This window comes from Yoonia sp., from assembly GCF_046292185.1.
Taxonomy (GTDB): Bacteria; Pseudomonadota; Alphaproteobacteria; order Rhodobacterales; family Rhodobacteraceae; genus Yoonia.
This window is the reverse complement of sequence record NZ_JBKBQY010000016.1, coordinates 1-43868: the sequence shown is the minus strand read 5'-3', so window position 1 is coordinate 43868 and position 43868 is coordinate 1. Positions and strand designations below refer to the sequence as shown.

Genomic DNA, 43868 nt, shown 5'->3' with positions numbered 1-43868 from the left:
CCGGCGTAACGATCCTGACGCGCGGATTCCAGCTTGCCATCTTCCAGCATCGCGGCGGCGGCTTTCAGACCAGCCGCACAGGCATCCATCCCGCCGACATGGGCAAGGATCAGATCCTCTGCATCGAGGCTCTGACGTCGCAGTTTCGCGTCAAAGTTGGTACCGCCCGTGGTGAACCCGCCTGCGCGCAGCACCTCGTAATAGGCCAGCGCCATTTCGGGCACGTTATTAGGAAACTGGTCAGTATCCCAGCCGGACTGGTAATCGTTGCGGTTCATGTCGATGGACCCGAAAATTCCCAATTCCCGCGCCATTGCCAGTTCATGTTCGAACGAATGACCTGCCAGAATGGCATGGCCCTGTTCGATGTTCATCTTTACCTCGCCTTCAAGGCCGAACTCTTTCAGGAAACCATAGACGGTTGCGACATCATAGTCATACTGGTGCTTGGTCGGCTCCTGGGGTTTGGGTTCGATCAGGATCGCACCCTTGAAGCCCATCTTGTGTTTGTAGTCGACAACCATCTGCAGCATCCGGCCCGCCTGTGCGCGTTCACGGCCCATGTCGGTGTTGAGCAGGGTTTCATACCCTTCGCGCCCGCCCCAGAGGACGTAGTTTTCGCCGCCCAGTTTCATGGTCGCATCCATGCAGGTCTTGATCGTCGCGGCAGAGAAGGCAAACACATCGGGGTCAGGGTTCGTCGCGGCACCGGACATGAAACGCTTGTGCGAGAACAGGTTCGCCGTGCCCCACAGCAGTTTGACGCCGGTCGCGTCCATCTTTTCGGCGAAATAATCGACGATCTCTTCCAGATTGCGGGTGTTTTCCGCAAAGCTGTTTCCTTCCGGACGCACATCGGCGTCGTGGAAACAGAAATAGGGGACGTTCAGAAGCTGGAACATCTCGAATGCGACATCGGCCTTCATGCGGGCCATGTCCATACTGTCGCCGAACCACGGACGGTCGAATGTCTGCCCGCCGAACGGATCGCCGCCCGGCCATGCAAAGGAATGCCAATAGGCAGCGGCGAAACGCAGATGATCCTTCAGCGTCTTGCCCATCACGACCTCTTCTGGGTTGTAATGGCGGAAGGCGAAATCATTGTCGCTGTCCGGGCCTTCGTATTTGATGGCAGGAATGCCTTTGAAGAAATCGGTCATGATAGTCCTTTCAGAGCGGTATAGCTCGCGCGATAACGCGCATGGGCCTCGGCGAAGGCCGCGGTCAGTTTGGTGTCAGGGTCAATCGTGCGGGCGATTTTCGGGGCGGTGGCAATTTCGGCGCCTGCCCCGGTCGCGGCCATCAGGCCAAGGCGGGCCGCGCCAAAGGCACCGCCAAAATCACCCGCAACGGGCAGTTCAATCGGCAGATCAAGCGAGGTCGCAATCGCCTGCACCCAGTAATCAGATCGCGACCCGCCACCGACAGCGATCAGGCGGTTGATGCTGGTGCCGGTGCTGGTCAGCGCGTCGTGGCAATCGCGGATCGCGTGGGTCACACCTTCCAGCACCGCACGCGCCATCGCCTTGGTGTCGGTTGCATGATCCAGATGCAGGAACGCGCCCCGGATCGACGCATCGTTATGCGGGGTCCGTTCGCCGCCCAGGTAAGGCAGGAACAGCGGCTTACCGGGTGCCTGCAACGCGCCAAGGCTGCCGGTCAGCGTTGCGGCGGGTTTGTCCGCGATGCGCGCGAACCAGTTCAGCGCATCGGCGGCGGCGAGGATGACCCCCATCTGGTGCCATGTATCCGGCAAAGCGTGGCAGAACGTATGCACGGCACTGGCGGCATCGGGGTTGTAGGCATCGCTGGCGGCGAACAGCACACCGGATGTGCCGAGCGAGACGAATGCATCGCCCGCCTTGACCACACCCACGCCCACGGCGCTGGCGGCATTGTCGCCACCCCCGCCCGCGACGACCACGCCGCGCGGCAGGCCCCAGCGGGTGGCGAGTGCATCACGCACCTGCCCCGACACTTCAGACCCTTCTACAAGGCGCGGCATCTGCGCACGGCTCAGGTTCGTGGCCTCCAGCAGGTCATCCGACCAGTCGCGTTTCGCCACGTCGAGCCAGCTTGTGCCAGCGGCATCGGACATTTCCGCCACCGCCTCGCCCGTCAGCCACAGGCGCAGGTAATCCTTGGGCAGCAACACGCGGGCCACCTTGGCAAAGGTCGCCGGTTCGTGTTTGGCTACCCAAGCCAGTTTCGGCGCGGTGAATCCGGGAAACACGATATTGCCGGTCAGCGCCCGGAAACGTGGGTCTGCATCAAGCGCCGCCGCTTCCACGGCAGAGCGGGTGTCGTTCCACAGTATGCAGGGGCGCAGCAACTCGTCGGCGTCGTCCAGAAGGGTCGCGCCATGCATCTGGCCGGACAGACCAATCGCCTTGACCTCCGCCAGCGACACCTGCGCGCCCAGTTCGCGCATCACCGCATCGGTGGCGTCAAGCCATGTCGCGGGGGCCTGTTCGGACCAGCCGCTTTGCGGGCGCACAGCCTCCAGCGGGGCGGATGCCTCGGCCAGGATAGATTGATTGACGTCTATCAAAATTGCTTTCAGGCCGGATGTGCCCAGATCAAGACCAATAAACATCAGGCTGCTTTCTTTGGATTCTTGCCCAGAATGATCATCGACAGGATGTCATCCTCGGTCACATCCTCGACCCGTTCGGTGCCGACGACTTGCCCGTTCTTCATCACCGAGACACGGTCGCAGAGTTCCATCATCTCGCGCGTGTCATGGCTGATCAGGAAGATGCCCAGACCTTGCGCCTTCAGTTCCTGAATAAGATCCGCCACCATCTTGGTTTCATGCACACCAAGTGCTGCAGTCGGTTCATCCATGATCAGGATCTTGGCCTTGAAATAGACTGCGCGCGCGATGGCGACCGACTGGCGTTGACCGCCGGACAGGGCCGACACGGGTTCTTTCAGCTTTTTGAAATTGGGGTTCAGCCGCGCCATGATCTTGCGCGTCTCGGCCTCTTGCCGCCCGTCATCGACAAAACCGAAAGGCGTCGTCAGTTCGCGGCCCAGAAACAAGTTCGATGCCGCATCAAGGTTATCGGCCAGCGCCAGCGTTTGATAGATCGTCTCAATATTGTGGTCGCGGCTGTCGCGGGGGGATTGGAAATTCACTTTCTTGCCTTCGACCCAGATCTCGCCGGAATCCATCTTGTAGGCGCCCGACAGGATCTTGATCAGCGTCGATTTGCCAGCGCCGTTATGGCCCAGAAGGCCAACCACTTCACCGGGGTAAAGATCGATACTGACGTGATCCACCGCCTTGACCCCACCGAACGAGATCGAGATGTCTTTCATCTGTACAAGAGGTGTCATCATTTCGCTCCTGAATATTTGCGGTACTGGATGTCGATCCAGACGGCGAGGACCAGCACAAGGCCCACCACGATGTTCTGATAAGGCGCGTCGACACCGACCATCGCCATGCCGGATTGCAGCGATTGCATGATCAGCGCGCCGATGATGGCACCGTAAATCGTGCCGATCCCGCCCGCCAGCGCCGTGCCGCCGATCACCGCCGCAGCGATAACGCGCAATTCGTCCAATGTGCCGATATCGTTGGTGTGGTACCCCAGACGGGCCGAAGCGACGATGCCCCCCAGCGCGCAGAGCATGCCAACCATGGCGAAAATCTTGACCGTCAACAATTTCGTATTGATGCCTGACAATTCAGCGGCGTCAGGGTTGCCCCCGGTGGCAAAGATATACCGTCCCAGCCTTGTGCGCTGCGCGATGATTGTCATCACCACGGCGACGGCGATCAACAGCAGCACGGAATAGGGAATGCCATACCCGGCGGTGCAACCTTCAAGCTGCGCGCAGCCCCAACGCTCAAACTCGCGGGCGATCACGCGGTCGGGCACCGCATAGGCGTTCAGCACGGCGACAAAACCCAAGATCGCCGCGATCACAGCGCCGATCACGATCACCTCTGCCCACATTGGCTTGACGACAAATCCGTGGCTCATCTTGGTCCGGCGCGCCATCAGAATACCGACAGCGGCGGCTGCGGCGGCGATCATACCCACGACCCAGCTCCAGAATATGCCCAGCGTCCCGTTGATGCCGCCGAACAGCATATAGGTCTGGTCCAGCGGCCCGATCGTCTGCCCGTTGGTCAGATGCCAGGCCACGTTGCGCCAGATCAGCAGGCCACCCAATGTGACGATAAAGGCGGGGATCATCTGATAACCGATCAAATAGCCCTGAAACGCCCCGATCAGCGCGCCGGTCAGGATACCGGCAGCAATCGTGATCCATGGGATCATCGGATGGCCGATTTCCAGCCCGAACATCTGCGGCAAGAATTGCGTCTGCGTGATCGCCATGACAGCGGTGGTTGTCGCCAGCAAGGCACCCACCGACAGATCAATATGGCGGGTGACGATCACGAACACCATGCCGGTCGCCATGATCGCGACCGAGACTGTCTGGATCGACAGGTTGAAAATATTGCGCGGCGTCAGGAACCGCTGGTCCGACCAGATATGGAACACGATCCAGATCAGGATCAGCGCCCCGATCATGCCCAGCAGACGTGTGTCCACTTCCAGCGTTTTGAAAAGGGACCGGCGCGTGCTGGTAGACGCAGAGGCAGTTTGATCAGACATAGCTTTGCTCCATCGCAGCCAATTGCGCAGGGTCAGCGACCAATTGTTTGCTTGAAAAAGAAATGCGGGACCCTGCACATTTGCAGGGTCCCTTTCGGTGGCGGATCATCCCCGCCACCTGCGACTTAGTTACAAGGTGCCGGGCCGTTCGTCACGCCCTGGCAAAGAGATTCAACGGTGATCCAGCCCGCATCGGTCACGTCCGACAGGTTGTCGGCGGTGATCGGCAGCGGCTCCAGGAAGATCGCAGTCATTTCGGTGCCCGCAGGCGATGTCCATGTTTCGCTGCCTTCGACAGCGGTCATGTCACCGTCGGACCCGGCCAGCGCGACCGCGATTTCAGCCGCAGCGCGGCCCAGATCACGGGCGTCTTTCCAGACCGAAACAGTCTGCGTGCCAAGGGCGACACGGTTCAGCGCGGCATGATCGCCGTCCTGACCAGAGACAGGAATGCCTTCCATGCCCTGCGCGGTCAGTGCGGCCACGACGCCACCAGCAGTACCATCGTTCGATGCAACGACAGCATCGACTGCGTTGTCATTCGCGGTCAGGATCTGTTCCATGTTGCGCTGTGCGTTGGCAGGCAACCAGCCATCGGTATAGGCTTCGGCGACGATGGTGATCGCGCCGCTGTCAATCGCATCCTGCAGGATCTCTTGCTGGCCGCCACGCAGGAAATCCGCGTTCGGGTCAGTGGGCGAGCCCTTGATCATGACGTAATTGCCTTCTGGCATCTGCTCCAGCACGGCGCGGGCCTGCATCCGGCCGACTTCGACGTTGTCGAAGGTCAGATAGAAGGCGCGCGGATCTTCGATCAGGCGGTCATAGGCGACGACGGGGATACCTTCGTTGGCAGCGGCTTCGACAGCGGGGCCAATCGCGGCGCTATCCTGTGCCAGGATGATCAGTGCGTCAACGCCCTGGGCGATCAGGCTTTCGACATCGGACAATTGCTTGGCCGAGGATGATTGCGCATCGGCGGACACATAGGTTGCGCCGGCTTCGTCCAAGGCGGCGCGAATCGCAGCCTCATCCGTCTGCCAACGCTCTTCCTGGAAATTCGACCAGCTGACGCCAATTGTCAGGTCCTGCGCCAAAGCAGCAGAGTTAAAGCCAGCGACAGCAATCGCGGCAGCGATAATGGATTTATGCATGTATTCCTCCCAGAAATGCGGCCCTCATGCAGTGAGGGTGTGGGTTTTCGAACCCTACAGCGCCCAAAATGCCATATTAAATTCACTTGTCAAAATAAAAATTGCCTCTTCTGGTGAAAAACCGCTTTGAGACTGCGGATTTATTGGGCAGTCTGTGAAGACCTCGGGTTTTTACTGAATATGGACCCGTTAATAATTCAGGCGTTGAACTATGTATGACGAAATCACATCCGGCGGCGACGAATCGCCCTTGTCGTCAGGCTGTGGCCCATTGTTGCCGACGGCCAGCGCTGTGGCGAAACCGCTGCGCCAGCAGATTTTCGAACATGTGCGCGGCGCTGGCCGGGCGGCGCGCGCCGATGTCACCCGCGCGCTGGGAATCAGCGCAGGGTCGGCCACCACCCTGACCGCCGATCTGATCGCCGCGGGTTTTCTGCGCGAGGTCGAAGGCCTGCCGCGCGAAACCGGCCGTGGCCGCCCGCCCGTGGCGCTGGAAGTCGTATCAGAGGCGTGCCACGTCATCGGGATCAAGCTCTCGGATGAAGTACATACTGCCGTGCTGACTGATTTTTCCGGCCAGATGGTGGCAGATGCCAGCCTGCCCACCCCGCCCACGCGTAAATCGCTGCCCGATCTGCTGGATGAAATCGCCGTCCTGATCGGGCTTGTGCTGAAAGGCACCGGCAAGGAATTATGCGATATCGCCGCTGTCGGGATCGGCCTGTCCGGGATCGTAGACCACAAGACCGGCACCGTGCCGTGGTCGCCGCTGTTGGCCGATCGCGAAATGGACCTTGGCACCGCCTTCGTGGCGCGCTTCGGTCTGCCATTATACGTCGATAACGATGCCAATGTGCTGACGCTTGCCGAGCTGTGGTTCGGGGCGGGCCGGTCCATGACGGATTTCGCCGTTGTCACCATCGAACATGGCGTCGGCATGGGGCTGGTGCTGGACAACCGCCTGTTCCGTGGATCGCGCGGCATGGGGCTGGAACTGGGTCATACCAAGGTGCAATTGGACGGCGCATTGTGCCGCTGCGGCCAGCGCGGCTGTCTGGAGGCTTATCTGGCCGACTACGCATTGGCGCGTGAAGCCGCGACAGCCCTGCACCGCAATCCGCGCAACCTGCAAAGCCCCAATGCGATGCTGGATGCCCTGTTCGCGCAGGCCAAGGCGGGCAATCAGGCCGCGCGCACGATCTTTCGCCGCGCCGGGCGCTATTTGTCGGTGGGGCTTGCCAATGTGATCCAGTTGTTTGACCCCGAACTGATCATCCTGTCGGGTGAACGGATGCAATATGATTATCTTTATTCCGAGGAAGTTCTGGCCGAAATGCAGCGCCTGACACTGAACAATGGCCGCGCGCCCTGCCGGATCGAAATCCACGCCTGGGGCGATATGGTCTGGGCGCGCGGTGCCTCTGCGCTGGCGCTGGCCGCCGTCACGGACCGGGTGCTGGGAGAGACGCGGGCATGATCCGGGCGCTGGCGCTCTGCCTCACGGCGACATCCGCCAGCGCCGAGGTGGTGTTCGAGGATCGCTCCGACGTTTTGCCTGCCCACAGCTACGCCGGCGGGTGGGAACATTTCGTCGGTGGCGGTGTCGCCGTTTTCGACTGCAACGCCAATGGGTTGCCAGACATCTTTGCGGCAGGCGGTGAAAATCCCGCGATACTGCTGCGCAATGACGGGAATTTCACCTTCACCAACATTTCCCTGCCGGAAATGACAGGTGTAACAGGGGCTTACCCCATCGATATTGATGCCGACGGCGCGATGGATCTGTTCGTGCTACGGGTCGGCCCGAATATCGTGCTGCGCGGTGATGGCGCTTGCGGTTTCACCGATGCGACCGCGGACTGGGACGTGCCAGCGGGTGACGCCTGGACAACGGCATTCACCGCATGGTGGGATGATGACGTAAGGCCAGTCATGGCCATCGGCAATTACGTCGACCGCGACGATCCCGACGGCCCGTTTGAGGCCTGCGATACCAACCAGATCCTGACCCCGGCGGAAGATGGCTATGTCAGCACGGATCTGACCCCCGGCTATTGCCCGCTGTCGATGCTGGCCGCACAGGACGCGCGCGGGCGGTTGACGCTCAGGCTGTCGAATGACCGCCATTACTATGTCCGCGGCGGGCATGAACAGATGTGGGACATCGCCGAGGGGCGCTTTCTGGGGGATGCGGATGGCTGGCAGAACGTCTCGCTTTGGGGGATGGGGATCGCCAGCCGCGACCTGACGGGCAACGGGCGTGACGATGTGATGCTGACCTCGATGGGCGATCAACTGCTGCAACTCGCGCAGGATGACGGCACCTATGCCAACGCGCCCTACGGCATCGGCACCTATGCACAACGCCCGCATACCGGCGATGACGGGCGGCCATCCACCGGCTGGCACGCCGAATTCGCCGATGTCGACAATGACGGGCGCGCCGATCTTTTCATCGCCAAGGGCAATGTCGATCAGATGCCGGGGCTGGCGATGGCCGATCCCAACAACCTGCTGATGCAGCAACCGGACGGCACCTTTGCCGAGGCTGGGCTGACCGCAGGCATCGCGACCACCGCGCGGTCCCGCGGTGCGGCGCTGGCAGATTTCGACGGTGACGGATTGCTCGATCTGATCGTCGTCAACCGCCGCGCGCCATTAGAGATTTACCGCAATGCGACCGAAAGCACCGGCAATTGGCTGGCCGTGGCATTGGAGCAATCGGGCGGCAACCGCAATGCCATCGGGGCGGTGGTGACAGTCACGACCGAATACGCCACACAAAGCCAGCAAAATACAATCGGCGGCGGTCATGCCGGGGGCAAGGCGCTGCCATTGCATTTCGGCCTCGGTGCAGCGGAAGACGCAGCGATCACCGTCACCTGGCCCGATGGGGCGCAAAGCCGCGACATGGCACCGGCGAACGCACCGTTAATCCTGCGGCACCCGCGCGACAGATAGGCCACTTGGCACAGAGTCGGGGATTCCCAGCACGCCGGTTTTCACCTGTGGATCGGTCAGCGTGTCCAGAAACGCCAGTAAAGCGTCCAATGCACCGTCGTCCAATAGGACCGGATCAACAGCGACCGCTGCGGCAATGCCCGCACTGTCGGCAAACCCGCGTGTATCATCCACCGGCAGCGCAGGCAGCAGAGCCTGATCCAGATCATAGCTGTCCAGCGCTGCCACAGGGTCCAGATGCGCGGTGACAAAATCACGCAGATCAGCATAGGCCCCCGAATGCCCATAGGGACCGGTCAGCGCGATATTGCGCAGGCTTGGCGTGCGGAATGCAAACATATCCGCTGCATCGCCCGTCACCCGGAACCGCCCCAGATCACTGGCATGGCTTTCGAACCGTTCGCCCTTGCCCGGCCCGATCTGCGGCACCCCCATGGCGTGAAACCGGTGGTCGGTCAGGAACGGACCGGCATGACAGGTGCCGCATCCGGCATCGCCGTAAAACAGCGCCATGCCGGTGGCGGCGGGTTCGGGCAAGTCAGCTGCGCCGCGCAGAACCGCGTCGAATGGCGCGTTATCAGACCGCCATTCCAGTTCCATGAACGCCGCCACAGCGTTGGAAATATCGGTGAACCCGATCTGCGCGGAATCGTCGATATGATCGTAAACGGCGATGAAACGATCAGCATAGGCCGGAATATCCGCCACCCTGCGCGAGATGATATCCCAGGCCCCGCCCTGCCCCGTGATCATGCCACGGCGCACGGCTTGCGAAACGTCGTTTTCACTGTAATGGCCCGCCATTTCATCGCCGGAAAGCACCGGAAACATCGTTTGCGCCGACAACAGCGATGCAAACCCCGTTACCATATCATCCGCCAGCGGTGTACGCAGGCCGCCGGGGCGGTTGGCATCCACCTCGATCCGGCCATCGTGGAACAGGACGGTGAATTCCCGCGCGCCCAGATTGAACAGCGCGGGCGAATTGCGCGGGATGCGTTGCTCGGGCATGTTGGCAGGATCGGCGACGCGATCAGGCCCCAGCCCCGTGCCGCCGTCGCCCAGACCCAGCGACAAACCATCGCTGGTGCCAAAGGCCGGATGATGACAGGTGGCGCAGGACACATCCCTGTTCCCCGACAGGATCGGATCATAGAACAACAACTGGCCCAGTTCCGCCTCCAGCCGGTTCACGGGGTGGAAATCCGCATCGCTGAGCGCGCGCGGCAAATCCTGCGCAGCCGCACCGCTGGCCATGACTGAAAAAATAATGATCAGACGCATCTGTCCCCCGCTGGCGCGATGCTATTCACCCGTGGGGCGGCTGGCAAGATGGGACTATTCCATGCGCTTGCGGATCCTGTGCACCATAAACCACACCAACAAAAGAACGATGGGCGTGGCGACGGCGGTCATGATCGGTTTGGTTGTGTTCAGAATCCGTTCCAACGGGGCAGCCATGTAAAGCGCGAGATTGACCGCATAATAACTGATCGCCACGACAGACAGACCTTCGACCGTGCGTTGCAGGCGCAATTGCAAATCGGCGCGCTTGTCCATGCTGGTCAGCAGTTCCTGATTCTGCGCAGAGCGTTCCACATCGACCCGCGTGCGCAACAGATCGCCCGCACGCAGCGCGCGTTCCGACATCGCATATAGCCGCGCTTCGGTCGATTTGACCGTCCGCATCGCAGGGTCAAAGCGGCGCATCATGAATTCGCCAAAGGTCTGCCGCCCGGCAAAACGCTCTTCACGCAAGACCGAAATCCGCTGGTTGACGATGGTTTCATACGCCCCCGCAGCGCCAAACCGGAATGTCGTTTCGGCGATCGTATTCTCGATCTCGGCGGACACCTGCAGCAAGGATCGCAGCACCTTGGCAGGTTCCGTCACGGATTGACGCATATCGGCCAAAAGCCCGGTCAATGTGCGGTCGAATTCCCCCATCTTGGGCCCAAGCGACCGGGCCTTGGACAGGGCGAGCATCGACATCGCCTTATAGGTTTCAATCTCGCACAGGCGCTGGACGACGCGGCCAATGCGGCGGTCATCGACCTGTGGGCGCGCGAATACCGCAAACCGCATATGGCCGGCGCTATCGATGCGAAAATCGCCGGCGATCACCAGATCGTTTTCGACCACGCGGCTGATGGCCAGGCTTTCGGGCACAAACCAGTCATGGACCTTTTCCAATATGCCATCGTCACCTTCCACCACCTCGACCCTTATCAGGGCCGACGTGACGCGGGTGCCCGGTGCCTTGGATAGCCAGTCATCGGGGAACACGTCAAAGGTGACAGCCTCGAACGGGCGGCTGGCCACGCCTTCGCCAAACACGGTGTAGGTGACGAATTCAGTGTGGCTTTCCCATTTCAACTGATGCTTGCCGAGGGTGCCAAAGTAATGCGTGGCCTCCGGCTGGGGGTGCTGCGCGCCGAAACGGTCAAGCAAATCAATCAGATGCGCCCTGTCCGCTGCACGGTCGCGGCCTGCGGCATTGCTGGCCGGTTTGATCGCCAGATAGGCGGCCCGGCTGGGCGCGCCGACAGCGGGAAACGGCCTCGCATGCAATTCATTCGCCAGCGTATAGCGCAAGGGATGGTCGGCAATCGGTGGCATCAAACGGGCTTTCACTGTCGGCTTTGGCCTACATTAGCGCGCATATCCAACCTGTAAACAGGAAAAGTGTTAATTTCTAATTACTTAGTGGCACACAACGGTATACGATGGATCATGCGGTCATCGCGCGATAAAAGACGGCATGACCCGGATCATCTTGTTCAACAAACCTTTTGGCGTGCTGTCGCAATTCACCGATACGCGCAGCCCCTCGCCCCGGCCGACGTTGTCGGCCTATATCGATGTCCCCGGCGTCTATCCTGCGGGCAGGCTCGACCGCGACAGCGAAGGGTTGTTGCTGCTGACAGATGATGGCGCCCTGCAGGCCCAGATCGCCGACCCAAGGCACAAACTGCCCAAAACCTATCTGGTGCAGGTCGAAGGCGAACCGACGCAGGCAGACCTGGCCCCGTTGCAAACAGGCGTGACCTTGAACGACGGTCCCACCCGGCCCGCCGCCGTGCGCCTGATCGATCCCCCCGCCCTGTGGGATCGCGACCCGCCGGTGCGGTATCGCAAATCCGTGCCGGATTGCTGGATCGAGATCACCATCAGCGAAGGCCGCAACCGGCAGGTGCGCCGGATGACCGCACATATCGGTTTTCCGACGTTGCGGCTGGTACGCTGGCGCGTCGGCGATTGGACACTGGATGGGGTGGCACCGGGACACTGGCAGGATGCGGTCCCGCGCTGAGCGGACTGGACAAGGTTTTTCGGATGAAAAACCTTCAGCGCGCAGGATCAGGGGGGATTGCCTTGGTGCGGTCGGGGGGACTCGAACCCCCACGAATGTTACTTCACAGCGACCTCAACGCTGCGCGTCTACCAATTCCGCCACGACCGCATTGTCCAGGCTGAGTGATGACGTCTTTAGTGAATGCGCTGATCCTTCTCAAGGGCAAAAACGCCTAGCCTGCCGAATGCGGCATCCGGAACGGTCGCGGCCTGCGCCGCTGCAGGAAAACCAACCCGCTGACCCCCACGACAATGGCCAGCCACGCGGCATATGTGCCGCCGCCAGCCACCAGAACCTCATGCATGATCCGGCCCGGCAACAGCGTGAAGAGGCCCGCCAGCCCCAGCGCCCAGAACCAGATCTGGCGCATCGCCTTTTGATGGGCGGCGATCCGGCGCTGTCGCGCGTGACCCACCCCTTGCCATATCCCGATGAAGGTCAGCAGGCACAGCAGATGGATCGGCCCGAAATGACCAGCCAGGGCAGGCCCGCCTGAGGGGATGAACAACCCGGATGCCGCCAGTAACAGCATGCTGACCACCCACCCATAGCCCAGCACCTTGTGCCGCAGCCGTCCGCCCCGACCCCAGAGCACCAGTGGGCCCAGCACAAGCGCAGGCAAGGCCGCCATCACATGCAGCTGAATAATGAATGAAGCCTCAAAAAGAGGGCCAAGTGTCATGGCAAAGCCTCCGAAAAAGGTTAGACTTCGCTCCGGATGCCGCGCGACGGGTGACGGGCCAAGGGACGATACGTGAAACCGGGGAAAACTTCGTGAAAGACGGCCAGTCGCATTCCACGCTGCGCGAATGGCGCGACCACATGGCCCGGCCACGCGCCGTCGCGATCTTTGCCGGACTGGCCGTGATCCTGACCCTGATTGCCCCGTTCGAAACCGAACGCGCCGCGGGTCCGCTGATCCGGTTCTGCTATTGGCTGCTGGTTGCCGTGCTAACTTATGCGATTGGCTCTCTGGCGCATTGCTTCGCGCTTTTCCGCTTTGCCCGCCAGCCCGTCCTGCGCGTCGCCATCAGCATGCTGATCACCGCTGCGGGGGCAAATCTTGTCGTCTTCGGCGTCACCCTGCTGATCCTGTCCGATGTCCCCGCCGGGCTGGATCTGCTGCTGACCATCGTCAATATATCTGTCATCGCAATGATTATCGCCGGTATTTTCCATCTGCTGCCAGATCAGCCGGCCATGCAGGAAGAACACCGATCCTGCGCCCTGATGGACCGTCTGCCATTGGAAAAGCGTGGCCCGCTTGTGGCGCTTTCGGTAGAAGATCATTATGTCAGGGTCAGAACATTAGCCGGAGAGGATGTGCTGCTCATGCGTCTGTCAGATGCGATACGTGAAACCGGCGATATCAATGGCCTGCAGGTCCACCGGTCGCATTGGGTCGCACTTGATCAGGTGAAATCCGCGCGTCGCAGGGGTGACGGGGCCATCCTGCAGATGAATATTGGCCCGGATATCCCGGTCAGCCGGTCAAATCTGCCCGCCATCCGAAAGGCCGGGCTTTTGCCCCGCTGACGCATGGTGGAATGGATCATCACTGACGGTCTGACCGACTATCCACAGGCGCTGGCATTCATGGAACAGCGCGTGAACGCCATCATCGCGGGAACGGCGGATGAATGTATCTGGCTGCTGGAACATCCCCCACTTTATACGGCCGGCACCTCAGCCAAGCGTGCCGACCTGATCGCGCCAAACCGCTTTGCCGTGTATGATGCGCGGCGTGGTGGGGAATATACCTATCATGGCCCCGGCCAGCGCGTTGTCTATGTGATGCTCGACGTCGGCAGGCGTGGTCATGATCTGCGCCGCTTTGTCCAGGATCTGGAAAGCTGGGTGATCGGCACGCTGGACACATTCAACGTCAAAGGCGAAATCCGCGCGGGCCGCGTCGGCGTCTGGGTGCAACGCCCCGAAAAACCGCGCCATGCGGATGGTTCATTGGCCGAAGACAAAATCGCCGCCATCGGCATACGCATGCGCAAGTGGGTGTCGTTTCACGGCCTATCGATCAATGTGGACCCCGATCTGGGGCATTTCGACGGGATCGTGCCCTGCGGCATCCGCGATCATGGTGTGACATCACTGGTCGATCTGGGCCTGCCAGTCAGCATGGGTGACCTCGACGTGGCGCTGCGGCAAACTTTCGCTGCCAACATGTCAGAGGCGCGCATTCAGACCTGACCCGCAGGCGCCCCCCTGCGCCAATATAACCCAACTCTACAGGTGCATCCGCAGTTGCCCCGCGCGGTGCAAGCGACTAGAACCCGATACAACGACCGCCCACGCTTGAATCGGCGGCGTCGATCTGTAGCCAATACGAGGAGAGCCACATGGCGGACGCAGCCATCCACGGCGATGCACACGAAGACAACCGGGGCTTCTTTACCCGGTGGTTCATGTCCACAAATCACAAGGATATCGGGGTCCTTTACCTGTTCGCCGCAGGTATCCTGGGGTTCGTGTCGGTGGCATTCACCGTCTATATGCGCCTCGAACTGATGCATCCCGGTGTACAATATATGTGTACCGAAGGGTTCAGGACCGATCCCTGCACGCCCAACGGTCATCTGTGGAACGTGCTGATCACCTATCACGGCGTGTTGATGATGTTCTTCGTCGTCATCCCCGCGCTGTTCGGTGGTTTCGGCAACTACTTCATGCCATTGCAGATCGGCGCGCCGGATATGGCGTTCCCACGGCTGAACAACCTGTCTTTCTGGCTGTTCGTGGCCGGTGGCGCGATGGGTGTGGCCTCGATGTTTTCGCCGGGCGGCAATGGTCAGCTTGGCGCGGGCGTCGGCTGGGTCATGTATCCGCCCCTGTCCACGAATGAGGCAGGCATGTCGATGGATCTCGCGATCTTCGCGGTCCACCTGTCGGGGGCGTCGTCCATTCTTGGCGCGATCAACATCATCACCACTTTCCTGAACATGCGCGCGCCGGGCATGACGCTCCACAAGGTGCCGCTGTTCGCCTGGTCGATCTTCGTGACTGCATGGATGATCCTGCTGGCGCTGCCGGTGCTGGCCGGTGCGATCACCATGTTGCTGACCGACCGGAATTTCGGCACGACGTTTTTCCAACCGGAAGGCGGCGGCGACCCGGTGCTGTACCAGCACATCCTGTGGTTCTTCGGTCACCCCGAAGTGTACATCATCATCATTCCCGGTTTTGGCATCATCAGCCACGTCATCGCCACCTTCAGCCGCAAGCCGATCTTTGGCTATCTGCCGATGGTCTATGCGATGGTCGCAATCGGGGTGCTGGGCTTTGTCGTCTGGGCGCACCACATGTATACGGTGGGCATGTCCCTGACACAGCAAAGCTATTTCATGCTGGCGACCATGGTCATCGCGGTGCCGACCGGGGTGAAAATCTTCAGCTGGATCGCCACGATGTGGGGCGGCTCGATCGAGTTCAAGACACCGATGCTCTGGGCGTTCGGTTTCCTGTTTCTGTTTACCGTCGGTGGCGTCACGGGCATCGTGCTGTCGCAGGCCGGGATCGACCGGGTTTACCATGACACCTATTATGTCGTCGCCCACTTCCACTATGTCATGAGCTTGGGTGCGGTCTTCGCCATCTTTGCAGGGATCTATTTCTACCTGCCCAAGATGTCGGGCCGCATGTATCCTGAATGGGCTGGCAAGCTGCATTTCTGGGCCATGTTCATCGGTGCCAACATCACCTTCTTCCCGCAGCACTTTCTGGGTCGCCAGGGGATGCCACGTCGTTACATCGACTATCCCGAGGCCTTTGCCTTGTGGAACCTGGTATCCACCTGGGGTGCGTTTTTGTCCTTTGCGTCGTTCCTGTTCTTCATCGGGGTGCTGGCCTGGACGCTGCTGCGCGGGCGTCGCGTGACGGAAAACAACCCCTGGAACGAATATGCCGACACGCTGGAATGGACCCTGCCCTGCCCGCCGCCAGAGCATACATTCGAAACGCTGCCCAAGCGCGAAGACTGGGACAAGCAACATTCCCACTAGCCTTTGCTAGCGGAACAAAAAGCCCCCGGTTTCCGGGGGCTTTTTTTATGTTCGCCCTAACCTAAATGGTCTGCTGAGCAGTGACAGTTTCACGCATGGACCAGTCACCGGTCAGGACGCAGATTGTCCGCGAGCGAGGAATTACACATGCCCTATGAATGGACCCCCGACCAACCGCATACCGATCCGGAATGGCAGTTGAGCCTTTGGCCCTATCGGTCCTTGCTGCGCAAGGATTTCGTCCTGTTCATGGGGGCGACGGCGGCCTTGATCGCCCTGCCGCTGATCACCCTTCTGGGCACCGTGGTCCTTTGGGCGTTGCTGCCGTTTTTTGGGGTGATGTTCTGGGGGCTGTGGACCGCGCTGAACATCAGCTACAAACGTGGTGAGGTGCTGGAGGAACTGGTGGTCGATGATCAATCCGCCCATCTGACCCGCTACAACCCCGAAGGCGGCCGGCAGGAATGGCACGCCAACCGTTACTGGGTGACGGTGCATCTGCATCCCAAGGGCGGGCCGGTCGAAAACTACATCACCCTGCGCGGCGGCGACCGCGAGGTCGAGATCGGGGCGTTTCTGGATGTCTCGGAACGGCTGGCGCTTTACGGCGATCTCAAGCGTGCCTTGCGCGGGGGTGGTGTGCCATAAGTTCCCCTGTGCGCGCCGGGGCAAAAAGATGCCTCCGGCGGGCTATGCAGGCCCGGCGATGACCTTAGCCCAGCCGGGATTTCACCAGCGGACCTGCTTTTGCGAAATCCATCTGGCCGGTGTAATTGGCTTTCAGTTCGGCCATCACCTTGCCCATGTCGCGGATGTTTTCCGCCCCGACACTGGCAATTGCGGCATCCACGGCGGCTTCTGCCTCGGCCTCCGACAATTGGCGGGGCAAAAATTCCTCGATCACCTTGATCTCGGACAATTCCTTTTCCGCCAGTTCCAGCCTGCCGCCCTCTTCATAGGCGCGGGCACTTTCCTGGCGTTGTTTGACCATCCGGCCCATGATCGCCAGCACATCGGCATCAGACAAGCCTGCGCCTTCTTCGGCGGTGCCGCGCAGTGCGATGTCGCGGTCTTTGATGGCGGCGTTGATCAGGCGCAGGGTGGACAGCCTGTCCGCCTCTTTCGCCCGCATCGCATCTTTCAAAGCCGCCGTGATCCGGTCGCGCAATTGCATGGAATATCCTGTGTTTACTGCACCAAAGAACCCGCACCATACCGCCTTGACCCGTGGCTGACAAGCAGCCCTGACGCCACGGTATACCTTGTTTGCAAGGTGGTATCGGGCCTTGACCCTTGGCCCCTGCCCCCGTAAACCCGGACCAATTTGACGGATGGAGTTCGGGTCATGACGCAGAAACCAACGGCTTGCCTTGCACTGGCGGATGGCACGATCTTCTATGGGATGGGCTTTGGCGCCACGGGTGAAACGGTGGCAGAGCTGTGTTTCAACACAGCCATGACCGGCTATCAGGAAATCATGACAGATCCGTCCTATGCCGGGCAGGTCATCACCTTTACCTTTCCCCATATCGGCAATACCGGCGTCAACGTCGATGACGACGAGACCGTCGATCCGGTCGCCGAAGGCATGGTGGTGAAATGGGACCCCACCGATGCCTCCAACTGGCGCGCGACAAGCGAGCTGAAAACCTGGCTGGCCAGCCGCAACCGTATCGGCATGGGCGGTGTCGACACCCGCCGCCTGACACGTGCGATCCGCCAGCAGGGTGCGCCGCATGTCGCATTGGCGCATGATCCCGAAGGGAAATTCGATCTGGAACGTCTTGTCGCCAAGGCCCGCGCCTTTGCCGGTCTCGAAGGGCTGGATCTGGCCAAGGATGTCACCTGCGCGCAATCTTACCGCTGGAACGAAATGCGTTGGGCCTGGCCCGAGGGCCACCAGCCGCAGACCAACGCGCGTCACAAGGTCGTCGCCATCGATTTCGGCGCAAAGCGCAGTATCCTGCGCTGTCTGGCGTCGGCAGGTTGCGATGTGACCGTCCTGCCCGCCTCTGCCACGGCCGAGGATGTGCTGGCGCTGAAGCCTGACGGTGTGTTCCTGTCGAACGGCCCCGGTGATCCGGCTGCAACCGGCGCCTATGCCGTGCCGATGATCCAGGGCGTTCTGGCAACGGATATCCCCGTCTTCGGGATCTGTCTGGGCCATCAGATGCTGGCGCTGGCACTAGGCGCACGCACGGTCAAGATGAACCACGGCCATCACGGGGCCAACCATCCGGTCAAGGATATGGAAACTGGCAAGGTTGAAATAACATCTATGAATCATGGGTTTACCGTGGACAGCCAGACCCTGCCCGCCGGTGTGATCGAAACCCATGTGTCGCTGTTCGACGGGTCCAACTGCGGCATCCGCCTTGATGGTCGCCCCGTATTCAGCGTGCAATACCACCCCGAGGCAAGCCCAGGCCCACAAGACAGCTATTACCTGTTCGAACGCTTTGCCGAAGCGATGGATGGTGTGACGGCTTAACCTTTCCTTAATCTACTGTATGGATAATCGCCGGATGTAAGGCGGATAATTCCATGCTTGATTTTACCAAGGCTACGGCCGACTGGCCCCAACTCCCGCCCCATGACAGCGCGTTGCTGGCGTCATTGGTGGAAAAGGGAATCATGTCGCAGCTTGAAGCGGATCGCGCCATGGCGGTCGCCTTGCGGCTGGATGTGCCGCTTACCGATGTGCTGCTGCGGCAGTGCAACTTGAATCCCGGTTTGCTAGCCAGTCATCAAGGCAAAGCATTCGGCGCACAGGTCGTCGATCCAGGCATCCAACCGCCTGACCCGCTGCTGGTGGATAAGATCGGCCCTGACGCCTGTTTGCGCAATGGCGTTCTGCCTTGGCGCATCATCCACGGAACCACCGTGATCCTGACCCCCACGCCAGAGCATTTCGAATCGCAGCGCGCTAATCTTGAGACGATATTCGGAAATATCCGCATGGGGATCACCACCGATCAGCAACTGACAGAAGTGGTACAATCGCTTCATGGTGCCAGATTCGCAGCAGAGGCCGAAACCTTCGTGGCATCCAGAGAAAGTTGTCGTCACTGGAATACCGCTGGCGCGTCCCGCGTCGCTGCTGTCGGTCTCTGCGCCCTGATCGCGCTGGCGATCCTGGCACCCGGTGCGCTGGTCGTCGGCTTGATGGTCTGGGCCATCGGCGCGCTGGCATTGACAACCGCGTTGAAAGTCACCGCCGCCGTCATCAGTTTGCGCCCCCGCCCGTTGCAGTTTGCGCCGGTGGCGGAATCCCGATTGCCCGTCATCACCGTGCTGGTCCCGCTATACCGCGAAACGGCGATTGCCTCGCATCTGCTGGTCCGGCTCGCGGCGCTGCGATATCCGCGCGCCCTGCTGGATGTCTGCCTCGTGCTGGAACAGGATGACGCCACCACGCGCGCTACGCTGGCACGCACGAATTTACCCGGCTGGATCAGGGCGATCACCGTGCCGCCCGGGCAGGTCAAGACCAAGCCGCGCGCGCTGAATTATGCCTTGCGCTTTGCACGGGGCAGCATCATCGGCGTCTGGGACGCCGAGGATGCGCCCGCCCCCGACCAATTGCATGTCGTCGCCCGCCATTTTGCGCATGCGGCGCCTGACGTGGCCTGTCTGCAGGGGGTGCTGGATTACTACAACACCGGCAGCAACTGGCTGACGCGCTGCTTTACCATCGAATATGCGGCTTGGTTCCGCGTTGTGCTCCCAGGACTGGCGCACATGGGTCTGGTGATTCCGTTAGGTGGCACAACATTGTTTTTCCGCCGTGATGTGCTGGAACGACTGGGCGCATGGGATGCCCATAACGTGACCGAAGACGCCGATCTGGGCCTGCGCCTGGCACGCCACGGCTATAAGACGGCCCTGATCCCCACCGTGACCATGGAAGAGGCAAATGGCCGCGCCTGGCCTTGGGTCAAGCAAAGATCACGCTGGCTCAAGGGATATGCGATCACCTATGGCGTGCATATGCGCAACCCCGCGCGATTGCTGCGCGCATTGGGCTGGTGGCGGTTCTGCGGGGTGCAGGTCCTGTTCGGCGGCACGCTCAGTCTGTTCCTGCTGATGCCGATCTTCTGGTCGCTCTGGCTGATCCCGCTGGGGTTTTGGCATCCGATCGTGGGCTGGACTTCACCGGCTGTGTTCCAAATCATCTGGATCAGCTTTTTCCTGTCCGAAATCCTTGCCTTGTTCGTCAATCTTGTCGGGCTGCACAAGGCCGGCAAACTGCGGCTGTGGGGTTGGGCGCTGACCTTGCCGGTCTATTTTCCGCTTGGTGCGCTGGCCGCCTATCGCGGATTCGCGGAACTGGTCACACGCCCGTTCTACTGGGACAAGACCGCGCATGGCGTGCGGCGCAAAGGACCCGCTACTCCGCCGCCTCGACCGCCGCCGCGTCCAGTTTCAGCCGCGTGATAAAGGCGGCAGAGATATGATCGCGCAACGCACGATAGGCGGCGTCGCCATCACCAGCCGCTATCGCCTGCACGATCTGGGCATGTTCCTGCAAGGTCTGCGCGCCGCGCCCTTCGGCCGCCAGCGATGTCGTCGCGAGCAACGCCATAGACCGATGCACGAGGTCCAGCTGCTGCACCAGAAACCGGTTATGGGACGCCAGATGGATCTGTTTGTGAAACCGGCGGTTGGCACGGCTCAGCGCTGCGGGATCAGTGATCAGCTTCTTGTCGGCCCTCAGCATATCCTGCAGGACCTTGACCTCTTCGGGTGCGGCATGCCGCGCGGCAAGCCGGGCCGCCAACCCTTCCAACTCACCCCGGACGACGTAAAGTTCAGCCAGTTGCGAATGATCCAGCGACGCCACGATCAATGACCGCCCGTCGCGCGTCAGCAGCGATTGTGTTTCCAACCGCTGCAACGCCTCGCGGATCGGGGTACGCGACACGCCGAACCGTTCGGCAAGCTCGCTTTCCACCAGCCGGTCACCCGGTTTATAAAGGTGGCTGTCTATCGCCTCCAGTATCAGGGCATAGGCGTCTTTTTGCGGATGGCGTGGGTCTTGCATCGGGGGGCCTGTCGTTTGATCCACAGACCATACGCCGCTTGCCCCCCGCCAAGCAAGCCAAAGCAGTTGCGCCCACCCAGGGCCGGTATTATCCAGACGTCATGGTTGCCCGGCATTTTGCACATATCGACACATGGGTCTTCGACCTCGACAATACGCTTTATCACCGCTCTGCCGGGCTTTTCGCGCAGATGGATGTGCGGTTCGCGGCCTATGTCATGCGCATCACCGGGCTGGATCAGGCCCGCGCCCTGCGGCTAGCGCATGAATATTGGGTCGCCCATGGGTCCACCCTGGCGGGGCTGATGGCCGAACATGACGTGGACCCCACGGATTTCCTGGCCGATGTGCATGATATCGACATCACCCATCTGACACCCGACCCGGCGCTGTCCACCGCCGTCGCTGGCCTGCCCGGGCGCAGGATCGTCTATACCAATGGGTCTGAAAATCACGCGAAACGGGTATTGGCCGCGCGCGGCCTGACGCGGTATTTTGATGCCGTCTACGGCGTCGAACACGCCAATTACCGGCCCAAACCCAGCGCAGAGGCTTTTGCCGCCATCTTTACCAAAGACGGCGTCACCCCCGCCACAGCCGCCATGTTCGAAGACGAAGCGCGCAACCTGACCGTCCCGCACGGGCTGGGCATGCGCACCGTGCATGTCCATGAAACCCCTGAACAGGCCCGCCATATCCACCACGGCGCGCCCGATCTGACGGCTTTCTTGTCGCAGCTTGCGCGCTGATCCTTCTCAACCCCGCCGCGGCGGACTATGTCATATGCATGGAACGCAAAAACGCTGACATTCTGATCGCCGGCGGCGGTGTCGCCGGTCTGACCGCCGCCGCCGCCTTTGGCGCTGCGGGTTTTGCCGTGGTCATCGTCGATCCCGCGCCGCCCGTGACCGATGCCCACAGCGACGGTGCCGACCTGCGCACCACCGCTTTTCTGCAACCGGCACAGGCGTTTCTGGCAAAGGCCGGGATCTGGCCCCGCCTTGCCGGTGATGCGACCCCGTTGCAGATCATGCGCATCATCGATGCCGCAGCCCACCCGCCCGTGCTGCGCGACTTCGACGCCAGCGATATTTCCGATCTGCCCTTCGGGTGGAACCTGCCCAACTGGCTCTTGCGCCGCGAAATCGTGGCGCGGCTGCATGATCTGCCCAATGTCGACTTCCGCCCCGGCACCGGTTTCGCTGGCATGGTAGCGCGACTTGATACCGCGCTTGTGAACCTGACCGACGGCACGCAGGTCAATGCGCGTCTGGTGATCGGCGCGGATGGGCGCGCGTCCCCTGTGCGGCAAAGCCTTGGGATATCCGCCACCACCCTGCGCTATGGACAAAAGGCCGTCACCTTTGCCGTCACCCATGACGCACCGCATGGTAACATCTCGACCGAGATTCACCGTGCGGGCGGCCCGTTCACGCTGGTCCCGCTGCCCGATCATGACGGCAAACCCTGTTCTGCCGTCGTCTGGATGGATCACGGGGCGGAATGCCTGCGCCGCGCGGCCCTGCCCCCCGAAAAATTCGAGGCAGAGGCAAACGACCGGTCCGCCTGGCATTATGGCCCGCTGAAGCTCGCGTCAAAACGCATGGTCTGGCCGATCATCAGCCAGATTGCCGATCAGATCACAGGGCCGCGCACCGCCTTGGTCGCGGAAGCCGCCCATGTCATGCCGCCCATCGGCGCACAGGGGCTAAACATGTCCCTGCGCGATCTGGCCTGCCTGCTCGACCTCGCGACTGCCAAGCCCGATGACCTCGGCGCCCCTGCCATGCTCGACAGCTACGCGCGCCAGCGCCACCCCGACATCAGGCTGCGGGTGGCCGGGATCGACGCACTGAACCGCACCTCAATGCTGGGCGGCAGCACGGTGCAAGACATGCGGGCAAGGGGGATCGCCGCACTTTACGGCATCACCCCGGTGCGGCGGACGTTGATGCAACTGGGGCTGGGTGCCGGTTAAAGCACCTTGTCCAGCACCGGCCCAAGCCGCGCCAACGTGCCAGACACATCATAGAGCTTGTCCAGCCCGAACAAACCCAACCGGAATGTGCGGAAATCCGCAGGCTCGTCACATTGCAGTGGCACACCAGCGGCGATCTGCATCCCTTCACCAGCGAATTTCGACCCGTTCTGCACGCCCGGATCATCGGTATAGCTGACCACAACGCCCGGCGCTTCAAACCCCGGCGCGGCGACGGACAAAAGGCCCTTGTCCGCCAATACCTTGCGCACTGCACTCCCCAGCTCCCATTGCGCCGCCTTCAGCCGGTCAAACCCGTAATCGCGCGTCTCGACTATCGTATCGCGGAACGCGCGCAGCCCGTCAGTCGGCATCGTCGCGTGATAGGCATGGCCGCCGTTTTCATAGGCCTGCATGATCGCGTGCCATTTCTTCAGGTCCACAGCAAAGGAATTGGACACCGTGCCCGCCATCCTGTCCACCGCGCGCTGCGACAGCATCACCAAGCCTGCCGACGGGGTCGAAGACCAGCCCTTTTGCGGCGCGGAGATCAGCACATCGACGCCCGTCGCCTTCATATCAACCCAGACACAGCCCGAGGCGATGCAATCCAGCACCATGATCGCCCCCACCTCATGCGCGGCAGCGGCCAGCGCGGTCAGGTAATCATCCGGCAGAATGATCCCCGCCGATGTTTCCACATGCGGCGCGAACACCACATCCGGGCGCGCGGCGCGAATCGCCGCCACGACATCATCGATCGGCGCGGGGGCAAAGGCCGCACGGCTATCATTGCCCGCCTGGCGCGCCTTCATGACCGTGGTCTGCGCGGTGAACTGACCAGCGTCAAAGATCTGGCTCCAGCGATAGGAAAACCAGCCATTGCGCACGATTAGGGCATGCGCCCCCGCGCCGAACTGGCGCGCCACGGCTTCCATCGCATATGTCCCGCCGCCGGGCACAATGGCCACATGATCGGCGGCATAAACTTCTTTCAGCATGGCAGAGATGTCGTTCATCACCCCCTGAAACGCCTTGGACATATGATTAAGCGAGCGGTCGGTAAACACGACCGAAAACTCCATCAATCCGTCCGGATCAATTCCCTTGGCTGCACCGTCCATCACGCTCTCCCTTGCTTGATTGGGTCTTGCTAAGGCAGGACCTGCGCAAAATCAAAACCTATCTGCATCCGTCACAACGGCCCCGGTCGGCGTTCTTCGGACAACAGCACATTGGCCTCGACATTGCCGACACCGGGCAGCGTCATCAACCGGCGGCGCAGCACGCGTTCAAAATCCGCCAGATCACGTGCGACGACACGCAGGCGGTAATCATACAGCCCCAATACATGCTCGACGCTCTGCACCTCGGGGATCGCACCCACCGCACGTTCAAAATCCTCCAGACTGACACGGCCCTTTGTGGCAAGCTTTACCCCCAGAAACACCGTCACACCGAACCCGGCCTTGTCCGCATCCAGATGCAGATACCGGCCCGCGATCACCCCTGCGTCCTGCAGGCGCTTGATCCGCCGCCAGGTCGCAGGCTGGCTCAACCCCAGTTTGCGCGCCAGCTGCGTGGTCGGCTGATCGGCGTTGGCGACAAGGGCGCGTAAGATCGCGCGGTCCAGATCATCCAGCGTCACAGCGGCAACCGCGCGTCGGCTTTGATGGTCGCGACATTCATCAACGCCTCAATATCCGCGATATGCGGCAGTTCCAGAATTAGCTCACGATAGATCCGCTGGTAATCCGCCAGATCACGCGCGATCAGCGACAGGCGGACATCGACACGACCCAGAAAGGTCTGAATTTCAATCACCTCCGGCACCAGCCGGGCCGCCGCAAGAAATTCATCAAAGGCGCGCGATGCGGTCTTGTCCAGTGTGATCCGCAAACTGACCGCCACAGCATAGCCCAAAGCGCGCCAGTCAATGACGACCCGACTGCCCAGCAGCACCCCCGCCTCGCGCATCAGATCAAGACGGCGCGCGACCCGCGCAGGCGTGCTGCCCATAGCCTCGGCCAGATCGGGCACGCCCCGGCCCGGATCAGCCTGCAACAGGCGCAACAATCGGCGATCAACATCATCAAGCATAAATAAATCAATATTCAGCCAACAGACGCATAACAAGCTTCTTATTTCTCAAAATACCCAAAGAACGCCCCTCACTCATCACGAAAATCCCATTATAACCACCACAGTTCAACCAAAGGATACCAAAATGCGCGTTTATTACGACCGTGACTGCGATGTGAACCTGATCAAGGACAAGAAAGTCGCCATCCTCGGCTACGGCTCTCAGGGCCACGCCCATGCGCTGAACCTGCGCGACTCTGGCGCGAAAAACCTCGTCGTCGCCCTGCGCGAAGGCTCGCCTTCCGAAGCCAAAGCCAAAGGCGAAGGCCTGGAAGTCATGGGCATCGCCGAAGCGGCCGCATGGTGCGATGTCATCATGTTCACCATGCCCGACGAATTGCAGGCCGAAACCTACAAGAAATACGTCCACGACAACCTGAAAGAAGGGTCCGCCATCGCTTTCGCCCATGGTCTGAACGTGCATTTCGGCCTGATCGAAACCAAGCCCGGCGTTGATGTGATCATGATGGCCCCCAAAGGCCCCGGCCACACCGTGCGCGGCGAATATACCAAAGGCGGTGGCGTACCTTGCCTTGTGGCCGTGCATAACGACGCGACCGGCAAGGCGATGGAAATCGGCCTGTCCTATTGCTCGGCCATCGGCGGCGGGCGGTCCGGGATCATCGAGACGAACTTCCGTCAGGAATGCGAAACCGATCTGTTCGGCGAACAGGCCGTGCTTTGCGGTGGTCTGGTCGAACTGATCCGCATGGGCTTCGAGACATTGGTCGAGGCCGGTTACGAGCCCGAAATGGCCTATTTCGAATGCCTGCACGAGGTCAAGCTGATCGTCGATCTGATCTATGAAGGCGGCATCGCCAACATGAACTATTCGATCTCCAACACTGCCGAATACGGTGAATATGTCTCTGGTCCGCGCATCCTGCCCTACGAGGAAACCAAAAAGCGCATGAAAGACGTGCTGACCGACATCCAGACCGGCAAATTCGTGCGTGACTTCATGCAGGAAAACGCTGTTGGCCAGCCAATGTTCAAGGCCACGCGCCGGATCAACGACGAACACCAGATCGAACAGGTCGGCGAAAAACTGCGCGGCATGATGCCCTGGATTTCCGCAGGCCGCATGGTCGACAAAGCAAAAAACTAAACGCCGGTAAGGTGGGTCCTGACCCACCCGACCCAATCCAAGGCCCGGCAGTGCGCCGGGCCTTGCGCGTCAGACGAGACGAATATCGGCCAGATCAGGTGCCGAAATCTCCAACAATCTATTGTTGATCCTGTTGTTCTTGCGAAGCTGTGGATCAACCGCAGAAACAAGCGCAATAACCCTGCGGGACGCAAAAGGGTTCACATGCGTCACGTTTGTATAGGCATAATTGCGCGCGCCCAGCGAATTCGGCAGGTAGTTTTCACAAAACGACAAGTCATGTGATCGGTACTTTACTGTCCCAGGAAGGCTGGCCCGCCAATCCAGATAACGCCGTTCAAGATCATCGGGCCGCTGCGCCGGATCAACCGCTTCTCCCATCAGCAACCGTGCGATCCCGAACGATGCGTCATCCCAAGGGCGCGGCCTTAACCCGCGGCCCCAGTCATTCGCACGCGTCAGGCCCATCACATTGCCGCGAATGACGAGATGGCCCTCCGGCAACAGGGCAGTATGTGTCACCGAATTCATGCCGCCTGAATTCACGGCATAGCCAACCCGCGTGTGAAACGCGCGTCGCCCCCATTTGCGCGGACCGGGCGCGGATATGCGCCGGTAATCCAGCCCCATCCGTGCGGCGACTTCGGCACCGACATCACAATCACGGCCGGACGCCCAATTGTGGTGCATCCCGAATATCGCTTTCGCAAGATGAACATGATCGCGTGCGGCGGTGATCAGAATCCGTGAATCCTGTCCACCCGACAGCGGAAACACAGACGGCTTGGTCTGCAGAAATCCCACGGTGTTGCGCCGGAGAATGGCGAGCAATTCGTCAATCATATCGTCGAAGGCAAGCTCTGACGCCGCGAGCCATGGCACGTCATCGCGCGGCCAGAACCGCGCTTGCGTGATCTGCGCCAGATCCAGCCTGTGGTTTGGCAGCAGGCGTTCGCAATGCGCATCGCGCGTATAGCCAAGCGCATAATGGCCGGGACTTTCCATCACGGCCCGGTGGTCGATATCCCCCCGATCAATGATGTCACGCGTCAGGGTCAGCGGCAAAGTGCTGCCTGTCACCCCGGTCCGGGTGTCGTACACGACCGCCATTTCGCCCACTGCATCGGTATAGACAAATGGTGCAGCCTTTCCACGCGTAACCGCAATATAGCGCCCTGTCAGGCTGGCTATCAGCCGCTCCATTGCATCCATAAGGGTTTCGCCTTGGTGCAGCGTGACGACGACCTCACCAGCCAGATGCTGTCCCGCATCGTTCAGCGCGATCCCCAAGATCGCGCCGAAAGGCTGACCGGATCCGTCCTTGACCACACAAAGATCAAGACTGGGGCAGAAATGCAGCCACCAATCCGACAGGTCATGCGACAGGTAGCCTTCAAATGGTGGCTTGTCCGATTGGTCAATCACGAATTGGCCGACGAAAACCTTATCTGGTGCCAGTTTCAACGACGCGGCTTCGCGCAAAGCAAGCCGCTGATCATATTGCATCGAAACTACCCCTTAAACCAACACCGATGCCAAAAAGCCGTAAGGCACGAGATATGTCAAGCAGACGGCAATCATCGTCACTGCGCCCGCGCTGAAAACGCTGCACGTGGGGATTAAACTCTGACGATGTTTACACCATCACGCCGCCGCTTCGACCTCACCCACGATCTGATCGACGACCTGCGCCAGCAGTGCCTCGTCCTCGCATTCCGCCATGACGCGGATCAGCGGCTCGGTCCCGGATTTGCGGATCAGCAACCGGCCCTTGCCGGCCAGTCTGGTTTCCGCATCGGCAATCGACGCGACGACGGCGCTGTTGCCCAGCGGGTCGGCACCTGCGGCAAAACGCACATTCTTCAGCATCTGGGGCACCAGATCGAAATTATGCGCCAGCGCGCTGGCCTTTTGCCCGGTGTCGATCATCGCGGCCAGAAATTGCAGGCCCGCAAGCAACCCGTCGCCGGTCGTGGCGAAATCCGTCATTACGATATGGCCGGATTGTTCGCCGCCAAGGTTGTACCCCCCCGCGCGCATCGCCTCTACCACATAACGGTCGCCCACAGCGGTGCGATGCAGGTGCAGCCCCTTGTCTTGCAGGAACCGTTCAAGCCCCAGATTGGACATCACCGTCGCAACCAATGTATCCCCCCGCAACCGGCCCTGCCCGGCCCAACGTGCGGCCATCAGCGCCATGATCTGATCGCCATCGGCAACTGCGCCGGTTTCATCAAGGATCATCACCCGGTCGGCATCACCGTCAAGGCAGATCCCCACATCGGCACCTGTCTGGCGGATCACCTGTGCGGCACGTTCGGGATGGGTAGAGCCGCAGCCATCATTGATGTTGAACCCATCGGGGTCGACGCCGACCTTGATCACCGTCGCACCCAGTTCCCAAAGCACCTCTGGCGCGACGCGGTAAGCCGCACCATTGGCGCAATCGATGACGACTTTCAGCCCGTCCAGACGCATCCCCGCGGGGAAGGTCGCCTTGAGCCGTTCGGCATAGCGGAACCTGCCATCGTCAATACGCTTGGCACGGCCGATATTGCCAGCCTGCGCCGGTGTGACATCCGACATGATCAAAGCCTCGATCTGTTCTTCGGCAGCATCGGAGAGTTTGAACCCGTCAGGGCCGAAAAACTTGATCCCGTTGTCATGATGCGGGTTGTGACTGGCCGATATCATGATCCCCACATCCGCCCGCATCGACGTGGTCAGCAGCCCCACTGCAGGCGTCGGCACCGGCCCCAGCAGCAGCACATTCATGCCCGTGCTGGTCAGCCCGGCGGTCAGCGCATTTTCGAACATATAGCCCGACAGCCGCGTATCCTTGCCGATCACCACGCGGTGCCCGTTCGATCCGTCATTGCGGAAATAGCGCCCCGCCGCCGCCCCGATCCGCAAGGCCATATCGGCTGTCATCGGATGGATATTGGCCGTACCACGCACGCCGTCCGTGCCAAAGAATTTGCGTGTCATCTGCTCTCTGCCCCGCTGATCGCCGCCCAAAGGGCCAGCGCCTGTTTTGTCTGGAATGTATCATGAACCCGCAGGATCTGCACGCCTTGGGTTGCGGCATGCAAGGCCACGGCGACGGACCCGGCCATCCTACTTTTTGCATCGCTCCCGCCGCCGATCGTGCCGATGAACCGCTTGCGCGAGGCACCCAGCAGAATGGCGCAACCCAGCCCGTGAAACAGCGCAATATTGCGCAGCAAGGCCAGGTTATGGCCTTGCGTCTTGCCAAATCCGATGCCGGGATCGATTACGATCCGGTCGCGCGCGATGCCCGCCGCCAGCGCCAGGGTGATCCGGCTTTCAAGAAAATCATAAACATCCAGCAGCACGTCGTCATAGACAGGATTATCCTGCATCGTGGCCGGATCGCCTTGGGCGTGCATCAGGCAGATGGGCAGCCCGCTTTGCGCCGTGACATCCGCAAGGCCGGGATCATAGCTGAACGCCGCCACATCATTGACCATGCCCGCCCCCGCGCGGATCGCGGCCTGCGCCACCGCTGCTTTGCGGGTGTCGATGGAAATGGCGATATCCGATTGCGCGCGGATCGCCGCGATCACCGGGGCGGTGCGGCTGATTTCATCGTCCTGCGGCACCGTCCCTGCACCGGGCCGGGTGCTTTCGCCGCCGATATCGATGATATCCGCACCGTCCTGCTGCATGCGGCGGGCATGCGTAACAGCGTCCTGAAACCCCGCATGATCGCCGCCATCCGAAAAACTGTCAGGTGTGACGTTCAGAATACCCATGATCCGGGGGTGGTTCATGCTCAACCCCGCGACGAGCGCGCGCGGCGCTGTCAGGCGGGCGAGGATGGTCGCGGGCAAATCACTGGCGGGGACAATGAAGGACGGCACATTGCGCTGGCAAACCGCCACCTCGCGAAACTGGCAGGGGCCACCGGCAAGCGGCAATGCATCCGGCGCAGGCTCTGACAGGATAATGGGGCGATGATAGAGCTTCATCACAAAACCGCCTGATCCGCCGGATAGACCACCACCGGCAGATCCGTGTGCGGGGCTGGCGCGCCGATCAGCACCAGTTCCGCCGCCTGCATCTGTCCGGCAAACCATGCGACAAGGGCGGCCGCATCCGCAGGGCTGGCCGAGGGACCATCGACCGCATCCAGCACGATCTTGGACGGGGCCCAAGTGCTGATCTGGCCATTCTTCATCGCCCAATCGAGTTCGGTACGCGTCTGCACCACCACGCAACGCGGATCGCGCGCCGCCAATGTCCAGGCATTCTGTTCAATCGCCAGCAGATCGATCCGGCGCTGCGCCAGCCTGTTGGCAACCTGCGGCGCGCGGATATCCGCAGGCCCCACGCACAGGATCAGCGGTGCCTGCGCTGAGACCAACTGGTCGATCCAGCCCGACAGATGAGGCGCAGCCAGCGCCGCGTTCGACAAGAACACCACGCGCGGATGCGGCACCGGCACATGGACCTGCCCGCCGGGCGATTGCCCGTCACGCGCACGCATGATTTCAACGCCAAGCGCGAAAGGCCCGCGATCCAGCTTTTCGATCCGCACAAAGACCCGCTGCGCCTGCGGTTCCAGCAGAATGCGGTCCGCGACGCGCGCGGCGAGGGTTTCGAGCAGGTTCAGACGCTCCGCCTCCAGCTCTGCGGCAATCGCCTCGGTCACGCGGTCATAAGACAGGATGCGGTCGACATCGTCATCAATCGGGCCGGTCAGGCGCGGCACCTCGACCACGACATTGAACCGGACGCGCTGCAATGTGCCGCGCTCCTGCTGAAACGCCCCGATTTCGACCGACACGATATAATCGCGCAGGGAAATACGGTCACAGGGGGTGGTGGTGCTGGCCTCTGCGCGTTCGCTGGGATGGGCAAAGGCAAGGCGGATATCATCACTCATCGCGGGGTCCGATCAGCTGGCGTTGTTGCTGCCAGCGTTACAATGCGCCCGCCCGCAGAACAAGCGGGAGGGGCGACGCAATGACGCAGGCAAGCGACCTTAGTTAGAGGCCGTCCGCACCGGTTCGCGGTAAAACAGATGCGCGCCGATGGTCGCGGTCCGGGTAAACCGGCGGGACCATGACGGGCTGACCGCATGGGTATGGAAATGTGTGGCACCGCCGGTCAGATCGCGCGGTGTGCCATCAAGCAGGATCTTGGCGACCTTGCCTACACGTTCCCAGGCGCCCTGTTCATGCACTGCTTTGGATTTGCCGTCACAGGTATAGCTGAACTGACAGGCATAACGGCGCCCGGTGCCTTGATTGACCACACCGCAAAGCGACCTGGGATAGGCGGCGTTATCGACACGGTTCAGGATGACCTCGCCAACGGCGAACAGGCCGCGCACGGATTCACCGCGGGCCTCGAAATACAAAGCTTCGGCAAGGCATTTCCACTGATCATCGCCAGATGCTGCTGGAAGGCTTGCAAGGAAATTATCATCGTAGATCACGACCGGTTCGGTCGGAATGCCCCGCGCGCTTGCGGGGGGCAGGCTGGTCAGTTGCGCCATACGCGCATCGGGGACCACGGAAAGCGCCGCACGCTCTTGCCCAAGGACAGCGCCCAAACGGCTGGCCATCATATCATCGGCAGATGCCGCCCCGGCAAAAGCCAGTTGGGCCGCAAGACAAACCGCGGCAAATTTTTTAAAAGATGACATTTCGCGAACCAAAGTGACCACGCGGAAAGCCCCGCGGAGGCAGGGCGGTGCTTAGGCCAATCATTGCACAGAGTCTACCCCTAGGGGTCGGCACGGCGGAACCTCGCCTGAATCACCTTAAAATAAGGCTAAAATGGTCTACATGCTGCCTAACCAAAAAGACATGCCACTACATGTAGATACTCACGATTTATTGATCGCATCCTTCAGGGCCAGTTGCGCCGCCATCAACCGCGCCCCTGGCACCCGGAAAGGCGAGCAGGAGACATAGTCGAACCCGTGATCCCGGCAAAAGGCAATCGCGCTCCGGCTGCCGCCATGTTCGCCGCAGATCGACAGCACGACATCGGGCCGCCCCCTGCGCCCGCGTTCGGCGCCGATAGCGACCAATTCGCCCACGCCTTCGATATCGAGCGTGTGAAACGGGTCTTCGACATAGACGCCCTGCTGGACATACGTGGACATGAACCGCCCTGCATCATCGCGCGACAGACCATAGGTCATCTGCGTCAGGTCATTGGTACCAAACGACAAAAATGCAGCATGTGCGACGATATCCTGCGCGCGCAGCGCCGCGCGCGGGGTTTCGACCATCACGCCCAGGCGGTAATTCAGCGCAGCCCGCGCGCGGCCCGCCACCATATTGGCAACACCTTCGATGCGCGATTTCATCAGCTCGACCTCGCGCACGGCGGATACCAACGGCAGCATGATATCCACGGCGGGTGCGATTCCTTTCTGGCCAACAGCCACCATCGCCTCGAAAATCGCCTGCGCCTGCATGTCGTAAATTTCGGGAATCGCGATGCCCAGCCGCACGCCGCGCATCCCCAGCATCGGGTTGTATTCGCTGAGTGCGGCGACACGTCCGGTCACTTCGGGCAAAGGCAGCGCCAGTTGTTCGGCCAGATCGCGCAGCCCGGCCTTGTCGGATGGCAGGAATTCATGCAGCGGCGGGTCGAACAGGCGCACACAGACGCTGCGTCCTTCCATGATGCTGAACAATTCGGCAAAATCGGCGCGCTGCATCGGCAGTAAGCGGTCCAGCACGGCGCGGCGGTCCTCGGACCCTTCGGCAAAGATCATCTCGCGCATCACGCCCAGACGGTCGCCTTCAAAGAACATATGTTCCGTGCGGCACAGCCCGATGCCCTCTGCCGCGAAATTGCGCGCGGTCTGCGCATCGGCGGGGGTGTCGGCATTGGCGCGCACCCCGATATCGCGGAACATATCCGCCCATTCCAGCAAGGTTTGAAAGGCACCATCCAGTGATGCTTCCAGCATCGCGGGCGCACCGGCAAGGACCTGACCCGTGGTGCCATCCACCGTGATGATATCGCCTGCGGCAAAAATCCGGCCGTCAGGCGCGACAACCCGGTTGGCCTTGCGATCAATCAGCAGATCGGACGCGCCGACAACGCAAGGCACGCCAAGGCCACGGCCGATCACCGCAGCATGGCTGGTGATGCCACCGCGCATCGTCAGCACGGCAGAGGCGGCGTGCATCCCGCGAATATCCTCTGGCGTGGTTTCGCGGCGGACCAGCACGCAGGCCTCGCCGCGCGCGGCACTCGCCTGCGCCTCGTTCGCGGTCAACACGATCCGGCCTGAGGCGGCACCGGGGCTGGCGGCAATCCCGGTGACCAGCACATCGCGCGGCGCGCGCGGGTCCACCTGCCGGTGCAGCAATTCGGCGAGGGCCACGGGTTCAACCCGCAACACAGCCTCTTGCCGGGTGATCACGCCATCCTCGGCCAACGCCACTGCGATCCGGACCGATGCGCGCGACGACCTTTGCACCCGCACCGCATCAAGAATATACAGATGCCCCGCATCGATGGCAAATTTGATCTGCATTTCTTCGCGCAGATGTTTGCGGCACAACGCGCCGCAATCCAGCAGATGCGCGAATGTATCGGGGCAGCGATCCTCCAGCGACGCGCCACGCGGATCGCGCGTCAGGTACAACGCACCCTCGGTGTCGGTCTTGACCATCTGCGGGATGCTCTGCGCCGCATAACGGCCGACGACGCGCGGCGCACCGGTGGTCGCATCGACAAATTGCACGATGCCGGACCCGCATTCGCCCTGCCCCAGACCCAGCGCCATCGCCTGCACGACCAGACCCAGCCCCGCATCCGCCGGCGCGCCCTTGGCCTGCCGCAACAACCGCGCGCTGGTGCCGTCCCAGGCGCGCGCCATGGACCGCAACACTTCGGCCAGTTGCACGGCAGGGTCCTGCGGGAAAGGCGCGTCGGTTTCGGCCTCATAGGTTTCCAGCATCGCGCGCAGGCTGGCGGTATCGGCCACATCGGGCAGATCGAATTCATCAGGGTCCAGCCGCGCGACATGCACCGCATAGGATTGCACGAACCGCAGGTATAATTCCGCCGCGGGCTGTTCCCCCATCGACAGCGCCATGCTGGCAAAGCGCGCGTCATTCATCCCGACATTCAAAATCGTCGACGGTCCGCCCCAATCGGCATTCTCGCTCGACGGGCGCACCGATAACAATGGCTGCGGCCCGAAAGGGGCCATCAACGCCTTCATATCGGGCAAATGCCCGATGGACGCATCGCGCACCGCGTCAAACGACAGCGCCACAGTGACGGGGATCGGGAAATCCAGCCGGATCAGCCGCTGCAGGCATTTCGCACGATCACCATAAACCGCGACCTTCATCGCGGCAGAGGGCGTGATCTGCGTCACGGCGGGGTAGATGATCTGTTGCTGCACTGCGGCATCGCTCCATTGCGTCGGTGCAGCATAGAGCAGAATCCGCGCTTGCGTAAAGCGGACTTGACCTTTGCGTGACCTAGCCGTCGATTTTCGTCAGGTCAGCCACTGACAGACAGACATTCCTGATCCGCGACAACAGGTTAAGCCGGTTGCGCCGGATCACCTGCCTGTCGTCATTGACCTGCACAGCGGTGAAAAAAGCATCAACGGTGGGGCGAAGTGCCGCCATAGCAGTCATCGCGGTGCTGAAATTCTCGGTTTTCATCGCCGGCGCGATCTTTGCATCTGCAGCATCAAGCGCGGCAAACAGCGCCTTTTCGGCGTCATCTTCGGCGAACTTCACATCCGCGCCAAAGGAATATTCCACGCCATCCTTTTCCTCGGCCTGCGTCAGGATATTGTTGGCGCGCTTGAACCCCTGAATCAGGTTTTCCCCGTCATCCGTGGCGAGCGTTTCCGCCAAGGCACGGGCGCGTTTGACCAGCAGCGTCAGATCGTCATTCCCCGGCATCGCGATGCAAGCGTCAATGATATCGTGACGGATGCCTTGGTCACGCAGGTAGACCTTGAGGCGGTCGTGGAAGAAACCGAGGAGAGAATTTGCGCGTTCTATTTCCCAGTGTTGTGGAGGCACCCCTTGTCCGAAGCCGGCTTTCATTAGGTCAGCGGCTTGAAGAGAAAGAGATTGTACTTGGCCAAGATCGCTTTCTTCAAAGCTAATGCCCAGCGCCTTCAGTAGTGACACCTTCAGTGCATCTTCCATCTTCTCGGAAGCTACCATCAAGAGGCTTGCCATGTTCCGGCGACCACCAATGATTAGACCATTGAAGAGATCTAATCTCACCCCATTCTCCAACACTAACCGAATAACCCCCAGCGCCGCCCTGCGCAGCGCAAAAGGGTCCTTGCTCCCGGTCGGTTTCTCATCAATCGCCCAGAACCCGGTCAGCGTGTCGATCTTATCCGCCAACGCCACGGCCACCGATACCGGCGCTGTCGGCACAGCATCCGACGGGCCCAGCGGCGAATAATGGTCCTGACAGGCGGCGGCGACAGCATCGTCCAGCCCTGCGGCACTGGCATAATACCGCCCCATCAGCCCCTGCAATTCAGGAAATTCCCCGACCATTTCCGATTGCAGATCGGCCTTGGCAACCTTCGCCGCCTGTTCCGCCAGATCAGGATCAGCGCCCACATGCGGCGCAATCTCGCGTGCCAAGGCCGCGATCCGCGCGATGCGGTCCGCCTGAGATCCCAGCTTGTTGTGGAACGTCACATTGGCCAGCCCGGCCCCCATGCCTTCCAGGCCATCCGCTTTGACCGTCCGCAGATCATTCTCCCAAAAGAATTTCGCATCCGACAGACGCGCCGCCAGCACCTTTTGATTGCCCGCCAGAATGGTCGCGCCGTGATCGGCGGTTTCCATATTGGCGACGGTCACGAAACGTTCGATCCGCCCGGTTTTCGGGTTGCGGACGGAAAAGAACTTCTGATGCTCTTTCATCGATGTCTGCAACACCTCGGGCGGCAGGCCAAGAAAGGCCTCATCAATCCGGCCCAGCAATACGACCGGCCATTCGACCAGCCCCGCCACCTCGGCCAGCAGCCCGCGATCCTCGACCAGTTCCAGACCGCGCGCAAAGGCCTGTTGCTGCGCATCGTTCCAGATGGTTTCGGCCCGTTCCTCGGCGCGCAGGATCACATGGGCGCGTTTCAGCTTCGCCTCATAATCATCGAACCCGTTCACATTGATCGCCGCAGGCGCAAGGAAGCGGTGGCCGTGGGTGATCCGCCCCGCCGTGATCCCATCGATGGTCAGCGGCACAACATCGGCGCCCGCCTCATCCGACAATAGGCAGATGATGGAATGCAGCGGGCGCACCCATTTCAGGCTGCCAGTGCCCCAGCGCATGGATTTTGGCCATGGGAAACTGCGTACCGTCGCATCCAGCACTTCGGCAATGATATCCGCCGCCTTGCGCCCCGGTTTTTCGATCACGGCGAAATAAGTCTGGCCCTTTTTATCGTCGCGGATTTCCAGCGCCTCGCGGGCCACCCCCGCCCCGCGCAGAAACCCGTCAATCGCCGCATCCGGCGCGCCGACCTTCGGCCCTTTGCGTTCCTCACGCACAGCCCGGCTTTCGCCTGTCAGCCCGTCAATCGCCAGCGCTAACCGACGCGGCGTGGCAAATGCGGCGGCCCCGGCATAGGTCAGACCCGCCTCGACCAGACCATCCGTGATCAGTTTTTTCAGATCATCCGCGGCGCGGGCCTGCATGCGCGCGGGGATTTCCTCGGAAAAGAGTTCAATCAGAAGATCAGGCATTATTGAAGGCTTTCGGGGGGTTCAGGGCAATTTTCAGGTGCGGGATTGCGATTGAACACGGCTTCTCCACAAGGGTTGATCTCGTGCCAGATATAGCCGCGCCCATCAGGGTAAAAGGCGATGACACGGTCGATACCGTATTCCAGATTGGGCACGCTGAGATAGGCGGTCGCATCACCGCTTTGCAGATCCGCGCCGATCCGCGCGGCATCGAAACAATCAAACCAGCGCGGTGCAACGCGCGGTTCGGCAAAGGGCAGCGCCTGCGCTGTGGCGGCCAAGGTGATCATATTGATATCGGTTTCAAAACAGGCGCGATAGCGCAAGGGACTGGAGATGGAATCGATGCCACGGAAATTGGTGAACGGCACGACCAGCGGCTCGCCCCCCTCTGGCATGACCGGCAAGGTGATATCCCCCACCTCGGCGCTGACATCCTCGTAATAGGCATAGACTTGCAGGTAATACATGAACGCCCCGACGATCAGTGCCAGCACCAGCATTGCGACAATCAGGATACGGCCCATCAGGCGGCGGCCCCGGCATCTGTCTGCACAAAGGCATCGGCACAGGCCTTGGCCAGCGCGCGCACCCGCCCGATATAGGCCTGCCGTTCGGTCACGGAAATCACGCCGCGCGCGTCGAGCAGGTTGAACAGATGGCTCGCCTTGATGCATTGGTCATAGGCAGGATGCGCCATGATGATCTGCATATCCTTTTTCGGGTCATGCGCCGGGGCGGACAGGATGCGGTGGCACTCGGCCTCTGCATCCTTGAAATGTTGCAACAGCATATCGGTATCCGCGATATCGAAATTCCAGCGGGCATATTCCTGTTCAGTCTGGCGGAAGATATCGCCATAGGTCAGCGGGCTGGGAGATTGCGGATCGTTGAACGGCATGTCCATCACGTGATCCACGCCCAGCACATACATCGCCAGACGTTCCAGCCCATAGGTCAATTCGCCCGAAACGGGGCGGCAATCATGCCCGCCGACCTGCTGGAAATAGGTGAACTGGCTGACTTCCATCCCGTCGCACCAAACCTCCCAGCCCAGACCCCAGGCGCCGAGTGTCGGGCTTTCCCAGTCATCCTCGACAAAGCGGATGTCGTGCAGGTTCGCGTCGATGCCGATGGCAGCAAGCGAGCCAAGGTAAAGGTCCTGCAAATCCGGCGGGCTGGGTTTGATCAGCACTTGATACTGGTAATAATGCTGCAAACGGTTCGGGTTTTCGCCATAGCGACCGTCCGTCGGACGGCGTGATGGCTGGACATAGGCGGCGGCCCAAGGTTTTGCCCCCAGGGACCGCAGTGTCGTGCCGGGATGGAACGTGCCGGCACCAACCTCCATATCATAAGGTTGCAGGATCGCGCAGCCTTTGGCCGCCCAATAGGATTGAAGCCGCAGGATGATTTCCTGAAAACTGCGTGGTTTGTCGGACATCGGAACCCTCGTGATCATATTGCGCGACACATAGGCCCCGGCGCGCCAAGGGTCAATCTTCCCCGCGGGGAAGGTCTTGTCAGTTGCGCCAGAACCGGACCGACAGGATGGTCAGCACCACCATAACTTCGAGCCGGCCAACGAACATCGCAATCGCGAGTATCCACTTTGCGGCGTCATTGATCCCGGCAAAATTCCCGGCAGGTCCGATTTCTGGCCCCAGACCGGGGCCGATATTGCCGATGGCGGTCGCGGCCCCTGACATCGAAGTGATGAAATCAAGCCCCGTCAGCCCCAGCAGAACCGTGATGATCCCCAACAGCGACACAAAGGCCACGAAAAACGCGATGACGGAATTCATCACGTCATCGCCCACGGGCCTGCCGTCATAGCGCGGCGTGAACACACCATGCGGGCTGTGGATCTGGCGGATCTGGCTTTTGATCGCGGCAAAAAGAATCTGATAGCGAAACACCTTGATCGAGCAGGATGTGGACCCCGCGCAGCCACCGATCAGCCCGATGAAAAAGAACGCCACCACCGGAAAGGTGCCCCAGGCCATGTAATCCGTGCTGCTATAGCCTGTACCGGACATGATCGACATGACGTTGAACAGCGCCTCGCGCAGGGCCAGTTCGGTCATCGCACCCTCGCGCGCCCAAAGCCAGGCGGTCATCAGCATCGTCACCGTCGCAAGGATACCGAAAAACGTGCGGATCTGACTGTCGCGCAACAAAGGCTGCGCCGTGCCTGCCATCAGTTGAATGAACCGCACGAAAGGCAGGGCCGACAGGAACATGAAAAACGCCGCGGCGTAATGAATGCCCGCCCCATAAAGGGCGAATGAATCATCGGTATTGGCCATCCCGCCAGTGGACACGGTCGTCAGCGCATGCACGAATGCGTCAAAGTTGTTCATGCCGAGCGCCGAATAGGTCAGCGCGCAGATGATTGTGATCGCGACGTATATTTCGGATATCTGGCGCGCAATCTGACCGGCGCGCGGCAGGATTTTTCCCATTGTGTCAAAGGCTTCTGACCGAAAAATCTGCATGCCCCCGACCTTGAGTTCGGGCAGGAACACCATGGCGACCACGATGATCCCGATACCGCCCAGCCATTGCAGCACCCCGCGCCACAAAAGCAGCCCCACCGGCAGGGTTTCCAACTCGGTGAAGGTGGTGGCACCGGTGGTGGTCAGCGCCGACATCGATTCAAAGAACGCGTCGGTCAAGCTGGCACCGGTCGCGCCCAGAATGAAGGGGATCGCGCCGAAAAACGGCAGGCTCAGCCAGACCAGCGAGGTCAGCAAAAACGTCTGCCGCAGGGTCAGCCCGGCGGTGACGCCATTGGCACAGGCCAGCGCCAGTAACCCACCGGTCAGGATCGTGATTACCGCGCTTTCGAAAAAGACGAACCAATGGCCGTTGCCCGCGAAAAGATCCGCCGCCAATGGCACCAGCATCGTCACCCCGAGCGAGGCCACAAGCAGACCGATCACATATCCCACAGGGCGCAGATCAAACATCACGCAGCGTTGGCGCGCCCACGCGCCGGTGTCAAGAAGAGCACGGTGAGAGAGACGATTGCGCCGGAAAAATTCTACCCCTCGCGCGCGGTGAACGTCGCTATGACGTCACAGCCTGCGGCAGCGGGCGGCCTTCATCCCAGGCGATGATATTGTTCAGCGCCATCTGGCCCATCGCCTCGCGCACTTCCAGCGCGGCGGTGCCCAGATGCGGCAAAAGCACGACATTTTCGAGGGCGCGCAGGGATTCCGGCACAAGGGGTTCCTTGGCATAGACATCCAGCCCCGCGCCCGCGATCCGGCGGTCTTGCAGGGCAGCGATCAGCGCATCTTCATCTACCACATCGCCGCGGGCGATATTGACGAAAATGCCCGTCGGTTTCATCGCGGCCAGTGCGGCGGCGTCGATCATGTTCGTGTTGCTGCCACCGCCCGGCACGGTGACGACGATGATATCGGCCTGCGCCATCAGATCATGCAGGCTGTCCACCTGCCGCGCGGGCAGATCCACCGATTTGGGCGAGCGGTTGAAATACAGCACCGGCATCCCGAACCCGTAATGGCAACGCCGCGCGACGGCCTGCCCGATCCGGCCCATACCGACGATCCCGACCGTCTTGCCCGTCGCATGGGTGCCGAGCATCTGGGTCGGCTGCCAGCCTTTCCATTGGCCCGCCCGCAGGATGCGTTCGCCTTCGCCCGCGCGCCGACAGACCGACAGGATCAGCGTCAGACCGATATCGGCGGTGGCATCGGTCACCGCGTCGGGCGTGTTGGATACGGCGACACCGGCGGCGCGGGCCGCGGCGACGTCGATATGGTTATAGCCGACCCCGAAATTGGCGAGCACGCCACAGCGGATATCGCCAGTAAATGCCTCGGCGCTGAAGGTATCACCCAGCGTCGGCAGGATGGCGTCGTAGTCACGCAGGGCGGCGGCAGCCTCTGCCACGCTCAGCCCCTTTGTTTCGTTGCGCAATGTCACGTTGAAACGCGCGTGCGCGGCGTCAAGCGTTGCATCCGGCAACACTTTTGTAATCAGTAGTTTTTTCAATGTAACCGCCCCCCCAAAGGCACATCTTGATCCGGTCCGACCAGCACGACAGCGCCGTCTGCATCGGGCATGCCCAGCACCAGCACCTCGGACATGAATTTGCCGATCTGGCGGGGTGGAAAGTTCACCACCGCCAGAACCTGTTTACCGACCAGCCTGTCCGGCGCGTAATGCACGGTAATCTGGGCCGATGTCTTTTTCTCGCCGATCTCGTCACCGAAATCGATCCAGAGCTTGATCGCGGGTTTGCGCGCCTCTGGAAAGGGTTCCGCACGGGTCACGGTGCCGACGCGCACGTCGACTTTCAGGAAATCATAAAAGGAAATCTCAGCCATTGGCCAGTTCCCGTGACCGTGCCGCAGCCGCCGCCACCGTGCGACGCATCAGATCAGGCAGGCCTTTGGCGTCATCCATCAGAACCTCCAGCCCCGCCTGCGTCGTGCCATTGGGCGAGGTCACGTTCTGGCGCAATTGCGCGGGGTCTTCATCGGCGGTTTCGGCCAGCTCGCCTGCCCCGCCGACCGTGGCCTTTGCCAGATCCATCGCCATCTGCGGGGACAACCCTTCAGCGACACCGGCGGCGGCCAAAGCCTCGATCATGTGAAAGACGTAAGCTGGGCCGGAACCGGACACGGCGGTCACGGCATCCATCTGCGATTCATCCTCCAGCCGGACGGTCTGGCCGACGGCCCACAGCAGCGCCTCTGCCATGTCCATATCGGCACCGGATGTTTTTGCATTGCCGATCAGCGCGGTGATACCGCGCCCGATGGCGGCGGGCGTGTTCGGCATGGCGCGGATCACGGGTGCGGCGGGGCCAAAAGCCGCCTCGAACGTGGCAAGTGGGGTTCCGGCAGCAATGGAGATGATCAGCGTCTTGCCGGTGCCCAGCGCCTTCACATCCGGCAGCGCCGTGGTCATCATCTGCGGTTTGACCGCGATCACCACGATGGCGGGCGCGGCGGGCAGATCATCCCCGATATGAACGCCCTGTTGTTGCAGCCAGTCCGACGGATGCGGGTCAATCACCCAGACCGATTTCGGCGGCAAACCGTTGCGCAGCCATCCCGCCAACATGGCAGACCCCATCTTGCCACAACCCAGCAAAACAAGGCCGCGTTCGGCCACATCATTCATTGTCATCACGCGTCCCTCTTTACGTCTTTGCAAGAGGTTACGCCACGCCAAGACCGGTGGGAACCCGTCTTGGCGAAATTTTCAGGCGCGCCCGTAAGCGCCGGCAATGGCGATTTGCAGCGCCTGTTTTGGGGTCTGATCTGCCCATGTGACCAATTGGATCGCCGGGTAATATTGTTCGCAGGCATTGACCGCCGCGCTGATCATCGTGTCGATCTGATCCGGCCCTGCGACCTGATCCCCCGCCAGCATCAGGCCATAGCGGTAAACCATCAAATTCTGTTCGTCCCACCAGGTCAGTGACCCGGCCCAAAGGCGGTCATTGATCGCATTGAGCGTTTCGTAAAGCACGGGCTTGCGGTCTGCCGGTGGTTCCATCTCGAAGGTGCAGATCAGGCGCAGGGTTTCGTCATAGGCCGACCAGGCCAGAGTGATCGAATAGGTGCGCCACTGGCCTTCGACCGCCATAGCGATCTGGTCGTCATGGATGCGGTCAAACTCCCAGTCATGGTGTTCTGCGATATGCTCGACCAGATCGATGGGATGCAGATCGTCAGCATCAAGGTAATGTTCGGACAATGCCATATGCTCGGCCTCACTGTTTTGGCGTGGGGGTCATGGCGTGGCCCCTAACGCTAGCTGCCTGCTCTAGGGGCGGTGGAGTTTCCGTTTCGCCCCTACAATATATCGTGGGTGCTGAGGGGACGCCTGTAAAGCAATTTCTTGGGGATAACCCGGGTGATTACAAAAAATTCATCGCCCCTTGTAGCGCGACAGTAGTTTTTGCAGTGCGAGACAGTTAAGTTTGCAGCACCGCGAGTTTAAGATGATGCAGTTACGGAACTTTTAAACGGGGTTTGAAAGGTGTCTTGAAGAAGCGAACTTAATCCCGATTCTTTGTACCAATCGACAATGCGACTCGACTCTCGCGCCAACCTGAGATCATCTCTTTCTCGCGCCGAGCTGTCTAGCTGCTGCTGAAGCTCAGGATGCTTAACACGACTGGCGTGTAATGACACGGTGTTCCGGGTCAAGGTAAAAGGGGAAGCTGTGGCTGTTTTTAAGATCAGCAATTCAAAGGGCATCCACATCGAAGACGGTCAGGCTTCAAATGCGGACGTCGGAGTTCATTCATCCAATTCTGAATTTTCGGCGAACAACGTCAGTTTTGAGAGTGTCCGACGACCATGGCTCATCGAGGGAGGGGCGGCACGCGTCTCCCGTTCACAAATCACGACGCCGGTAAGTAAAGGCATCGAAGGCTCAACGATCGGCAGGCTATACGGAGGTTGGCAAAGGCCGACTGGACCGAGGGTCCCATGCCAATGTCCAGACTGTCAATCCATCTTCCCTTCGCGAAGCTTCAGCATCTTTAATGCTAATTTCTACTCCGAGGACAACACTGAACAATGCCCGGTCTGCGGCTCCCTGGATGCACAGGTAGCCACTGGTCTCTTCGAGCTATCCCAGGAAATCATTAAGCTGCTTGCAGGTCCTGTTGCATCATTAGACATGCTAGAGAGCCTCCGGAGAATTTCCGAAGAATTACAAGCAGGGAAAAAGTCAGTTCCTGA

General features: G+C 60.9%; 40 protein-coding genes and 1 tRNA gene. 13 read left to right on the top strand and 28 right to left on the bottom strand.

The window, feature by feature from the left end:
* From xylA to xylF, 5 genes are all read right to left on the bottom strand, one after another.
* Positions 1-1160, bottom strand: a 1160-nt coding sequence (gene xylA, locus ACK4TM_RS04890; RefSeq protein WP_409697602.1) for a xylose isomerase, incomplete at its 3' end; no start/stop codon positions are given.
* Positions 1157-2596, bottom strand: coding sequence for a xylulokinase (gene xylB / locus ACK4TM_RS04885; RefSeq protein WP_409697599.1), 1440 nt, complete (start codon positions 2594-2596; stop codon positions 1157-1159). The genes xylA and xylB, both read right to left, overlap by 4 nt.
* Positions 2596-3345, bottom strand: a complete 750-nt coding sequence (locus ACK4TM_RS04880; protein WP_409697596.1) for an ATP-binding cassette domain-containing protein — start codon at positions 3343-3345, stop codon at positions 2596-2598. The genes xylB and ACK4TM_RS04880 overlap by 1 nt, the downstream gene beginning before the upstream one ends.
* Entirely contained in the window at positions 3342-4637 is a 1296-nt protein-coding gene (locus ACK4TM_RS04875) for a sugar ABC transporter permease (RefSeq protein WP_409697592.1), read from the bottom strand. Before ACK4TM_RS04875 ends, ACK4TM_RS04880 begins: the two co-directional genes overlap by 4 nt.
* Before the next feature lie 125 nt (positions 4638-4762).
* A complete protein-coding gene (gene xylF, locus ACK4TM_RS04870) occupies positions 4763-5791 on the bottom strand; it encodes a D-xylose ABC transporter substrate-binding protein (protein ID WP_409697589.1) in 1029 nt (342 codons plus the stop codon).
* 211 nt (positions 5792-6002) lie between these two features.
* Between xylF and ACK4TM_RS04865 the strand changes: the two genes are divergently transcribed.
* The gene (locus ACK4TM_RS04865; protein ID WP_409697586.1) at positions 6003-7268 is read left to right on the top strand and encodes an ROK family protein; all 1266 of its coding nucleotides are present in this window, start codon (positions 6003-6005) and stop codon (positions 7266-7268) included.
* Positions 7265-8752, top strand: a complete 1488-nt coding sequence (locus tag ACK4TM_RS04860; RefSeq protein ID WP_409697583.1) for a CRTAC1 family protein — start codon at positions 7265-7267, stop codon at positions 8750-8752. Before ACK4TM_RS04865 ends, ACK4TM_RS04860 begins: the two co-directional genes overlap by 4 nt.
* On the opposite strand, the gene ACK4TM_RS04855 is transcribed toward ACK4TM_RS04860, so the two are convergent.
* Both ACK4TM_RS04855 and ACK4TM_RS04850 read right to left on the bottom strand, forming a co-directional pair.
* Positions 8723-10036, bottom strand: a complete 1314-nt coding sequence (locus tag ACK4TM_RS04855; RefSeq protein WP_409697580.1) for a cytochrome-c peroxidase — start codon at positions 10034-10036, stop codon at positions 8723-8725. The two genes, ACK4TM_RS04860 and ACK4TM_RS04855, sit on opposite strands and share 30 nt — an antisense overlap.
* A gap of 54 nt (positions 10037-10090) precedes the next feature.
* Positions 10091-11371 (bottom strand): DUF3422 family protein, encoded by a 1281-nt coding sequence (locus ACK4TM_RS04850; RefSeq protein WP_409697577.1) that lies wholly within the window; start codon positions 11369-11371, stop codon positions 10091-10093.
* Between the two features lie 142 nt (positions 11372-11513).
* On the opposite strand from ACK4TM_RS04850, the gene ACK4TM_RS04845 reads away from it, so the two are divergent.
* The gene (locus ACK4TM_RS04845) at positions 11514-12065 is read left to right on the top strand and encodes a pseudouridine synthase (protein WP_409697574.1); all 552 of its coding nucleotides are present in this window, start codon (positions 11514-11516) and stop codon (positions 12063-12065) included.
* Positions 12066-12128: 63 nt separating this feature from the next.
* Here the strand turns inward: ACK4TM_RS04845 and ACK4TM_RS04840 are convergent.
* Both ACK4TM_RS04840 and ACK4TM_RS04835 read right to left on the bottom strand, forming a co-directional pair.
* A tRNA-Leu gene (locus tag ACK4TM_RS04840) sits at positions 12129-12215 on the bottom strand.
* 64 nt (positions 12216-12279) lie between these two features.
* On the bottom strand, positions 12280-12789 hold the full coding sequence (locus tag ACK4TM_RS04835) for a DUF2306 domain-containing protein (protein WP_409697571.1): 510 nt from the start codon (positions 12787-12789) through the stop codon (positions 12280-12282).
* A gap of 92 nt (positions 12790-12881) precedes the next feature.
* Here ACK4TM_RS04835 and ACK4TM_RS04830 point away from each other — a divergent pair, with 92 nt between their 5' ends.
* The 4 genes from ACK4TM_RS04830 (at position 12882) to ACK4TM_RS04815 (ending at position 16768) form a co-directional block, all read left to right on the top strand.
* Positions 12882-13643, top strand: a complete 762-nt coding sequence (locus ACK4TM_RS04830; protein WP_409697568.1) for a LytTR family DNA-binding domain-containing protein — start codon at positions 12882-12884, stop codon at positions 13641-13643.
* A 3-nt stretch (positions 13644-13646) separates the two neighbouring features.
* A complete protein-coding gene (lipB, locus tag ACK4TM_RS04825; protein WP_409697565.1) occupies positions 13647-14312 on the top strand; it encodes a lipoyl(octanoyl) transferase LipB in 666 nt (221 codons plus the stop codon).
* Between the two features lie 149 nt (positions 14313-14461).
* The gene (gene ctaD / locus ACK4TM_RS04820; protein ID WP_409697562.1) at positions 14462-16120 is read left to right on the top strand and encodes a cytochrome c oxidase subunit I; all 1659 of its coding nucleotides are present in this window, start codon (positions 14462-14464) and stop codon (positions 16118-16120) included.
* Positions 16121-16267: 147 nt separating this feature from the next.
* Positions 16268-16768 carry a DUF2244 domain-containing protein gene (locus tag ACK4TM_RS04815; protein ID WP_409697559.1) on the top strand — a complete coding sequence of 167 codons (501 nt, stop codon included), beginning with the start codon at positions 16268-16270 and terminating at the stop codon, positions 16766-16768.
* A 64-nt stretch (positions 16769-16832) separates the two neighbouring features.
* On the opposite strand, the gene ACK4TM_RS04810 is transcribed toward ACK4TM_RS04815, so the two are convergent.
* Positions 16833-17294 carry a GatB/YqeY domain-containing protein gene (locus ACK4TM_RS04810; RefSeq protein WP_409697556.1) on the bottom strand — a complete coding sequence of 154 codons (462 nt, stop codon included), beginning with the start codon at positions 17292-17294 and terminating at the stop codon, positions 16833-16835.
* Between the two features lie 171 nt (positions 17295-17465).
* Here ACK4TM_RS04810 and carA point away from each other — a divergent pair, with 171 nt between their 5' ends.
* Positions 17466-18611 (top strand): glutamine-hydrolyzing carbamoyl-phosphate synthase small subunit, encoded by a 1146-nt coding sequence (gene carA, locus ACK4TM_RS04805; protein ID WP_409697553.1) that lies wholly within the window; start codon positions 17466-17468, stop codon positions 18609-18611.
* A gap of 53 nt (positions 18612-18664) precedes the next feature.
* Complete coding sequence (locus tag ACK4TM_RS04800) at positions 18665-20557, top strand: glycosyltransferase (protein WP_409697550.1); 1893 nt, start codon at positions 18665-18667, stop codon at positions 20555-20557.
* Here the strand turns inward: ACK4TM_RS04800 and ACK4TM_RS04795 are convergent.
* Positions 20511-21164: a GntR family transcriptional regulator gene (locus ACK4TM_RS04795; protein WP_409697547.1), complete on the bottom strand. Its 654-nt coding sequence runs from the start codon at positions 21162-21164 to the stop codon at positions 20511-20513. The genes ACK4TM_RS04800 and ACK4TM_RS04795 overlap by 47 nt on opposite strands.
* A 101-nt stretch (positions 21165-21265) precedes the next feature.
* Between ACK4TM_RS04795 and ACK4TM_RS04790 the strand changes: the two genes are divergently transcribed.
* Together ACK4TM_RS04790 and ACK4TM_RS04785 are read left to right on the top strand one after the other, a co-directional pair.
* A complete protein-coding gene (locus ACK4TM_RS04790) occupies positions 21266-21913 on the top strand; it encodes a pyrimidine 5'-nucleotidase (protein ID WP_409697544.1) in 648 nt (215 codons plus the stop codon).
* A gap of 38 nt (positions 21914-21951) precedes the next feature.
* Entirely contained in the window at positions 21952-23142 is a 1191-nt protein-coding gene (locus tag ACK4TM_RS04785; RefSeq protein ID WP_409697541.1) for a UbiH/UbiF family hydroxylase, read from the top strand.
* Here the strand turns inward: ACK4TM_RS04785 and ACK4TM_RS04780 are convergent.
* The 3 genes from ACK4TM_RS04780 to ACK4TM_RS04770 all read right to left on the bottom strand — a co-directional run bounded on the left by ACK4TM_RS04780 (position 23139) and on the right by ACK4TM_RS04770 (position 25242).
* Positions 23139-24266 carry an aminotransferase class V-fold PLP-dependent enzyme gene (locus tag ACK4TM_RS04780; protein WP_409697538.1) on the bottom strand — a complete coding sequence of 376 codons (1128 nt, stop codon included), beginning with the start codon at positions 24264-24266 and terminating at the stop codon, positions 23139-23141. The two genes, ACK4TM_RS04785 and ACK4TM_RS04780, sit on opposite strands and share 4 nt — an antisense overlap.
* A gap of 71 nt (positions 24267-24337) precedes the next feature.
* The gene (locus ACK4TM_RS04775; RefSeq protein ID WP_409697535.1) at positions 24338-24790 is read right to left on the bottom strand and encodes an Lrp/AsnC family transcriptional regulator; all 453 of its coding nucleotides are present in this window, start codon (positions 24788-24790) and stop codon (positions 24338-24340) included.
* Positions 24787-25242, bottom strand: coding sequence for an Lrp/AsnC family transcriptional regulator (locus ACK4TM_RS04770; RefSeq protein ID WP_409697532.1), 456 nt, complete (start codon positions 25240-25242; stop codon positions 24787-24789). The genes ACK4TM_RS04775 and ACK4TM_RS04770 overlap by 4 nt, the downstream gene beginning before the upstream one ends.
* A gap of 127 nt (positions 25243-25369) precedes the next feature.
* On the opposite strand from ACK4TM_RS04770, the gene ilvC reads away from it, so the two are divergent.
* Complete coding sequence (gene ilvC, locus ACK4TM_RS04765; RefSeq protein ID WP_409697529.1) at positions 25370-26392, top strand: ketol-acid reductoisomerase; 1023 nt, start codon at positions 25370-25372, stop codon at positions 26390-26392.
* Positions 26393-26461: 69 nt separating this feature from the next.
* Here the strand turns inward: ilvC and ACK4TM_RS04760 are convergent, their stop codons facing one another.
* The 14 genes from ACK4TM_RS04760 to ACK4TM_RS04695 all read right to left on the bottom strand — a co-directional run bounded on the left by ACK4TM_RS04760 (position 26462) and on the right by ACK4TM_RS04695 (position 42879).
* Positions 26462-27898, bottom strand: a complete 1437-nt coding sequence (locus ACK4TM_RS04760) for a hypothetical protein (protein ID WP_409697526.1) — start codon at positions 27896-27898, stop codon at positions 26462-26464.
* Between the two features lie 138 nt (positions 27899-28036).
* Positions 28037-29380 carry a phosphoglucosamine mutase gene (gene glmM / locus ACK4TM_RS04755; RefSeq protein WP_409697523.1) on the bottom strand — a complete coding sequence of 448 codons (1344 nt, stop codon included), beginning with the start codon at positions 29378-29380 and terminating at the stop codon, positions 28037-28039.
* Positions 29377-30384: a dihydropteroate synthase gene (gene folP / locus ACK4TM_RS04750; protein ID WP_409697520.1), complete on the bottom strand. Its 1008-nt coding sequence runs from the start codon at positions 30382-30384 to the stop codon at positions 29377-29379. Before folP ends, glmM begins: the two co-directional genes overlap by 4 nt.
* Positions 30384-31301, bottom strand: a complete 918-nt coding sequence (locus ACK4TM_RS04745; RefSeq protein WP_409697517.1) for a dihydroneopterin aldolase — start codon at positions 31299-31301, stop codon at positions 30384-30386. The genes folP and ACK4TM_RS04745 overlap by 1 nt, the downstream gene beginning before the upstream one ends.
* 99 nt (positions 31302-31400) lie before the next feature.
* Positions 31401-32066 (bottom strand): cell wall hydrolase, encoded by a 666-nt coding sequence (locus ACK4TM_RS04740; protein WP_409697514.1) that lies wholly within the window; start codon positions 32064-32066, stop codon positions 31401-31403.
* A gap of 183 nt (positions 32067-32249) precedes the next feature.
* On the bottom strand, positions 32250-34802 hold the full coding sequence (locus ACK4TM_RS04735) for a putative PEP-binding protein (protein WP_409697511.1): 2553 nt from the start codon (positions 34800-34802) through the stop codon (positions 32250-32252).
* A 79-nt stretch (positions 34803-34881) separates the two neighbouring features.
* Positions 34882-37131, bottom strand: a complete 2250-nt coding sequence (gene glyS / locus ACK4TM_RS04730; RefSeq protein WP_409697508.1) for a glycine--tRNA ligase subunit beta — start codon at positions 37129-37131, stop codon at positions 34882-34884.
* Positions 37131-37658, bottom strand: a complete 528-nt coding sequence (locus tag ACK4TM_RS04725; protein WP_409697505.1) for a DUF6446 family protein — start codon at positions 37656-37658, stop codon at positions 37131-37133. The genes glyS and ACK4TM_RS04725 overlap by 1 nt, the downstream gene beginning before the upstream one ends.
* The gene (locus ACK4TM_RS04720) at positions 37658-38575 is read right to left on the bottom strand and encodes a glycine--tRNA ligase subunit alpha (protein WP_409697502.1); all 918 of its coding nucleotides are present in this window, start codon (positions 38573-38575) and stop codon (positions 37658-37660) included. Before ACK4TM_RS04720 ends, ACK4TM_RS04725 begins: the two co-directional genes overlap by 1 nt.
* A gap of 79 nt (positions 38576-38654) precedes the next feature.
* Positions 38655-40103, bottom strand: coding sequence for a TrkH family potassium uptake protein (locus tag ACK4TM_RS04715; protein ID WP_409697499.1), 1449 nt, complete (start codon positions 40101-40103; stop codon positions 38655-38657).
* 100 nt (positions 40104-40203) lie between these two features.
* The gene (locus ACK4TM_RS04710) at positions 40204-41157 is read right to left on the bottom strand and encodes a 2-hydroxyacid dehydrogenase (protein WP_409697496.1); all 954 of its coding nucleotides are present in this window, start codon (positions 41155-41157) and stop codon (positions 40204-40206) included.
* Positions 41154-41492, bottom strand: a complete 339-nt coding sequence (locus ACK4TM_RS04705) for a tRNA-binding protein (RefSeq protein ID WP_409697493.1) — start codon at positions 41490-41492, stop codon at positions 41154-41156. The genes ACK4TM_RS04710 and ACK4TM_RS04705 overlap by 4 nt, the downstream gene beginning before the upstream one ends.
* Complete coding sequence (proC, locus tag ACK4TM_RS04700) at positions 41485-42300, bottom strand: pyrroline-5-carboxylate reductase (RefSeq protein ID WP_409697491.1); 816 nt, start codon at positions 42298-42300, stop codon at positions 41485-41487. The genes ACK4TM_RS04705 and proC overlap by 8 nt, the downstream gene beginning before the upstream one ends.
* Positions 42301-42375: 75 nt before the next feature.
* Positions 42376-42879, bottom strand: coding sequence for a YbjN domain-containing protein (locus ACK4TM_RS04695; protein WP_409697488.1), 504 nt, complete (start codon positions 42877-42879; stop codon positions 42376-42378).
* A gap of 465 nt (positions 42880-43344) precedes the next feature.
* Between ACK4TM_RS04695 and ACK4TM_RS04690 the strand changes: the two genes are divergently transcribed.
* The coding region (locus ACK4TM_RS04690) for a hypothetical protein (protein WP_409697485.1) at positions 43345-43868 on the top strand (524 nt) is incomplete at its 3' end.

Bases quoted from the DNA above. Each gene is read 5' to 3' on its own strand.
- xylB (WP_409697599.1), bottom strand. From the start codon at position 2,596: ATGTTTATTGGTCTTGATCTGGGCACATCCGGCCTGAAAGCAATTTTG.
- ACK4TM_RS04880 (WP_409697596.1), bottom strand. From the start codon at position 3,345: ATGATGACACCTCTTGTACAGATGAAAGACATCTCGATCTCGTTCGGT.
- ACK4TM_RS04875 (WP_409697592.1), bottom strand. From the start codon at position 4,637: ATGTCTGATCAAACTGCCTCTGCGTCTACCAGCACGCGCCGGTCCCTT.
- xylF (WP_409697589.1), bottom strand. From the start codon at position 5,791: ATGCATAAATCCATTATCGCTGCCGCGATTGCTGTCGCTGGCTTTAAC.
- ACK4TM_RS04865 (WP_409697586.1), top strand. From the start codon at position 6,003: ATGTATGACGAAATCACATCCGGCGGCGACGAATCGCCCTTGTCGTCA.
- ACK4TM_RS04860 (WP_409697583.1), top strand. From the start codon at position 7,265: ATGATCCGGGCGCTGGCGCTCTGCCTCACGGCGACATCCGCCAGCGCC.
- ACK4TM_RS04855 (WP_409697580.1), bottom strand. From the start codon at position 10,036: ATGCGTCTGATCATTATTTTTTCAGTCATGGCCAGCGGTGCGGCTGCG.
- ACK4TM_RS04850 (WP_409697577.1), bottom strand. From the start codon at position 11,371: ATGCCACCGATTGCCGACCATCCCTTGCGCTATACGCTGGCGAATGAA.
- ACK4TM_RS04845 (WP_409697574.1), top strand. From the start codon at position 11,514: ATGACCCGGATCATCTTGTTCAACAAACCTTTTGGCGTGCTGTCGCAA.
- ACK4TM_RS04835 (WP_409697571.1), bottom strand. From the start codon at position 12,789: ATGACACTTGGCCCTCTTTTTGAGGCTTCATTCATTATTCAGCTGCAT.
- lipB (WP_409697565.1), top strand. From the start codon at position 13,647: ATGGTGGAATGGATCATCACTGACGGTCTGACCGACTATCCACAGGCG.
- ctaD (WP_409697562.1), top strand. From the start codon at position 14,462: ATGGCGGACGCAGCCATCCACGGCGATGCACACGAAGACAACCGGGGC.
- ACK4TM_RS04815 (WP_409697559.1), top strand. From the start codon at position 16,268: ATGCCCTATGAATGGACCCCCGACCAACCGCATACCGATCCGGAATGG.
- ACK4TM_RS04810 (WP_409697556.1), bottom strand. From the start codon at position 17,294: ATGCAATTGCGCGACCGGATCACGGCGGCTTTGAAAGATGCGATGCGG.
- carA (WP_409697553.1), top strand. From the start codon at position 17,466: ATGACGCAGAAACCAACGGCTTGCCTTGCACTGGCGGATGGCACGATC.
- ACK4TM_RS04800 (WP_409697550.1), top strand. From the start codon at position 18,665: ATGCTTGATTTTACCAAGGCTACGGCCGACTGGCCCCAACTCCCGCCC.
- ACK4TM_RS04795 (WP_409697547.1), bottom strand. From the start codon at position 21,164: ATGCAAGACCCACGCCATCCGCAAAAAGACGCCTATGCCCTGATACTG.
- ACK4TM_RS04790 (WP_409697544.1), top strand. From the start codon at position 21,266: ATGGTTGCCCGGCATTTTGCACATATCGACACATGGGTCTTCGACCTC.
- ACK4TM_RS04785 (WP_409697541.1), top strand. From the start codon at position 21,952: ATGGAACGCAAAAACGCTGACATTCTGATCGCCGGCGGCGGTGTCGCC.
- ACK4TM_RS04780 (WP_409697538.1), bottom strand. From the start codon at position 24,266: ATGGACGGTGCAGCCAAGGGAATTGATCCGGACGGATTGATGGAGTTT.
- ACK4TM_RS04770 (WP_409697532.1), bottom strand. From the start codon at position 25,242: ATGCTTGATGATGTTGATCGCCGATTGTTGCGCCTGTTGCAGGCTGAT.
- ilvC (WP_409697529.1), top strand. From the start codon at position 25,370: ATGCGCGTTTATTACGACCGTGACTGCGATGTGAACCTGATCAAGGAC.
- ACK4TM_RS04760 (WP_409697526.1), bottom strand. From the start codon at position 27,898: ATGCAATATGATCAGCGGCTTGCTTTGCGCGAAGCCGCGTCGTTGAAA.
- glmM (WP_409697523.1), bottom strand. From the start codon at position 29,380: ATGACACGCAAATTCTTTGGCACGGACGGCGTGCGTGGTACGGCCAAT.
- folP (WP_409697520.1), bottom strand. From the start codon at position 30,384: ATGAAGCTCTATCATCGCCCCATTATCCTGTCAGAGCCTGCGCCGGAT.
- ACK4TM_RS04745 (WP_409697517.1), bottom strand. From the start codon at position 31,301: ATGAGTGATGATATCCGCCTTGCCTTTGCCCATCCCAGCGAACGCGCA.
- ACK4TM_RS04740 (WP_409697514.1), bottom strand. From the start codon at position 32,066: ATGTCATCTTTTAAAAAATTTGCCGCGGTTTGTCTTGCGGCCCAACTG.
- glyS (WP_409697508.1), bottom strand. From the start codon at position 37,131: ATGCCTGATCTTCTGATTGAACTCTTTTCCGAGGAAATCCCCGCGCGC.
- ACK4TM_RS04725 (WP_409697505.1), bottom strand. From the start codon at position 37,658: ATGGGCCGTATCCTGATTGTCGCAATGCTGGTGCTGGCACTGATCGTC.
- ACK4TM_RS04720 (WP_409697502.1), bottom strand. From the start codon at position 38,575: ATGTCCGACAAACCACGCAGTTTTCAGGAAATCATCCTGCGGCTTCAA.
- ACK4TM_RS04715 (WP_409697499.1), bottom strand. From the start codon at position 40,103: ATGTTTGATCTGCGCCCTGTGGGATATGTGATCGGTCTGCTTGTGGCC.
- ACK4TM_RS04705 (WP_409697493.1), bottom strand. From the start codon at position 41,492: ATGGCTGAGATTTCCTTTTATGATTTCCTGAAAGTCGACGTGCGCGTC.
- proC (WP_409697491.1), bottom strand. From the start codon at position 42,300: ATGACAATGAATGATGTGGCCGAACGCGGCCTTGTTTTGCTGGGTTGT.
- ACK4TM_RS04695 (WP_409697488.1), bottom strand. From the start codon at position 42,879: ATGGCATTGTCCGAACATTACCTTGATGCTGACGATCTGCATCCCATC.